Here is a 44,802-nt window from a genome sequence, read left to right as displayed (position 1 = left end):
TCTAGTTGCATGTTTGTGATCGAAATGGATCTCCAAGGTGAATCTTTACGGGAGACGAATTTCAAAGTGCCATACAAGGTGCGGTCGACTGATACGACGTGTCGGCAAGAAAAGCGCACTCACGCCACCCTTGCAGGCATACATCGAGGAGCCATTGGAGGAGCCATCTGGATAGGCGCTATCGTTGCGCGATCGGCCGCAGGCGACCCAGCTTGTGTGAAAACGCACGCTGATCGCCTAAACTGAAGTAACGCATTCAGATCGGGCGGCCACATGAAGCGATTCGTTGAAGGCGAAGACCGTACGCAGGCTGTCCTGCTGCCCGAGTATCTCGAAGACTATGTCTCCGATGACAATCCGGTGCGCGTAGTCGACGTCTTTGTCGATGAGCTTGATCTCCATGATCTCGGCTTCGACGGAACCGCGCCCGCAGCAACGGGGCGGCCCTCGTATCATCCATCTGTACTGCTTAAGATTTATATCTACGGCTATCTGAATCGCATTCAGTCCAGTCGGCGTCTGGAGCGTGAGACTCAACGCAATATTGAGCTTATGTGGCTAACGGGCCGCCTTTCGCCGGACTTCAAGACCATCGCCGACTTCCGCCGTAACAACGGCAAAGCGATTCGCAATGTCTGCAGCCAGTTTATCGTGCTATGCCGTAACCTGGACCTCTTCTCAAAGTCGATAGTGGCCATCGACGGCAGCAAGTTCAAAGCTGTCAACAATCGTGATCGCAACCTTACGAGCGCGAAGGTCAAGGCGCGCCTGCAGCAGATCGATGAGAGCATCGCCCGATATCTTTCCGCGATGGAGACTGCGGACCGGACTCAATCCGATGTTGCCGAGGCGAAGACGAGTCGGATCAGCGACAAGATCAGCAAGCTCAGGCAGCAGATGCAGGACCTCAAGGCGATGGAGCAGCGATTGCGCGAGTCGCCAGATGGACAGGTTTCCCTGACCGATCCAGACGCGCGCTCAATGGCTACCAGCGGTCGGGGAACAGGAATGGTTGGCTACAACGTTCAGACGGCCGTTGATGACACGCATCATCTGATCGTGGCGCACGAGGTCACCAATGTCGGCAACGATCGCAGCCAGCTAACGAACGTGGGCGGGCAGGCACGGGCGGCTACCGGTATCAAGGATCTGACCGTTGTTGCCGACCGGGGTTACTTCAAGAGTGAGGAAATCCTGCAATGCGATGAGGCGGGCATTACGGCCTTCGTTCCTAAACCACTGACCTCGGGCAAGAACGCAGATGGCCACTTCGGCAAGCAGGACTTCGTCTACATTGCCGAGGATGATGAGTACCGTTGCCCAGCCCAACAGCGGCTCACCTTGCGTTTTACAACTATCGAGCATGGTATGACGCTGCATTGCTACTCGACCTCGGCCTGTTCTACCTGTGCAATCAGAAAGAAAGCAATGCACATCCAGCAAAGAGGCTCGACGGATAAAGCGCTGGGAGCATGAGGTCGTGGTCGAAGCAATGCAGCAGCGGCTCGATCAGAAACCGGAGATGATGCGCATACGCCGCCAGACTGTGGAGCACCCGTTTGGTACGCTGAAGTTCTGGATGGGCGCAACGCACTTCCTGATGAAGACGCGCGAACATGTCAGCACTCGAGATGAGTCTGCATGTGCTCGCATACAATCTCAGGCGCGTCATGGCGATCTTGGGCATTAGGCCGATGATGCAAAAGTTGCGGGCCTAAGCAGAGGCTTGCGTCGAGCCGGCTGCACCGGCGGCGCACAGGAGCGCTTGGGCCGCTCTTGCTGTTCTGCACGGCTCAGATATCCCGACAACCACAAGACGGCCTAAACGAGCCGTCAACGTTCGTAATCGGTCGAGTGAAATCATCACGCCGTCCCCACAGAGTTTTTACACAACCTGGACCCATCTGAGACGCTCGTTGCACCGCACCGCGAACGGCAGGCACCCGGGGCGCAAGGGCCGTTCGCTATGACCGATTTATACTCCGGTCAATCAAAGCCGAGGATATCTATGTCAAGAGCTATCCTTGATCAGCCTTGTCGCCTGCGCGCGGTCCAATGCCGCCTTTGCGGAAACCATCAAGCTCGCATACCACTTCAATGAAGAAGTAAGTTTCCCGTCCGGGAGCAGGTCATGCCATCAAAGCCTCTAGCTCACTAATGGCGGCTTCCAAGCCAGAAACGACATCAATCTGAAACCGCGCTGCACCGAGCGGGGGCGTTTCCCCTGTTAATCCCTGTCAGCTTGCCGGATTGCGTGCCATGACGATCCACGCCGCGCCGTCGATCATCACCGACCGCTCGCCGGGGAGGCCCGCGAAGGCGGCACGAACCGCGGCGGAGGCGCGGGCCCGGATGTCGTCGGGCTGATAAGCGAGAGCGCGCGACAGCGGGCCGACCTCGAGTGTCATCTCTACCGCGTCGTCGATCGCCGCATCCCGCGTCCCCCCCGCGCCGAATGGGATGGAAGCATCGAATGGCGCGATAGCGATATCGGTGAAGCCGGCCGCCGTCAGGATGCGTGCCACGCGCCCCCGGTCGCCGAACGAGAATGGGCCGGGCGCTTCGGGATCGGGCGGCGCCGTCGGCGGGACGATGCCCTTGATCGCGCCCATCGGCAAGCGCACCCAATCGTTCTCGGCCATGCCGCGCCAGCAGACGAAAGCGACCCGCGCGCCCGGCTTGAGCGCACGCCGCATATGAGCGAACGCCGCCGTAGGATCGTCAAAGAACATCACTCCGAAGCGCGAAAACAGGATGTCGAACGCGCCCTCGGGCAACTCGGTGCTGCTGGCGTCGGCCACCTGGAACAGGACCGGCGTATCCTGCGGCGCTAGCGCGCGCGCTCTGCCGATCAGCGGTTCGGATATGTCCACGCCTAGCACATGGCCGCCCGCCCCGACGCGGGCGGCCAGATCCAGACTAGACGCCCCCGCGCCGCAGCCGATGTCCAGCACGCGTTCGCCCGTGGCGGGCGCGGCGGCTTCGATCGCGGCCTGGCCGAACACCGCCATCATGGCATCGAGCCGGGCCTGGTAAGCGACCCAGCGCTCCCCGCTTTGGCCATTCCAGTCGGCTACCTGATAAACATTTTTCTCTGCCATGCCATCTCCTTGTTCTGATCCGTTCTTAACCAGGCTATCCGTCCGCGTGGTCGTTGCCACCGTGCGCGGCGATGAACATGGCGACGGCCGACCGGCAATAGGATTCGATTTCGTTGTCGTCCTCTGCTCTCGCCTCATCGAAGCGTGCGATAAGCAGGAGATCGGATCCTTTTAAAAGCGCGGCAAACAAGCGGGCGGACCGGAGAGGATCGGGCACGTTCAGAACCGCCTTCGCGTGCAACTGACGCAACAGGGCCTCGACTTGGGCGATGACATGGGCGGGGCAGGCTTCGTAATAGAGCTTGCTTAACGACTTTTGATTCGTCTTGTCGGCCATGATCATGGCTTCGACACTGCGGACGTCCGGGCTCAACAGCGTGCGAAGCAGGGATGATCCCACCGCCATGAGCTGATCTTCGGCCGAACCGTCGACGCCTTCAAGAAGGGCCTGTGGTGCAAACTGATGACAGCGGGCCGCGATGGCCGCGCTGAACAGCGCCTCCTTGTTCTCGAAGTGCCGATAGATGCTGAGCTTGGATATCTTCGCTCGCTGGGCGACCTTGTCCAAGGTCGTCGCTTGAAAACCCAATTCCACAAAGAGTTCGCACGCGGCGTCGACTATCGTTTGGCCAAGCGCCTCGTTGGCGGGCCGGCCGCGCCGGGCCTGGCTATTTTCGGTCACGACAATTCCAGTCCTTGACAGTATCCTAATTCTTCCATTACGATACCATAAAGTATCTAAAAGGTGCAAGCCAATGCGTAGGTGTCCTCCAAATCAAGTTTCACCGGGCCGCCCGGCGATATCGAATGCGACATTGTCCGGCCGGTCAACACAGTGATGGGCGACTTTCTCGTCGATGCCGAAGCCCTGGTCGCTGCCCGTGTCGAGCGCGTATCGCTGGACGATATTTCGCGCCAGGCCCAGCCCACCCCCTCCATCCACAACACGGAGCCCATCACCATGAATGACGTCATCATTATCGGCGGCAGCTTTGCCGGCCTCGCCGCCGCCCTGCAGCTCGGCCGTGCCCGCCGCAAGGTCACCGTTCTCGATACCGGCCTGCCGCGCAATCGCTTCGCCGGCCACTCGCATGGCCTGCTCGGCCACGATCACAAGCCGCCGCTGGACATCCTGGCCGAGGCGCGGCAGCAGCTGGCGCGTTATCCCACGATCAGGCTGGTCAGTGCCCGGGCCGACAGCGTCTCCGGCGCCATCGACGATTTCTCCGTTCTCACTGGCGATGGCGAAAGCCTTGGGGCGCGCCGTCTGATCCTGAGCTATGGCGTCGCCGATCAGATGCCTGATGTTCCAGGCTTTGCCGAAGGCTGGGGCACGTCCATCGTGCCCTGCCCCTATTGCGACGGCTTCGAAGTCGCCGGCCAGCATTGGGGCCTCGTCTGGTCCGGCCCGCAGTCGCACAATTATGTCAGGCTGTACCACGATTGGACCGACACGTTGACGGTCTTCGCAGATGGTCACGAAATTCCACCGGATATCCGGGCCGATCTGGCGCACCGCAATATACCTGTCGTCGATGGCCGGATCACCGAAATCGCCCATCACGGGGGCCATAATGCCACCGTCAAGCTCGATACCGGCCCCAATGTCTCGGCCGACATCCTGTTCGCGCATCCGCGCAACAAGCCATCCGCAAGCCTGCATGAATCATTGGGCCTCGCCACGGTCGATACGCCCCTCGGCATCGCCCTCAAGGTCGACGAGCGCCGCGAAACCAGCATGCCCGGCATTTACGCCGCCGGCGACCTCGCCAACCCCCTCATGGCCTCGGTCACCACGGCATCATCGCACGGCGCGATGGCGGGCATCTTCGCCCAGCAGTCGATGCTGGTTTGAGAGCACAGATTCAGAGCAAATTTATCTTTTTCCTGGTCGACGGATAAAGGAGGGAAGCAAGCGTGTTCTGCGACGAGTCGACGGAGCTGTGTGGTGGCGTTGGGATTTGGCCCCCGCGAGCAGCATGAGCGCCGCCAGTGAGTTTTCACGGAAGTGGATCACGGTACTTGACGCGAAAGCCGGCTTTCTCGTCGCCATCAATGGCGCGTTGCTTGCCTTCGTGTGGACGGGCGCAAAGTTGCCCGACGGCATGCTGCATTGGGTGAAGGCGTTCGTCTAATGTCTCGTCGGGCCTCGCGCTGATATCGCTTTTGCTAGCAGTTTCGGTTGTATTCCCCCGGATCAAGCTTGAAACGAAGCCTTCAGTCGAGCCGGTCACGTTGACTTCTTCGGGGCGATGTTCGCAATGATCGGCGACGCGACAAATTAAACACTGTGGCGAGCGTCCGCTAAGCAAATTGGACAGGACATTTAAATGCCCGCTCGGCAGCGCGCGCGAACGGCCGGAGATGGCCGAACCCGGTCCGATTCGGACCTCGAACAATCGCTGATCGCAGCAGGGATGCGAAAGGCGAAGCGAACTTTCGCGAGACTGGACTTGATGAGACCGTCTCAACTCGGCGACATTGACAGTGCGGACCAGTGGACAATCAAAACTGTGCCGCATCGGATGGACTCGTTGAGCGCGGACCATTGGATGATTTCCGCCGCACGCGCCAAGGGATCACGGCCGCGATGCGACGTGCAGTTAGTACGCGCTGAGCCTGGAGTGGTTCGCATTCACCTTGGCTTCTCAGCTGGGTTGAGGCTGCTGGCACTCCGTTTGGAACCAGTAGTTGACCAGCCGCTGTGCCGCTTGTAGGTCATCCGGGTAATATGGGTCATACCACGGTGACGGGTCGTAACCCGCCTTCCTCAGGGCAGCCAGTTCGCTACGGTGTTGCGCCATCGTAGGGGGCGCGTTGGTCCTGAGCGCCGCCAGGTCGCGGCACTCTGTTGGGCTGAGGTGCGGCCCGGCATACGGCCTGCCGCCGACGGCACAGCCGGCGAGCAAAAGCACGAGAGCGGGAAGTATTGACCGTGTTTCAGGCGCCCTTCTCATAGTACGTGTCCTTCCTTACGATGGCGGCAGCCCGCCCGGTGGCATGCCGCCGCGCCCGGCGTCTCGTCGTTAAGTCATGTCGTCCTTCGAGTGACGACGCCGTCGTGCTGCTGGCTGATACCTAGGAGCGTGACATGGCCGAACAGCACAAACCCGGCGAGAAGGATCAGACGTCTGGGACCCTTCTGTTGATCTGACTTGCGACACGCAAGCATTGTTCCTGCCCCGCTATTAGCAGCGTAGATCAGCGAAGCGCGCCGCGAATGCTCACGCGAGGTCCGCACCCGTGCCTCTGCGTCGCTCCCCGGAAGTCTCTCTTCGACCATGAGCCGTCGCTCGAACTCGCGAGATTGCAACGACGGCTTTCAAGTTACAACCGCCACTGGCGAAGACAAATTGCGAACATGCCAACTGACATTAGGTTGTTGCGCCGAGCGCGCCCTCCCCGATTTTCGCAACATCCCATCTACCCACCACGCACCATCCTTTTTGAAATCTAAAGTTTTCAATCCCAAAAGCTCGAACGCGGTGGCATCGGGAATTCGGCGAATATCTGCCGGTCGCCTAGAGGATCAAAGAGTTACCAAGCACCCTTGCGGCTTGGTGCAATGGTTCGAAATATCGCTCAGAAGCCTCTTGTTCGGTAATCAGATTCCCGTGAATGATGATGTTCAGCCCCGCGACATAATTGCCCGCGCTGTCGCGGACCGGGACAGCGATCGAGCACAGATGAGGTTCAATTTGCTCTCTCGTGAACGCATAGCCATCCGCGCGGGCCTTCTGAAGCAGCACGCGCAATTCATCGAGGTTGGTGACCGTATGTTTGCTATACGCTTGAAACCGGGTGGTTTTCAGGTAGCTTTCCAGTTCGCATTCCGGCAGCTGAGCAAGTAGAGTCCGGCCGATCGAAGCGCAGAAGGCTGGCAGGCGTCGACCAACGTTTAGCGCCGGCGAAAGTACGCGGGAAGAGACCGAGCGCGCGAGATAGACAATCTCGTCGTTATCGAGCACGGCTAGCGCGCATCCGTGTTCCAGCGTCTCACCTAGTCGGTCGAGGATTGGCTGAGCAAGTACCGCGACCGGTGAGGTCGATAGGTAAGCATGTCCGAGCGTCAAAATCCGAGGGCGCAAATAAAAATGCTTGGAGTCGTCCATTGCGGCGAAGCCGAGCTTGGTCAAGGTGTACAAACTGCGGCGAGCTGCCGCCCGCGGAATTCCAGTGAGGTAGCTCACTTGGGCGATTGAAATCCGCTTGCGCTTCTCCGACAACGTGAGAATCACCGCTAGCCCGCGCGCCAGCGCAGTCACGAAATCCGGGTCATCACTAAATCGCTCAATCGCGCCCGCCAGGTGTGAGTGAGGATCGAGCAGCCCCGCGCCCAGCGGCGATGGAGCGGCATTCTCGTTGTCTTCGGCAAGGTCTGAATCGGTCAATGACTTCATATAGCTTGGTCCCAAACAGTACGTGCGCATTCGGCGCTCGCGTACGAGACAGATGCTCTCGTCTTACGAAACCGTCTGCCGCCCCTGCTAGATGGTGACACGAAAGTGGGCGTATGTCGCACACTTTGTCGATAAGCGCCCACTTTTGCTCGCAGGAAGCGGTTAGCATTCAATCAAACAGCGGGCGGAACTTCCAAACTAAAACAGTCGCCCCAGCAGTAAAGAAAAGCAACCATGACCGAGCGGCGTTGACGTCGCCCAGAAATCAATACGATAGGAGACGGCAGTGCAACAACTAGACCATTCCCGGCACCGAGGTATGTGTCAAAGCTCCACATGCGCTTATGCGGCCGTGCTGCAGCGTCCCTGACATTTTTCGGCATCGACACATCGTAGCGACGGACGTCCTTTAATAAGGCTTTCCTGCTTTCTTCGAGATCGCTTTTTTCAAAGGAGAAAGCACGCCCTCGTCCAGCAACTACAAGTCACTATCCGAATCTATTAATTTGTGTAATTTAGGATGACTAAAAACATTTATAGTCGCTTCGGTCAAGGACGGCCAATCGACATCGTGTGTCTCGGCCGTCTCGCTGTCGACCTCTATGCGCAGCAAGTCGGCGCGCGCCTGGAAGACGTGTCGAGCTTCGCCAAATACCTTGGCGGCTCGTCGGCAAATATCGCTTTCGGCTGCGCGAGGCTCGGGCTCGCTTCATCTATGCTCGCTCGTGTCGGCAACGATCATATGGGACGATTCCTGACCGAGACGTTGGCCAACGAAGGGTGTGACGTCAGTCACGTGCGCGTCGACGACGACCGGTTAACCGCGCTAGTTCTTCTGGGGCTGAAAGACAGGGACACGTTTCCGCTCGTTTTCTATCGGGACAACTGCGCCGACATGGCAATTGACGAGTCCGACTTCGATGAATCTTTCATTGCATCGTCGAAGGCCCTTCTCATCACCGGCACTCACTTTTCGACGGACCAGGTGAATCGGGCGAGTCGCCGCGCGCTCGACTACGCGCGCCGCAATCAGGTCCGCACGGTGCTCGATATCGACTATCGGCCGGTATTGTGGGGATTGACCGCGAAGGCAGACGGCGAGACCCGGTTCGTGGCGAACGACAGCGTGTCGACGCATATCCAGAGCATCCTTCCCTTGTTCGATCTCGTCATCGGAACCGAGGAAGAATTCCGGATCGCCGGCGGAAAGCACGATCTGACTGAAGCGCTCGCCGCCGTGCGAGCCGTGACCGAGGCGACGCTCGTCGTCAAGCGCGGACCGCTGGGCTGTCAGATCGTACACGGAGACGTACCGGCGTCGATCGATGATGCGCCGATCCATGGCGGCGTCCAGGTCGAAGTCCTCAACGTGCTCGGCGCCGGCGACGCATTCGCGTCCGGGTTCCTGTCAGGCTGGTTGCGTGACGAACCCCTCGAAGCCTGCGCGCGCAAAGCCAACGCGTGCGGCGCGCTCGTCGTGGCGCGTCACGGATGCGCGCCGGCCATGCCGACTCCCGCGGAACTCGATTACTTCCTCGAAACGGCAGAGCTTACGCCTGCCCGAATGGCGAGGCCGGACCTGGACGCGAAGCTTGCACGTCTGCACCGCGTGACGCCGGCGCGCACTGAATGGAGCGAGGTGCTCGGATTCGCCTTCGACCATCGTCCGCAGTTCCTCGAAATGGCACGGCAATCCGGAGCAGACGAGGCGAGGATCGCCGTGCTAAAGCAACTCTTCGTCGAAGCCGCGTCGCAGACCGAGAAACATCTCGCCCTGGGAGGCAGGATCGGCGTGCTGATCGATGGCCGCTATGGTCAGGATGCGTTGAATGCCGCAACCGGGCGCGGATGGTGGATCGGACGTCCCGTCGAATTGCCCGGTTCGCTTCCGCTCGAATTCGATCAGGGAAGATCCGTTGGGACGACGCTGATCGATTGGCCGCGAGAACACATTGCGAAATGTCTCGTGCAATACCATCCGGATCACCCCGCCGAGCTCAGACTCGAGCAGGAGGCACAAATCCAGGGGCTATACGAAGCGGTCAAGAATAGCGGCAACGAACTGCTGCTTGAAATCGTCGTTCCGAAGAGCGGTCCCGCAATCCAGGATGACACTGTTTATCGGGCGCTCGCCCGCCTGTACAACATCGGAATCTTTCCCGAGTGGTGGAAGCTCGAATCGATGAGCGCCGCTCAGTGGCGCGCGATCGACAGGCTCATTGCCGAACGTGATCCGCATTGCCGGGGTGTCGTGCTGTTGGGGTTGTCCGCGCCCATCGACAAGGTGTGCGACGGCTTCAAGGCCGCGGCGGCTTCGACGACTTGCCGGGGTTTCACGGTCGGCCGCACGATTTTCAATGAACCGAGCCGCGCGTGGTTCGCCGGAGAAATCGACGATGACGAATTGATCGCGAGAGTACGCACAACCTTTGAGACGTTGATTGGCGCATGGCGCGCCGCGCGTGCCGATGCGGCAAGGCAGGCTTCTCAGGAGTGCGCGGCATGAATCAGCGTGAACGCCAGCCCGAAGCCATGACGCAGGAGCCTGCACGGGGCACCATTCGTCTCACGGCAGCGCAGGCGCTCGTGCGCTATCTCGTCGCGTTGCGCACCGATGCCAACGATACGCTGTTTGGCGGCGTCTTCGCGATCTTCGGGCACGGCAACGTCGCCGGCATCGGTGAAGCGCTCTATCGGCACCGTGACGTGCTTCCGACTTACCGGGCCCACAACGAGCAGGCGATGGCGCACAGCGCGATCGCCTATGCCAAGGCACACATGCGCCGGCGCATGATGGCCGTTACCACGTCGATCGGCCCAGGCGCCACAAATCTGGTTACCGCCGCGGCTCTCGCGCACGTCAACCGGCTCCCGGTGCTGCTTCTCCCGGGCGATATCTTCGTCTCGAGAGCACCCGACCCGGTCCTGCAACAGGTCGAGGATTTCCATGACGGCGGCCTTTCGGCTAACGACACGCTCAAGCCAGTGTCGCGCTACTTCGACCGCATCGTTCATCCGGCGCAACTGTTGAGCGCGCTGCCGCGTGCGATCCGCGTCCTCACGGATGCTGCGATGTGCGGCCCCGTGACTCTGGCGCTGCCACAGGACGTTCAGGCAATGGCCTACGACTACCCGACGTCGTTCTTCGAGCCTCGTGTCGTCGAGTTTCATGCGCCCGCCGCTGTGGCTCACGAAATCGAGCGCGCGGCACAATCGCTGCGTGCCGCAAAGCGCCCCTTGATCGTGTCCGGCGGCGGCGTACTGTATAGCGGAGCCGCCGATGCACTGCGTCGTTTCGCCGAACGGCATGGCGTCCCTGTAGCCGAAACGCAGGCGGGGAAAGGCGCCCTTGCATGGGATCACCCTCTCTTGCTCGGCGGCGTCGGCGTGACGGGCGCGTTGTCGGCGAACGAAGCCGCTGCCGAAGCCGATTGCATCCTTGCCGTGGGCACCCGGCTGCAGGATTTCACGACAGGGTCGAATGCCCTGTTCTCCCGGGCACGCCTCATCAGCATCAACGCGAACGCATTCGACGCGATTAAGGGAAACGGTGTCGAAGTTCAAGCCGATGCCCGCATGGCCCTTGAAACGCTCGGCGCGGCGTTGGCTGAATGGCGCGCTCCGTTGCAGTGGACGACAGATGCGCAGCGGCGCGCTCAAGGCTGGCGCGATACCGTCGCGCGCGTGACGAATACCATGCCGGACGAGCGCTTGCCCAACGAAGCCGAAGTCATCGGCGCCGTGCAACGCTCCAGTGCGCGGTCTGTACACGACGACATCGTGGTCTGCGCCGCGGGAACGCTGCCGGCGGACCTGGAGAAATTCTGGCGTACGAGCACGCCCGGCGGCTACCACATGGAGTACGGCTATTCATGCATGGGTTACGAGATCGCTGGCGGCCTCGGCGCGAAGCTCGCCCGCCCGGGGCGTGAAGTGATCGTAATGGTCGGCGATGGCAGCTATCTGATGATGAACAGCGAACTCGCCACCTCGGTGATGCTCGGCGCGAAGCTGATTGTTGTCCTGCTCGACAACCGCGGCTTCGCGTGCATCAACCGGTTACAGCAGGCGTGCGGGGGCGCGCCCTTCAACAACTTGATCGACGACTGTTGGCAAGGGCCACACGGCGCCCCGCACATCGACTTTGCCATGCATTCGCGATCGATGGGCGCCCTCGCCGAGCGCGTTTCCAATCTGAACGAACTCGAAGCGGCGATGCAGCGCGCACGTTCCGCCGATCGAAGCTACCTCATCAGCATCGACACCGACCCCGGCCGCCCGTCGAACGAAGGCGGCTGCTGGTGGGAAGTCGCGGTCCCCGAGGTTTCCGAACGCGATGCGGTACGCAGTGCACGAGCTACCTACGAGGCCGCACTTGCATTGCGGGCGAAGGTCGAGAAAGGAGAACAACGATGAGTCTGTTGGTGAAAGCGTCCGTCGAAGGGCAAACCATTAGCCGCGTGACGCCGGAGTCGGCTAGTTGGAAGCATGTCGGATTCGCCGCCTATCGTATCGAGCGAGGCAACCTTGTGACGATCGACGAGCCGCAGCGCGAAGTGTGCATCGTGGTGCTGTCGGGAACGGTGACTATCGAGGCGGGCGACGAGCGCTGGGAATCCATTGGTACGCGCCAAAGCGTTTTCGATGATGAAGCTCCCTATGCGCTCTATCTTCCTCCAGGGATCACCGCACGCGTGCGCGCCGAGGGCGCGGCCGAAATCGGCGTTGCCAGCGCGCCTGCAGCCGGTCTTTATCCGCCGCGTCTGATCACGCCGGGGCAAATGAAACGCTCGACGCGCGGCACCGGTGCGAACACGCGCTATGTATGCGACATCCTTCCGCAAACGGAAGTCGCCGAAGGACTTCTGGTGGTCGAAGTCATCACACCGAGCGGACATTCGTCGAGCTACCCGCCGCATAAGCATGACCATGACAACGTGCCCGTAGAAAGCTCGCTCGAGGAGACTTACTACCATCGACTGAATCCACCTCAGGGCTTTGCGTTTCAGCGTGTCTATACCGACAAGCGCGATCTCGACGAAACCATGGCTGTTGAAAATCATGACGTCGTGATGGTGCCACGCGGTTATCACCCGGTGGTCGTTCCTTATGGCTACGACAGCTACTACCTCAACGTCATGGCAGGCGACAAACGCTCCTGGCACTTCAAAAACGACCCGGAACACGACTGGATCGCCGTGCGGGACAACGCTCGGATCGACGCGGTCGGATCGAACAAGGAAGCATCATGAGCAGGCTAAAGCTTGCGGTCAACGCAGAGATGACGTTTCCGGCTTTACCGTTTTACGAACGAGTCGGGCGTTTGCATCAACTCGGCTTTCGCGTAGGTCTCTGGAGTCTGGACGGCTACGACGTCGAGCGCCTCGCAAGCATAGGAGCGACCTACTCCATGATCGATGGCTTCGGCCGTGGAAATCTGGCATTTCCCGATGCCGCCGACGCGATGATCGCATCCATCACCGAGCAGATTCCGCTTGCCAAGGCAATTGGACGACCTCTTCTGAATCTGCATGGCGGCAAGCTGACCAAGGATGGTCCTGCGATGAATCCGATCTCGCATGTGACCGGCGCGATGTGGATGAACGCGCGAAGCACGCTGTGCCGGATCGCCGAGTTAGGCGAACAGCACGACGTCGATTTCACGATCGAAAACCTGAATCCGCTGGATCATCCGGGAGTGCCGTTTCACAGTGCGCTGGACATTCTTGCCCTCGTCAAGGCAGTCGACAGCCCTCGCATTCGGATCAACCTCGATCTCTTTCATGCGCAGAAGGACGGCGGAAATTTGATCAATCTACTCGAGAAGTGTCGAGGCTTCGTCGGAGAAGTCCAGATCGCCGATGTTCCCATGCGCGATGTTCCGGGCCGGGGAGAAATTCATTATGCGAATGTCGTCGAAGCGATGGTAAGGCTCGGATACGACTGCAGCGTTGGCCTCGAAGCTTTCGCACCCGGTGACTGCGAGGCCGAACTGGCGAGATTCAGATCGATCTTTTCGGCATATCACGACTGACTCGCCACACAAAACCAGAGCATGAGGAGCATCGGATGAAGATTGGCGCAATCACGAACCACGTCAGCGAAGACCTTGAATACAGCCTCAAGGTCTTGCGCGAATTGAAGCTGCCTTACGCGGAGTTCTGCGGCGCGTGGAATCTTCCGGCTGGTTGCCACGACGATGTGCAAACCGAGAACATCGTGCGGCTGATCAAGGCATCGGAGTGCCCTGTTTCGGCCGTCTCGCCGCGGTCGTTCTACATGCTCCCGGCACTCACGACCGAAGCCACCGACGACGACTATCAGCAGGACCTCGACGCGTTCCGCAAGTCGATCGCGCTGGCGAAGCGGCTTGGCACACGACTTGTTCGCGCGATGCCGTTCCAGCGGCCACCCGTCATCTTCGGTGCGCACGGCGCCGAGCGCTTTCTCGCCAATCAAAATCGGGCCTGGCCGAAGCTGCTCAAGCTGTATGAAGAGCCATTGCGCATTGCCGAAGAGAACGACATCGTCATAGCCGTGGAGACGGGCTTCGACACCATGCTCAGTTCCTGCTCGCTGGCCGCACGCATGGTCAGAGAGATGGGATCGAAACATCTGCGCATCATGCTCGACACCGGTAACAACCTCTATTCGACCGAGACACCGTATCCGGAAGCGTATGACCAGATTCGGGACTATCTCGTGCATATCCAGTTGAAAGACGCACGCGTGGATGTCAAGAACGGCTCGGTTGAATTTTGCGCACTCGGCGATGGAGACCTCGCCGAATATCTGGTGCCACTCGCCGAAGCGCTCCGCGCGGACAACTTCGACGGCGTCGTTTCTCTTGAAAACGTGTACCGGCCAGAAGGCGATTCGCTCGAAGAAAGTTTCCGTCGTTCAGTCGGTCGATTCATCGAAGTGTTCGGCTCCGCCGTCTAATTCTTCGGTTCACCGCGAAGCTCGGACGAGCGTCGCGACGGAACCGCAATCACGTAGTCGCGGGTTCAGGTCGATCCAGCACGTTCTGGTCTTCTCCGGCAGGAAATTCATTTTATTAGGAGTATTGAGTCATGAAGAACATTGGCGTGGTAGGTCTTGGAAATATGGGTATGGGCATGGCAAAGAATCTCGTCGCCGGAGACTTCTCTGTCACAGCCTACGACATGAGCAAAGAAAAGCTGGCTGATTTCGTCGCCTGTGGCGGCAAAGCCGGCACCGACGTTGCGGCAGTCGGCGCATCGTCGGATGTCGTCTTCGTGATGGTCGTGGACGCGCGCCAGACCAAGGACGTGCTGGTCGGAAACGGCAAGCTTCTCGCCGCAATGAAACCAGGTTCGGTCGTGGTCTTGACTGCCACCATCGGTAGTCCCGCGGTTCGCGAGATGGAAGAAGCCGCAAAGGAATTCAAGATTCACGTTATCGATTCACCAGTATCCGGCGGCCGAATCGGCGCGGATGCCGGCGAACTGACGCTCATGATGTCGGGCAATAAGGAAGCCTATGAGATGTGCCTCGATGCCTTCAAGGCCATCGCGAAGAACATCAACTATATCGGTGAGGAAGTCGGCAAGGGTCAGGTGATGAAGGCTTGTCTTCAGGGTCTTGTCGGTTGCATCTACTCCGGCATCTTCGAAGTGCTTGCACTCGGTGTTAAAGCTGGCCTCTCCGCTGAGTCGATCTACAACGTCATCGGCACGAGCGTCGCCAACACGCCGATTTTCCAGAACACCGTGCCCGCGATCATGGAGCGCAGGTTCACGGGCAGCGGTTCCAACATTTACAACACCTACAAGGACTTGACCATCACGATGGCGCTCGCGCAGGAGCACGGCGTACCGATGATGGCTACCGGCGTGGCGACACAGTTCTTCCAGGCGGCCAACACCCGCTATCCGACGGACGACAACCAGTGCCTGATCAAGCTACTCGAAGAAGTAATCGGCGTTGAAGTGAAGAAAGCAACTACGTGAGCTTTTAAGCGGCGGGACAACAGTTGGAGGAGATGACAAATGAGCACGTCAACAGAACGCGTTTCAAGCAACAGGTCTCAGGTCAACAAGGCAGCAGCCAGTGGCTGGATGGGATCCGCACTGGAATACTACGACTTTTTCGTCTACGGCTCTGCCGCGGCGTTGTTCTTCCCGCAGTTGTTCTTTCCCAAGGGCAATCCTACGGTCGCGATCATGACCTCGCTTGCGACCTATGCAGTCGGCTTTCTCGCGCGGCCGTTCGGCGCGTTCTTCCTCGGGCACTGGGGTGATCGCCACGGTCGCAAAAGCGTGCTTGTATTCTCGATGATCCTGATGGGGATTTCGACGGCTTGCGTCGGGTTGCTGCCGACTTACGAACAAATCGGCGTCTGGGCGCCGGCAATGCTCATCGTGCTGCGCCTGGTGCAAGGCTTCGCGCTCGGCGGAGAACAGCCCGGAGCCAATTCCATGGTCCTGGAACATGCTCCATTTGGACGCCGTGGCTTTTATGGCAGCTTCATCGCGCAAGGCACGCAGGCAGGACAGATTCTCGCAGCCGGTGTGTTCCTGCCGCTCCTCCACTTCATGCCGCAACAGATGTTCTATAGCATCGGCTGGCGGATTCCGTTCCTGTTCTCGGTAGCCATCGTGATCGTCGGTCTCTTCGTGCGAAGGAAAGTCGACGAGACGCCGGAGTTCACCAAGGAGGTCCGGTCCGGTCAGGTGTCGAAGGCGCCGATCCTCGAGACGTTCCGCTTTGCGTGGCCGGATATGCTGAGAGTCATCGGGATGGCGCTCGCCTACGTCGTCCCGGCGACGATCACGGTGTTCGGCGCCGCTTACGCCGCTCAGCCGGCCTATGGCATCGGCTTTCCGAAGGAGCTGTTCCTCTGGATTCCGGTACTGGGGAACGTGATAGCCGTCATCACCATTCCGTTCGCTGGCATTCTCTCGGACAAGATCGGCCGTCGTCCGACGTTCGTCGTCGGCATGATCTGCTCCGGCATCGCCACCGTGCTCTATCTCTACGCCATTAGCATCCACAGCATGATGCTCACATTCATCGTCTCGATGATCGCGTGGGGCGTAGTGTATCAAGGCTACAACGCCATCGTGCCGAGCTTCTGGCCGGAACTCTTCCCGACGAGATTCAGGGTTACCGGCAATGCAATCTCCCACAACATCGGTGTCGTGCTGGGTTCGTTCATTCCGATTCTGCTCGTGGCCGTCGCGCCGCCCGGATCGTCGAACATTCCGCTGAAGGTCGGCTCGATTGCCTTCGCGGTCGCCTGTCTCTCCGCGTTCGCCGCATGGAGTGCACGGGAGACTTACCGCATTCGCATGGAGGACCTCGGAAACAAGCATGCGGTACCGGTCGACGAAATCGAATATGAACGCATTCGCATCGAAGCCAGCCGGAAGATTGCCGTCTAGCCAGCCGTTTGCCGAAGGGCATGGACACTCCTGATCCATGTGTGGAGTGCAACACGAAGATCCATCGTTTAGACAGGAGACGCTAGATGGCAGCAGAAGACACTAGATCCGTTCGAATCGCGGTTGCCGGTGCTGGGCTCATTGGCCAGGAACACATCAAGAGAGTGCTTGCGGTGCCAGGCGCGCAACTGGCGGCTATCGTTGACCCTGCACCAAAAGCGAAAGAGCAGGCGGAAAGCCTCCAGGTATCGTGGTACCCGGATCTCGAGGTCATGTTGGCCAAGGAAAAGCCGGATGGCGTCGTCATCGGCTTGCCGAACCAGTTCCATTTCAAGGCTGGCATGGAGTTGATCAGACACGGCGTGCCGATGTTGATGGAGAAGCCCGTCTGTGAGTCCGTCGAAGAAGCTATTCGGTTCGCCGACGCCGCCGAGGTTGCCAACGTCCCGGTCCTCGTTGGTCACCATCGCCGTCATAGCCCACTCACACAACGCGCGAAGTCCATTATCGACTCAGGGCGTCTGGGCCGCATCACCGCGGTTCAAGGATTCTGCTGGTTCCTCAAGCCAAAGGACTACTTCGAAGGCAAGACCGCGTGGCGCGGGCAGCCCGGTGCCGGCGTACTGCTCCTCAACCTGATTCACGTCATCGACGACCTTCGTAACCTTTGCGGCGACATCGAAAGCGTGCAGGCATCGTCCTCGAATGCGGCTCGCGGCTTTCCGGTCGAGGATACGGTCGGCATCATCCTTAGATTTCGCAATGGTGCAATCGGCACGTTAGCGATTTCGGACGCCGCTGTGTCGCCTTGGAACTGGGAGATGACCGCCGGCGAGAACCGGGCCTTCCCGCGAACCGATGAAGCCTGCTACTTCGTGGCCGGCATGGAGGGATCCCTGTCGGTGCCGCGTCTCGAGCTATGGCACCACGGATCGGACTTGAGCTGGTGGTCGCCTCTGCGCTCGGAGCGGGCATCAATTCCGGAGCAAGACCCTTTCACGTTGCAGTCGACCAGCGACCCGCTCACGAATCAAATGCAGCACTTCTGCGGAGTCATCCGTGGGACAGCAAAGCCGCTGCTCGACGCACGCGGCGCGGCGAAGACGCTCGCGGCGACCCTCGCCGTGAAAGAGGCCGCGGCAACAGGCTGGATTGTGCCGCTTTCATAGGAGCCGTTGAATGAACGCCTTTTGCCCTTCCATCACTCGTCTGCCGCGAACGATAAAGAAGCAGCGTCATCGAGGCAAGCGAGAAAGTCTCGTCGACGGATTCAACCCTTGCAGAGGTTATCAATGAAGATCGGACTTGTTTCCGACAGTCTGTCCCACCTCTCGCTGAGCGCTATGCTGCAGGCGGCACAGGAGATGGAAATAGCGGGCGTGGAGATAAACACCGGCAATTGGTCATCGGCGCCTCATATCGATCTTGCGGGATTGCTCGCGAGCAGTGGCAAACGACGCGCATTTCTCGATGCCTTCGAAGATCGCGGGCTTTCCCTGATTGCCCTGAATGCCAATGGAAACCCGCTCCATCCGACGGACGGGGATCGACAATCGGCTGTGGTCCGCGACACCATCCGACTTGCCGCCGAGCTGGGCCTCGACAGGGTGTGTCTGATGTCGGGCCTGCCAGGCGGTGCACCGGGAGATCGCATGCCGAACTGGATCGTGTCTTCCTGGCCGCCAGAAACGCAGCAGATTCTCAATTGGCAATGGAACGAGGTCCTGTTGCCGCATTGGACGTCGCTCGTGAGGTTCGCGTCGGATCATGGGATAACGAGGCTGTGCCTCGAACTGCACGGCAACCAACTCGTCTACAACGTCCCCACACTTTTGAAGCTTCGAGCGGCGGTGGGCCCCGTCGTCGGCGCGAACCTCGATCCGAGTCACCTCATGTGGATGGGTGCGGACCCGATCGCCGCCGTCGATGCACTCGGCAAGGCCATCTATCACGTGCACGCGAAAGACACGGGGATCAATCCGACCCGGTGCGCCACGACGGGTCTGCTCGAAAATGGTCCGCTCGATGACATCGCGGCACGCGCATGGAGCTACATCACGCTAGGCTACGGTCGCCCGGAAGCATGGTGGAAAGACTTCTGCTATCGCTTGCGCATGAACGGCTACGACGGATGGATGTCCATCGAGCATGAAGACGTGCTGATGTCGCGCGTCGAAGGAGTTCGTCGCTCGGTTGCTCTGCTGAAGGCCGTTGCGCCGGTCGAGCGCGCCGACTTCGCACCGCAGTCAATCTGATTTCAGTGGAGCAAACCATGTCTGAACCTAAGCCCGCGATCCTGATCGGCTTGATCGGCACGAATCTGCAGTTTTCAAAAGCGCCGCAAATTCACATGCAGGAAGGAGAAAAATGTGGATTGCGGTACATCTATCGTCTGGTCGATCTGGCCGCCCTCGGCTTGAGCAATGACGCTCTACCTACTCTTCTTCAGGCGGGCGCACAACTCGGCTTCAACGGCTTTGCAGTGACGCATCCCTGCAAGGAAGCTATTCTGCCGCACCTCTCCGAATTGTCGAGTGACGCGCGGCTGCTGGGTGCGGTCAACACCGTCGTTCTCAAAGACGGCAGATCGATCGGTCACAACACGGACTGGTTCGGCTTTGCGGATTCGTTCCGACGCAACATGACAGACGTTAAAACCGACCGGGTCGTACAACTTGGCGCGGGTGGTGCGGGCAAGGCTGTCGCGCACGCACTGCTCGCCTGCGGGGTCGGCCACGTAAATCTCTGGGTTCGGAATCCGGATAAAGCGAAGCCTGTGGTCGACAGTCTCGCCGCGACTCATGGAGCCGACCGGATTAGTATCGTCGAAGACTTGACCGAAGCCCTCGCCGGCGCGGACGGCCTCGTGAATGCGACACCTATTGGCATGGATGCACATCCCGGGTGCCCACTCCCAGCGCGTTTGCTACGCCCGAATCTGTGGGTGACCGACCTGATCTACTCGCCAGAAGAGACCGAACTTCTTAAAGCTGCTCGTCTGCTGGGAGCGCGGACAAATAACGGCAAAGGCATGTTCTTTTCGCAGGCCGCCGAGCAATTTCGTCTGTTCACAGGAATAGCCGCGGACCAGCAACGAATGAGAGAACACATGCAACTGCTGACTAGAACGCGGTAATGGAGTTTCGTACATTCGTAAGCCCGCTGGCTCTTTGGAAAATCGGCAATAAAAGCATTTTGCGGCAGCGAACGGCCGAATTATTAGGAAAGCCATCATCTGAACGTCAGGTCGACGCGCCGGGCGAACGTCCTTTGCTGGCCGATGACCGCCTGATGCGATCGGCATATTTCGGCCTAGGCTGTGTGGAAACATGCGCAGAACCGCAACACGGCGCACAGCTCTCACGCCGCCGCACGCGTTTAGCTGTTTGTGCGGCCGATGCGGTAGAGCGCCCCTTTAAACGGCTCTGACGCCTTCTAACAAGCTGTTCTGGGTGAATTTCAGGACATACAGGGTGCTCAAGCACCCGCCAGCCGCATTGCCTTCATCGTCTTCCTGAATCCCAGGATTCTGAGCACACGCATGAGATTGTAGGCAAGTACGTTTAAACTCATTTCGGTACCTACATTGGGCAACCTGCGCATCAGGAAGTGCGTGTAGCCCATCCAGTGCTTGAACGTTCCAAAGACATGTTCGACGGTTCGCCTGCGCACCGTCATCGCATCGGGCGTTTTGTCCAGCCGACGTTGAGCTGCCTCCAGCACCGACTCATGCTCCCATCGACTTATCCGTCGTTGGCCGCTGGGAGTGCACTGTGACTTAATTTTGCATTGCGAACAGGCGCTGCTTCAGTAACGGTGTAGCTGCATCCCGTGTTCCTCGCTGGTGTAACGGTAAATTGCCCGTTCTCCAGCTGGACATTGGTACTCGTCATCCCGCGCAATGTAGATGAAGTCTGCCTTGTCGAATCGGCCATGGTATTTCGCACCTGATGTTGTCGGCTTCGGCAGCATGACGTCAATCCCCGCATCGGCGCACTCCTTGATCTGAGGCCCACTGTAGTAGCCACGATCGGCGACTGCCCGCAGTCGGGTCTTGCCCATCGCGTCGCGCGCAGCTTTTGCCATGGGGCTAAGCTGCGCCCGATCGCTGCCAGAGTTTGTAACCTCGTGAGCCACGATGAGGTGGTGATTGGCGTCGACGGCCACCTGCACGTTGTAGCCCACCATTCCCGAGCCTTTGCCGCTCGTCGCCATGGAGCGCGCGTCGGGATCAGTCATCGAGAGCTGGCCATCAGGCTGCGTCTTGAGTTGCTCCTTGATCTGATCGAAGTTCCGCATCTGCTCGCGTAAGCGCGCGATCTTATCTTGCAATCGGGTCGTCTTCGCTTCGAGCTCCGCGGGTTGCGTACGATCGGCAGTCTCCAGCGCGTTCAGATACCGCTGCATGCTCTCCTCGATCTGCTTCTGGCGCTTGTCGACCTTACCCTCGGTGAAGTTACGATCGCGCGTATTGACTGCCTTGAACTTGCTGCCGTCAATGGCGACCAGCGCTTGCGAGAACAGCTTCAGCTCACGGCAGAGCATCACGAAGCGGCGACACACGTTGCGAATGCCGATGCCGTTGTCACGACGAAAGTCGGCTATGGTCTTGAAGTCCGGAGCCAGTCGTCCCGTAAGCCACATCAACTCAACATTGCGCTGGCATTCGCGCTCAAGGCGCCGGCTCGATTGAACCCGGTTCAGGTAGCCGTAAATATAGATCTTCAGCAGCACTGCTGGATGATAGGACGGGCGACCTGTAGTCGACGGCATTGCTCCATCGAAGCCCAGTGATGCAAGGTCAAGCTCTTCTATAAACGCCTCGATAATCCTGACCGGGTTGTCCGCTGCGACGAAGTCATCAAGGCACTCTGGAAGCAGCGTCACCTGCTTGCGATCTTCACCTTCTATGAATCGCTTCATCCGGTCACCCATGCTGAATGAGTTAATCCAGTTTAGGCGATGAGCGCGTTTTCACACAAGCTCGACCCACAACGGTCAGATAACTTTCTCCAAACCGGTCAGTCAGCAGAATCAAGTTTTTGCAAACTCAAATGCCACTAAGCGGCCGTTGGCGACCTCAACGAATCGGCCACTACCTGCCCTTAGCTCGGCTCCAGTTTCCGGACATTCGAGGGCTAAGGGCTCTGAGACCACTCAGCAGAAAAGCGGCGCTCTCGGATTGATTGCGCCGCTTGCTGCTCGCCTTACGGCGTCGCTGGCCTTACAATTTGAATCAGCGCGTCAGCGCGCAACGACGAACTGAGGGCGCATGAAGATTGCCAAGGTCAAGATCACGAACTTCAAGTGTTACGAGGAGACCTTCATTCTCGTCTTGAACGACGGCCTGAACGTCATCGTCGGTGCCAACGAGTCTGGAAAGACCACGATCCTGGAAGCGATCCATCTGGCGCTGACGGGGCTCCTGCACGGCCGGCCCCTGAAAAGCGACCTGACAAGCTATCTCTTCAACTTGGCAGCACAGACCAAGTACGTGCAGAGCCTCGTCACCGGTTCTCCGCTGCCGCCGCCAACGATCACCATCGAATTGTTCTTCTCCGGGGATTCAAGCGAACTGGCTGAACTGGAAGGCGATGGAAACTCAGAAAAAATCAAAGCCAGCGGCGTGGTCTATCGCGTTGAATTCGACGAGGAGAACTACAAGGGGCCGTATGAGGCGCTGGTGGCGGCCGGCGAGCTGACCTCCATTCCGGTCGAGTACTACACGGCGACTATGCGCTCGTTCGCGCGCAAGGGCATCACCTCGCGCAGCATCCCGATCAAATCCGCCTTGATCGATTCATCGAGCGCCCGTTTGCAGAATGGCTCCGACGTCTATGTCTCTCGGATCATTCGCGACGTGCTTGAGGAGACCGAGCGGGCGTCGATTTCGCAGGCCCATCGAAAACTGAAGGAGGCTTTCGTCGAGGACAGAAACCTGCAGCTAATCAACGAGCGGATCACCAAGGCCGCCAAAATCAGCCAGAAGTCGGTCAGCATTTCGGTCGACCTGTCATCCCAGACCGCCTGGGAGAGCAGCCTCATGACGTACATCGACTTCATCCCGTTCCAGTATATCGGCAAGGGCGAGCAATGTGTGATCAAGACCAAGCTGGCTCTCAGCACCAAGAAGAGCGCCGAGGCCACGGCCATCCTGCTGGAAGAACCTGAGAACCACCTGTCGCACGCGCGGCTCAACGAACTGATTACCGACCTGACCGATCAGCACGGGCAGAAGCAGATCATCATTTCCACCCACAGCAGCTTTGTGGCGAACAAGCTTGGTCTCGATCATCTGATCGTGCTGCGTTACAGCAAGGTGGTGCGGATCTCGGAGCTGGAGGCCAGCGATTTCTTCAAGAAGCTGGCAGGATACGACACCTTGCGCCTAGCGCTGGCCCGAAAGGCAATCTTGGTGGAAGGCGACTCTGACGAGCTCGTCGTCCAGCGGGCCTATATGGACGCCCACCGCGGACGGTTGCCCATCCAGGACGGCATCGACGTTATCTCGGTCGGCACCGCCTTCCTGCGCTTCCTTGAGCTGGCGACGGCGCTGAAGATTCCGGTGGCTGTGGTGACCGACAACGACGGCGACACCGCCGCCGTCGAAAAGAAGTATGCCGCGTACAAAGGCGAAGCTCTCGTCAATATCTGCTTCGATCCCGTCGTAGACAGCGGATCTCTGACGGTTAAAGGCAAGGCGTTCAACTACAACACGTTGGAACCGAAAATTTTGAAGGCGAACAGTCTCGCGACCCTCAACAGTGTGCTGGGAACATCGGCGAAAACGGACGACGAGCTTCGCACCCATATGCGAGCCAACAAGACTGAGAGCGCTTTGTCAATTTTCAAATCAACGACCGCGATCGCCTACCCTGACTATATCAAGCAGGCCATCGCGCCGTGACAGGCGAGAACAAGATCGTCATCGCCGCGGCCGGCTCCGGCAAGACGACTTACCTCGTCGAGCACGCGGTCAAGATCAAGAGCGAGCGGGTCCTGATCACGACCTACACAGAGTCCAACGAGGCGGAGATTCGCCAGAGGTTCTTCGACCTCGTGGGTCGTGTGCCGGCCAATGTCGTGATCATGACGTGGTTTAGCCTCCTGATCACCCACGGCGTAAAGCCCTTCCAGGGCGGCCTGTTCGATTTTCCCCTCACGGGCATGCTGCTGGTCCAAGCGCAGTCGGGAATTCGCTTCCGCAACAACAAAGGCATAGCAGTGCCGTGGCCCGAAGAGGAGATCGGAAAGCACTTCTTCGACCCAACTGGCCGGGTCTATTCGGACAAGCTCGCGAAGCTCGTTATCCGGTGCAATGACAAAAGCGGCGGCGCCGTCATCGATCGGCTTGGCCGCGTGTTCCCCCACGTCTTCGTCGACGAGGTCCAAGACCTGGCCGGCTACGATCTCGACATTTTGGCGGCGCTCGCCCGCAGTTCCGCGCACTTGCTAATGGTCGGCGACCCGCGGCAGGTGACCTATCTGACCCATCACGAGCGCCGCCATGGGAAATACGCCGATGGCGGTATCGTCGCCTTCCTGAAGCAGGAGCTTCCCCGGAAGGTCGCTGTCGAGATCGACGAAACGAGCTTGAGCCGATCGCATCGCAACAGCGCCGCCATCTGCGCGGTCTCCTCGCGTCTGTTCCCAGCGCTTGCCGCCAGTCAAGCCTGCGAGTGTGTTGAGTGCCGCAAAGGTTCGCCGACGGGCGCAGGTGTCTTCGTCCTCAAGACCGCCGATTACGCGCATTATCTGGCGAGTGTCAGACCGATGCAGTTGCGCGATAAGATCACCAGTAGTGGCGTCGACGAGAGGTCACCCGCGATGAATTTTGGAGAATCCAAGGGGAGAGGCTTTGACCATGTGGTCATCCTTCCCACGGTGCCGATGCAAAAGTGGCTGGTCGACCCGTCGGCCGAGTTGAAGGCTCAGAGTCGAGCCAAATTTTACGTCGCGCTCACGCCCGATTCCCAACAGATGCATTCCAAGCGCCGCGCAGCCCTCATCGAGACAATCGCCCAAGGGGTGGAGCAGGTGGGTCCCGAGTTCGAACGGTTCGCCGGGATCGTGATGGGCGCGCGTGCGCATGTGCGCATGACACATGCCGGAGTGAACCTTCGCGGCTATCCCGTTGCTGGCGTCGTCGACAGCGAGAGCGACGATGGCCAGGAGGCGGTCGAATATTCGGATCGCCGCGGGTATTTCGACGGGTCCATGGCAAAGGCCGAGAGGGATCTGCTGAAAGTTCTGGAGGACCGGCCGGCGGCCAAACAGATCTACTTGGTGGCTGGCGAGCGCGCTCGCCCCCAGAAGGTCGCCGACTTCAAGGCGCGAATCCGCGATTGGCCGCAGATGGCTGGCAAGGCTCTCTCTTTATTCGGCAGTGAGGAGATCGCGACCGAAATCGTCGATCATCTGCTGCTCAACGAGCAGATAGTCGGGCGGCTGACGCCCTATTTGTCCGATCTCCACCGCATTGTCGACGAGGAAGTGGCGGCGGCGCTGGTGCCCTCCTTGCCTTCCGACACTCTGGCGCGGCCGAATGTGGACGTCGAGATCGTGGCCCGCCTGGCCGTGCAACCCGTACTGACGATCGCCGGCATGGGCGGCCTGGGCAAGTCGGTCGCGGCGATGGCTTACGCAGACGCACATCGCGGTACCTACCAGATCCGCCTCTGGCTCGACGGCGACAAGATCAAGCGGGCCGAGAGCCTGCGGGCCTTTCCGTTGGTGCGGGCCGGCGACCCCCGCAACATCGCCAGCCTGCTCGAAGCTGGTGGCTGCCTGCTAGTCATCGACGACGCGCACCAGGATATCTCCGTCGAGGCCCTGACCAAGTACTGCGGCAAGGGTTCGCACGTGATCCTGACCCGCCGTCTGGCTCGACACGGGGCCTACGAGCCGCCGTTGCTAACGCGGGACGAAGCACGGGCGATATTGGACGCGTCCGGACCGCCCTGCCCGCCGGCGGTGTTCGAGACGATCTGGGCGAGCGTCAACGGCTACCCCATATGCCTGAGCCTGCTGCGGGCCGCTGCCCGGTCGGGCGTAACCTGGGACGATCTGGCTGACGATTGCCGTGCGGTTGGTAAGCTCTTGGACGAGGACGGCATACGCCTGGTCGACAGGCTGCTCGACCGCTTGAAGAACCAGCTTCGGCAGGAGTTGTCCGTGTTTCTGTGGGCCGAACTGCCGGCCGTCGACACGGCTTTTCTCACCCACGAGGTCGCGCGGGTCGGCGTGCGGAACTTAAACGCCTATGGTCTGACGAGTGTCGATCGCGGCGGACTGGTGCGTCTGCACGACGTAGTGTTCGCCGCTCTCAAGAGCCTCGACTGGTGCGACGCGGCCCGATCAGCGAAGCTCGACCAGGCGCTTCAGGCCTTCATCGTTGAGGTCGCTAACGAACCGGGCCTGCGCCTGTGGACCCTCGTGCGCGCCATGATGCCCAAGCTCGAGGCCTTGGTAGCCGCCGGCCTCGACGAGGGTCCGTGCCTCTACGCCCTGCTAGAGGTATGGGAGCCGGACGAGGTACGCCCCGACCTCGTCGGCAACCCCGTGACCGAGGCGGCATGCTTGCGCCATGGTCCGCGTGGTCCCCTCGCGGTAATTACCACCATCGAAGCGGTGGAACAGCTCTTCCTGGTCGACAAGCGTGAGGGCGATCGCGTGGCGCGTAAGCGCTTGGAAGAGCGGATGCCGGTCTTCGCCGCCCTGGCCGCCTTGCCGGACCTAACGTCGCGCGAATTGGCCCAAATCCAGCATCACGGAGCGAAGGCGCTCAAGCGCCTGAACCGCCCGGCAGAAGCGGCCGAGCGGTTCGAGGCTGTCTTGGCAGGGCCCTTTCCCATGGACGAGGCGCGGCTGCAGCTAGTTACGATCTATAGGTCCGATCCAAAGAAGACAGCCGAGACCATCGCGCTGGTCAACGCGGTTTTCGCGCGATGGGGCGCGGGCGAGGACGTGACCTATTCGGTGATCCTGGGCCTCATCGAACGCCTGCCTGCCGGCGAAGGCCACTGGCGCAACGACATCATCGCCCGCAACGCTGAGGCGATCAAAACCACCATCGTCGAGGCCTCGAACCAAGGCGTTGGCCAAGGCCCGCGGGCTTTCGCCCCGCTGGGCCGGTTCATCTCTACCGAAATGCCCGACCTCTTCATGGACATCTTTCGCCAGATCCCGGTGCCGGTGCTCGAAGGTCTCGGCACCGACGCCGACCGCTTCGCTTGGGCAGAAATCTTCGCCGAGGCTGCGAGGATCCCGAGCGTGGACGCCGTGGCCCTGCGGGCCGAAGCGCTTCGTTTCTACGACGCTATGGTCAAGCCGACCGACTTCCACGCCCAGCGGCGCGCTGAACTTCTGATAGACATGGTCCGGGCGGCTGAGGCCGAGACGGTGCTGTTGGGCTTAGTGGAGAAGGAGTCAACGGCATGGGTCGAACGCCTGCTGGCACGCACGCGACTCGCACTTGGCGATCCTGCCGGGGCACTCGTGCGGATCGACGCGGCACTGGCACTGCTTAAGGGCGAACACTTCAGGAGCGAATTTCTGGAGCTACGCTACGATATCCGCTCGAAGCTCGGAGACGCAAATGCCCGGCAGGACCTGGAATACGCAGTCGCGGCGAGCCAGAAAAAGGCTGAAGGCCACAGGCTGTCCGCGCGACAAGGGCTTTAACTCGAAGGCTGAGATTAGACCGCGCCGCTGGGCTTCGTCGTTGGTCAGAGCAAGGAGTGGCCGGCTCCGAACCGTTCTCGACGAGATTGTTGGCATGCTACGGCAATCTGGGTTGCCGTCCAAAGGCAGACGCTGCCTAGGTCTCCGTTGGGCCGCGTCAGTCCGCTCTTCAAATCCATCGCGCGAAAGCGGCCAGTGACATTCCGCTGCCCGGAAGCGACCAGTCGCCAGTGCGTATTTCCGACCCCAAGCGGACCGCCGATCCCATGACTTGTCAACGGCGGCTGCCAAGCTATAACGGCCGGTCAGCCTGCGTTTCTCGCGGTCAATCTCGTCAATCCGCACGACGCGATGTTCGTCAACACCGATCCGCCCGGCTCGGACCTGCAAGACAGTAACAAGCCGATGCTCGGCAATGCGCGGCCGCCGGAAGACGCGCTCTATCAGCAGACGTGGGATCGTACGCCGCTCGCGGCCTCGCGCCATCAACCTTACGACGAACCTGGCAGGCCGCCTGCGCACGGCATGTTCAACGCGGCGCACGCGAATCTCGTCGGCGCCTACCCGTTCACCGACGAGCGCATCCGCACGTACCAGAACAACTACTTCAACTGTATTCGCGACTGCGATACCCATGTCGTGCGGCTGTTGCAGACCTTGCAAACATTGGGACTCGACGAACGCACGATCGTCGTGATGACCGCGGATCACGGGGACCACGTCGGTGCCCATCAACTGGTGGGCAGGGGCGCGACCGCGTATCAGCCGCAAAACCATGTGCCGCTGGTGATCCGCCACCCAGCCTATCCCGGCGGCAAACAATGCAACGCGCTGACTTCACATATCGACATCGCGCCGACATTGTCGGGACTGCGCAATCTCGCCACGGATCGCACGCGCAACGGGGAGCTGCTCCTCGCGATGAACAGCAAACTCAACGACACGATTGCGAACGAAGTGGGCGAGGACAGTCCGGATGTGATGCCGATTCGCGACGGCAAAGTGCAAGTGCAGATACGCAGGCACGGTTGAGCGGGCGGGGCGTGTGGTGCAGTCTGCAGAGACGTCGTGCCCGCCTGCGCATGTCAGTGTGTGGCTGCCATGCTCATAAGTCTCGTCCAGGCCGCCAACAAGCTTGACCGATGACTTCCTCACGCCGCTGGTTGCCCGGGCCAGCGGCCCCTGTCGAGCGTGGCGTCTGGGCGAGCACGGCCGTCGTTGGCGGTCCCAAGTCCATGACGGGGGTTCGCGCAGTTGATGAAAATACGCATCATGCAGACCAACGCTTTTCGCGGCTTGCTCTACGAACTGCCATCGTGCGATAGACGAAGAGGGAACGCCCGTGGACCTACCAGACTGGGTAGGTTGCGGGCTCATGCGTCATCCCGCCAGCTTGCCGTGGAAGGCTTCCAATCGCGAATTCTCGCCGCAGAGCGTCCGCGTATGATCGAGAGGTATTTCAACATGGAGTCGCGTGCGCCTGAATGCCTGCAGTCGACCCCAAGGAGGTAGTCGTCACAGTGTGATTCTGACGGCGGGTTCCAGGGGCGACAGCAGCCATTCGTCCAATTGCTATGGCGGGCAAGCGTATCTCACTATCTCCGCCAGATCGTTACCTTCTGGTAGACCCAACCACGGAAAACTGCCTCGGTGCATCGTTCTGCTATTTGGACAACGCGAGATGATCAAGCAGCGAATGCGCAGCCACGGACAACGAAGCCAGTTGCTTGAAACACAGTACAAAACGCCGCTGGGCCCAGTCGTCGGAAAGAGGAACAAAGCACGGGCCGCCTGGACCAATATATTGCTCGACGATTTCTCTCGGCGCTACGGCGAGTCCGAGGTTGGATCGAGCAACCCGAATTGCTGCGTCAAAGGTACTAACGACGACGCGATAATTAATTTGCTGCCCGGATGCGGAAGCTTCGTGATCGAGAGCAGCCTGGAACGCGCTCGACGGGGGCATCCTGATATGCTCATAAGGACGTGTCTCTTCGAATCGAATCTCCGACCGGTTGGCTAGGGGATGACTTTGAGCCACGGCGACGCCTAGTTGGTCGGCCGCATAAAATCTGGTTTCCAGGCCCGTGAGATCGACCACATCCCAGCAGATACCAATCGCCGCAGCACCGCTCCGTACTTCAGAGGCGACCTCGTGGCTTACGCGTTCTTGAATTTCAACCCGGACGGAACGATGGAGAGGATCGCGCAGAAAACTGGCGATGGCATCTGGCAGCGATTCCGCTATTGCTGTTGCGGCCGTAACAAGCTTGACGTTTCCGTCGATCGCCTGCGTATGGGACGCCATATCGCGCTCAATTTCCGCCGCCGTGGCGAGCATTGTTTTTGCATGTTTAAGTAGCGTTGCCCCGGCTGCCGTTGGCGCAATCCCGCTCCGTTTCCGGACAAGCAAAGTCGTTCCGACAACATCCTCCAGTTGGGCCAGACGTTTGCTGATGGCTGACCCCACGATATGCTCGCTACGCGCGGCTTTCGTAATCTGTTGCGCTTCGCAGACTGCGACGAATAGTCTGAGCGAATTTAGATCGAGATTTTTCATAAGTCTCTGTCGTATGCGTGGCCGCGACCCTGCCCGAGGGTCTGCTTCGTAAGTATGTCAAACGTGCAACGTTAGCATCGCGCCGACCGGGTCGCCACTGGCATCCCGTTCGGTGATGCCGCCCATGTGTGTTCCAAAGCGGAAAATAACGCGTTCCAAGATATCGCAGAACAGAAAAATCAAGCCACTAAACTTGATTTCGAAGGTAGTCGTGCAAGCGCGAGCTTGCCAGCAAAGCACCACCATCTGAGGTCAATTGTGAAAAACACCTACGAAATCGCGGTAATGCCCGGCGACGGAATCGGACCGGAAGTAACCGACGCAGCAATGAAAGTACTTCGCGCAGGAGCTGAGGCTTGTGGCTTCGCCCTGAACTATACGTTCTACGATTTTGGCGCCGAAGCTTATCAGCGTACGGGTAAGTTTATTACCCCCACCGATATGGATGTCATTGGCAAATCGGATGCCATTCTGTTTGGCGCCATGGGACTTCCTGACGTCCGCACTCCAGACGGTCGTGAATGGGGTGCTCAGGTCGAAATGCGCGCTTACTATGGACTGTTCGCGAGCCTGCGTCCGGCAAAGCTGTTCGAAGGTGTGCCCACCAACATCCGCTCGTCAGACGTAGACATGCTTGTTATCCGTGAGACCACGGAGGGCATGTTCGCCGGCCTGAAAGACCCGCAGGAAGAAAGCGATGAACAGATGAGTGACCGGATGACGATCACCCGCGCAACAAGCGAAAAGCTGTTTCGCGTTGCATTCGAGCAGGCCCGTGCCCGCCGACGTCTCTATGGTACGCGTGGCCATGTCACCCTTCTTGACAAGTCCAATGCACTACGCAGCAATGTCCTGCTTCGGAAAGTCTTCCTTGAGGTAGCCAAGCAATATCCAGACATTCAGACTGACTGCTTTTATGTCGACGCTGGTGCAATGTACATGGTGACCAATCCGGAACGCTATGACGTCGTCGTTACTGAAAACATCTTTGGTGACATTACCTCAGAGATTGCCGCAGGCGTGGTGGGCGGACTCGGCATCGCGCCTTCGGCAGATATCGGCGACAACCACGGAGTTTTCCAGCCATCGCACGGCAGCGCACCTGACATTGCTGGAAAGGGGCTTGCCAATCCCGTCGCGGCTATCCTATCCGCCGCAATGATGCTTGAGTGGTTAGCGGGAAAGCATGATGACCATCGCTGTGCCATGGCATGCGTTGCGATCCGCAACGCAGTCTCCAGTTCTCTCCTGACCGGTCCACGAACGGTTGATCTTGGGGGAAGTAGCGACACATCGACAGTGGCGACCGCAATTGCGCAAAGCCTGGCTTTGCATGTTCCCAAAAACGCTCACGCTGCCGCATAACATCTAGCACCGGCGAAGCGCGAACCGACACACGGTTCGTGCCCCAAGAATTCATATGTCGCATCAAGAAGAGCGCGAACGTGTCTGCGTTACGCGCCCGGATCAGCCTGCGGATCATTGGTGCCTCGGGCACTGAACAAGATTCGCCCCAAGGAGACAAGCATGTCAAATTTAGCCCGCTCCACAGGGGTACCGCTAACAAAAACATCGATAGGTCGATTTCGATGGGTGGTCATTACTCTCGTTGTTGTCGTTTACGCGGTGGCGGCGGCAGATCGTGCAAACATCGGTATCGCACTACCCTACATCAAACATGATTTCGGACTGACCAACACCGGTGCCGGTAGTCTCGCGAGTCTTTTCTTCTTCGCATACGCATTCGGACAGATTCCATCGGCATTTATCGTTAAGCGATTCGGCGTTCGAACGGTCTTGCCCGTTGCGCTTCTCATGACTTCGGTATTCACAGCGATGCATGGGCTCGTCTCTTCAGTTACGGCACTGAAGCTTGCGCGGATTGGCTTGGGGCTATCGGAAGCGCCTTTGGCAATCAGTTGCATAACAACCATCAACAACTGGTTTCCATATCGGGAACGAGGCACTGCTGCGGGACTATTCCTTTCCTCAAACAAGATCGGTCCAGTGCTGGTTCCACCAATCGCCGCACTCATCATAACGATCTGGACCTGGCATCATATTTTTACCGCGTTCGCGCTACCCGGTCTCGTCCTTCCCTTCGTCTGGTTGCTCACTGTTTCGAATAACCCGCGGGAAAGCCGCTTCGTAGGACCAGGCGAGCGAGACCTGATTGAATCGTCGGACAGTCCTGCCGAGACAGCTACGCAGCGGGAAAGCAAGGGGCATTTCCCCCGGCTGGACAGACTCATCCGTGCGCGAAGTGTTGAACGCATAACGACCATCCGACGTCTGTTGACAAACTGGAACATCATCGGCGTATCGCTCGGCTATTTCCTGCTGGCGGGGATTATCAACTTCATTCTTACCTGGCTTCCGACCTACCTCAAGAATGTACAGGGCCTAACCATCGTAGATGTTGGAATGATGTCCGCAGCGCCGTTCATTGGGGCGGTGCTCGGGAATCTGGCTGGCGGGATCATCTCAGATCGCATGCTTGGCGGTCGCCGAAAGCCGCTAATGGTTGTCAGTTGCGTGGCGACGATCATCACGATGTACGCACTGAAGTCCGCACCGCATCAACAGCAAATGCTTGCTGCATTGCTTTTCGCAACCGGTGCGTTGCTCAGTCTCGGGTACTCCTCGTTCTGCATCTACCCGTCCGGATTGACGGATAGAAATCTCTTTCCACTTGCAACCGCGTTGGTTAACACGCTTGGGCAACTTGGGGGCGCCTGCACGCCGATTATCACTGGCGTTCTGCTGGATCATTACAGCTGGTCAGCGGTCTTTACGACCATGTCAATTGCGGCTGCTGTCGGCTTCGTACTGCTGCTGACGATCATAGAACCGGTCACTACCAAAGTTGACTGAAGAAAAATAGTCCTTCTCCGACCGCAGGAAACAGCTCGCTGGGACCGGCAGGTCGGCGCGCGTCTGGACGCTGCTGGCTGGCGCGCACATTTCAATGACCCAATCCGACAAACAGAATATACGGAGACAAAAAAATGAAAACTTTTCGCTACTGCGCTGCCATTGCTTACGCCGCGCTAGGCACGACGGCATATGCTCAGAGCAGCATTACTCTATATGGTGTTGTCGATGAAGGCCTGGAATATGTCAGCAATACAAAGGTAGGGCCCAATCAAGGTAAATCCGTTGTGCAATTGGATTCGCTCAGCGGTCTCAGTGGGTCGAGATGGGGATTGAGAGGCGCGGAAGATCTCGGGGATCGTGTCCGCGCGGTCTTCGTTCTGGAAAATGGGTTCGACGCCAATACAGGCAAACTTGGGCAAGGCGGGGCCATGTTTGGGCGTCAGGCATATGTTGGCATCTCCACTGGCAAATTCGGTACGGTGACAGCGGGGCGGCAGTATGACAGCGTGGTGGACTATGTCGGACAATTCGGCATCTCTGACAAGAATGGTAGTCACCGCGCAGCTCATCCTGGTGACCTCGACAATCTGAATAACTCCGTTCGAACGAATAATGCCATCAAGTATGCAAGCGAGAATTACAAGGGATTCTCTTTTGGTGGCTTATACAGCTTCGGGGGGCAACCGGGTTCGATTTCGACAAACCAGGTCTATTCCGCCGGAGCAAGTTTGCAGTTGGCCGCTGCCTCTGTTGGTGTAGCGTATCTGAACGTGCGAAACCCGAACGTCTCTTTTTTCGGAGATAATCCGAACGGCTCGGCCACGGCGAACAACATCTCTGCCACAACGAATCCGGTATTGTCCGGATATGCTTCGGCCCGCACCTATCAGGTTATAGCCGCAGGCGGTCTCTACAAGATAGGCGCCGCAACGCTGGGCGCAACCTACTCGAATATCCGCTTCGACCATCTTGGTGATAGTGCCGTGGTGGCAACCAATCCAGAGCACTATACCGGCAACGCGACATTCAATAATGCAGAAGTCAACGCAACCTATCAGGTAACACCGGCGCTGCTGGTTGGCGCTGCGTATGATTACACCAAAGGAACCGGGGCATCGAGTACAAACGCAACGGTCCACAACGATGGCGTGAAGTACCATCAGTTCACGCTTGGCGCAGATTACTCCCTGTCAAAGCGCACGGATGTCTACCTGCTCGGCATTTACCAAAAAGCATCTGGCATCGACTCGACAGGGCAGCAAGCCGTCGCAAGCATTGCGAGTTTGACCGCCGCAGCGGGAAACCACGCTGCTCTCGTTCGGGCCGGGTTTCGCGTGAAATTTTGACAGCTCCGCGGACAAGGGAACGCGCTGCGCGATGACTAGGGCTAGCGCGAACTCTGCCCGTGGATGCTGCGGGCTGGTGGCTAGATCTTGTACCAGTCGTCAACATTGCTTTTTTTGGCCCGCAAGTTCTGGCGCGTAAGGCCAGCTTGCGTGGTCAATCGGCGATCGTCTCATATCGGAGTTGAGCCGACGCTCGAACGTCCGAGCGAAAGTGCAGGCGAACGGCCGAAGTTGGCCGATAGCACCAGCTCGGCGAACGCTCTCTAGAGCTGTCGTTGGACTCATCAACGGCAGCTCTCCAGCAGGCGGGGCGAATGCGTGCTCCCGGCCATCAAGGGTCAGCCCGGTCTGATTAGGCAATGTCCGTTCACGGTGGTGAATGGGACAAACGGTGTGGTTGGAGGCACTCCCGCTGACGCGTATCGGGCTATAGGTCAAGTCGATTCCGGAATTCCCGTTTAGAAGCCGACTTTGCTCCAAAACGTGAACCCCGGAAATGGAGCTCAGAATTTGACTCTAAGCCCCGCCCGCACCAGCGCTGCATGATTGATTGCTGCAGCCGTGACGCCGGTAATACTGGCGACCGCCTGCTGACCGGTAGAGTCGACCCCACTCGCCTTCTGATAGATACCCACAACATAGACATCGGTTCGCTTGGAGAGGTTGTAGTCAGCGCCAAGTGCGAATTGATGATATTTCACGCCGTCATTGTTAACCGTTGGCAACGCACTCGAAACACTGCCACCTTTGGTGAAGTCATACGCGACACCGACCAGGAGCGCGGGGGTGAATTGATACTTGAAATTCACTTCCGCATTGTTGAAAGTCGCCGTACCTGAGTAACGCAGCGCATTTGGACCCGAAGTCGCCATATCGCCGAGTCCCATGAACTTCGTGTTGGAGTAGGTCGCGCCTATCGTGGCCCCGCCGATCGTGTATAAGCCCCCCGCTGCAATCACCTGGTACGTGTGCGCTGAGGAATAGCCGCTGATAACCGGATTCGTTGCTGCGGACACGTTGTTGACCGTAACACCTCCGCCGTTCGGATTACCACCGAAGAAGGACGCGTTCGGATTGCGTACGTTAAGGAATGCCGTGCCGAACGTGAATGCGTCAGTTGAATACGCCGCACCCAGCGAGTACACCTGATTGCGGGAAAACTGTCCGGGTTGGCCGCCGAAACTATACAGTCCGCCAAAGGTGAGCCCGTGAAGATTCGTGCTCGCGTATTTAATTGCGTTGTTGGCTCGGAAAGAGTTGTTGAGATTATCAAGATCGCCGGGATTTGCCCCACGGTGACTTGCCCACTGATCAGACACGCCAAAGATTCCAACGTAGTCAACGCCTGGCGCCCGAACAAAGCGCCGCCTTGAGCCAGCTTGCCGCTGTTGCCATCAAAACCGTTCTCCAGCACGAAGATCGCCTTGAGGTTACCGCCCAGATCCTCCGAACCTCGAAGCCCCCAGCGCGACCCCTGAAGTCCGCTCGTCGCGTCAAGCTGGTACAGCTGCTTGCCCGTCTTCCCTGAAGTCTTCACGTTGGTGATGTATTCGAGCCCGTCGTCGAAGACGCCGTAGAGGGTCACATTACTTTGCGCGCTTGAAGCTCCACTAAACAGCAGAAGGCATGCGCAGGGGATCAGTTTCTTCGTTGACATGTTGTCTCCATGGTTAAGTCGGTATTCTTGTAGGGCTGCTATTTATCTGAGATATGGTCTATGCCATATTCCATTCGTCATGCTAATCAGGCAGCGGCGAACCCGAGTCAAGCGGTCGCCGGGACGGGTCATCTGTGTGGATAATGTCGCGACCGATGTCCAGCACATTGGTGCGGCCACAGAAGGCCATGATGTCGATCGCCTTTACGACACCTTCCTGCTCCATTGCGCCAAGACGGTACAGAAAAGGGCACCCGATTAGCGTCGCCTTCGCACGCAGAACGTCCTGTCCCGACCCGATGCCTCCGTTGAGCCATACGTGGGCGTGGTTACCAGCGGCATCGACGATCGAGGGAAGTGCGCGAATGGTGGACGGAGCGGTGTCAAGCTTCTTCAGTCGGCGACGTTACGCATTCGGCCGAAACCCGCGACCGGCTGTATGGCAAGACGACGCTGGCTATGCCGCCGGAGTCGTTGGGAAACGACGCTGGTCCTATGTTCAAAAAACGGCGGCTCGATTCTCGCCGATGGTCTCGGCTAACTTGTTCCACTCGTCGACCGAGCGGCCCAGATTGCCGAAGCGAGCGAAGGCCCAGCGCATGATCTCGCTCTCGTCGCACCACGGCGCCTGCGCGTCCAGGTGCAACCACAGCCGCCACAGGAAGCGCCGGCGCGTCGGGTCGGCGTCGTCCTCGTATGCGGTGCGCCCATGCACGACGGTGTAGTTGTTCAACAGCTGAATGTCACCCGGTTCGAACGCCATATGCAGCGGCATGTCCGCGCGGCAGGCGATGGCGTCGAAGCAGTCAAGCGCCGCCTGCTGCGCGTCGCTGAGCGGCTGTGTCTTCTGAGCGCCGCCGATGATGTACGACCGCGCATAGCGGCAGCTGACCCTGGCACCGTGCTGTGCGAAAACCGGGATACGTTCGGACACCGGTTCCTCGCCGGACCACTGCTCCGCCTTGCGGTCGTAGCGCAATCCGTTCAGCAAAACCGGCAGGTGCTGTGGATGGTCGCGCAGGATCTCGTTGAAGATAGCGGGGGTGCTGACGATCGTGCTCAGACCGCCCGACAGCGCCTTGCGCACGCACAGCAGCGCCACCACATCGGTCGGGTCGCAGTGGTAGTTCAGGTCGGCCTTGCTCTGGTAGCCGCGCACATTGCGCTGCGATGCGTCGCCGCTATAGCCGAAGTCCACGCCCATGTCAGTGACAGGACAAAGAAAGTCGGCCTTGGCGTTTTGCGTCAGGCCCTGACCGAACAGCAGGCCAACCGCCCAGTAGGCAAGCTGGATCTGGCCGTCGGTCAACGCGTCGATTGGGACGCCGCGCACTAGCGCGAATCCGCGATCGCCGAGTTCGGTGCGGACGGCGTGGGCCGTAGGCACAAGCGTTTCGAGCGCCGAGGCGGCTTCGTCGCGACCGAGCGACCTGAAGTCGCGTCCGTCCCAGCGGCGAGCCGCATCGACGAGTGCGTTCGCCTGCGCGGGCGTCAACCGATGGAGCCAGGAGTCGTCACGCGCGAAGTCGGTGCCTTTCCAGACCGAGGCGCCACGAGCGGGTTGCAAGGTTGAGGTGTGCGTTGCATCCATTGTCGTCTCCTGTCGTTTGAATCGAATTGAGGCCCTAGTGTTTCACTTGCCGAGGCTGCCTAAAAGTGAAAAGATCTATGTACAGGTTAACTAAAAGTTGATTCAGCCATGAACCTCCGACACCTCGAAGTCTTCCGCCACGTGATGCAGACCGGCACAGTGAAGGGCGCCGCTTCGGTGCTGCAGGTGTCCGACGCCGCGGCCAGCAAGCTGTTGGCCACCGCCGAACGCAGAATGGGACTGGTCCTCTTCGAGCGTACGCGGGGCCGCCTCGTCCCGACGCCGGAGGCACGTCGCCTGTACGAAGATGTCGAGCAACTTTGGCATCGCGTCGAGCGCATTGAGGCGCTGACGAAATCTCTTTCGCATCCGACTGGCGGCACACTCAATCTGGCGATCTCGCCGAGCCTAGGGGTCACGGTCGTGCCTCAGGCGGCAACCAGGCTGCTGGCCCTGATGCCCGAGTTGACGATCAACGTCGACCTGCTGATCCCCCACATGTTGTTGCAAAGCCTGATCGAGGGCGTCGCCGATGTCGCCGTCTCGCTCAACCCGCAGCAGCATCCGAATCTGGAGATTGTGGAGCGCAGCCGCTGCGGCCTGGTGTGCGTCATGCCGAGCAACCACCCGCTTGCCGCGCGCAAGTTCGTCCGTGCCTCCGACCTGCCCGGGCATGCGGTGGTCTCGTTCCCGCAGGCGCTCGACTACGGATTGTCGGACGAGTTGTTGTTCGGCAAGTACGGCGACGCCATTGTCCGGCGCCTAAACGTGCGGTCCGGACAGACCGCCTGCTGGTTCAGCCATGCCGGCGCGGGATTGGCGATTGTCGACGCCGCAGCCGTCGCGGGCCGGGCATTCGCGGATCTGGCGATCCGCCCTTACCGCTGCGAAGGGTCGCTTGAGATCGTTCTCCTGCGGCATCGCGACCGGCCGCTTTCACTCGCCGCCAAGCAGTTCTGCGACGTTTTCCCCCGCATCTGGCGAGAGCTCTCCACGGCCCAAGCGATGTAATACGGTGCTTCAGCGAGCCGCCACGACACCCGCTGCGGGACACGGCGAACCGGCGCGCTTCTCCCTGACGAACATCATGCACCCGAGAGCCAGCAGGGGGCCGGCCGCGAGTGCCAGGAAAGCGACCTGAAATGATTGCGTGGCCTGGAAGATCACGCCGATGCACACCGGTGCGACCACCCCGCTGAATTGCCAGACGGCATTCGCCAGCCCAGCGCTCGAGCCGGCCACGTTGATGCCACCTTGTTCCGCGATGAGCGCGATGAGAAGCGGACTATAGATGTACGCGCCAATGCCCAGAATCGGCGCGGCGATCTTGAAGGCGGTCAGTGTCTCGAGTTGGCCGAAAATCAGAAGCATGACCACGAACAATCCGAACGCGCCGATGGCGAGTGGCTTGCGCGCGCCGCCCAACCAGTCGGAGAGCAGACCTATCAGGGGTTTGCACACGATCGCACCGACGCCGAAAATCGCGCTGACGAAACCGGCGTCGACCAGCGAGACGTGGTGCCCCTTAACCATCAAGGCATTGGCCCAGGACGCGAACCCGACGGTACCCCATAGGCCGCCGAATCCGGCGACGGCCAGCAGAAAGAAGTTGCGATCGCGCAAGATCAGCCAGACGCCCGGCACCGCCGACCGCGACGCGCGGTCAGGTCGAACCGCGCTGGTTGCATCGCCATCCTTGATCGCCGCGGCGCAGACGAGTGCGATCGCGAGCGTCACCATCGCGAGGCTCCGGTACGTGTCGCGCCAACCGAACTGCGTCACCAGGGTTGGCAGCGTCACATTGACGATGACCACAGCGAGCGAGGTCGCCGTCATGAACATGCCAATCGCCATACCTCGTTCGCGCGTGCCGAACCAGGTCGCGACGAGTTTTATGGCCGCCGAATAGTCCGCACCGGCGGTCAATCCCATCACGGCCTGAACGCACAAGCCAAAGATCACCGACTGCGTGAAGCTGAACGCGAACGTCGCCGCCGCGAGCCCGAACAGAGAAACCGCGAGCATCAGGCGTGGGCCGAAACGATCTGTCAACACGCCGCCGACGACGCTGAACAGAACATAGCCCGTGTAGAAGGCTGTGACGAAGATGCCGAGCGACGCCAGCGACAAGCCGATCGAGCTACCTACCGAGACGGCGATCGATCCCCACGCCAGCCGGCATATCATACTGACGAGGTACGCGGCCCATGTGACCAGCAGGACGACCCACCGATATGAACTCTTTTGCGGCGTGAATGTGGCGACGCCGGCCGGCGTATGGGTGGATGGCTTCATGTTGTCTCCTGAGGGGATCGGAAGGTCTCGTCGATCGCGAGACCTCTCCAGCGCCTACGGTCAGGCCGTGGCGATGTCTTCCTGTTCGCAGGTCGGTGCGACGTCCGAGATGGTCGCGCGGCGGATGTCGAACGGGAACTGCAGGTCATCCCAGAACGCCAGCCGGTGCATCGTGCAACGGTTGTCCCAGATCACCAGATCACGCTCGCGCCAGCGGTGGCTGTACTGGAACTGTCGCTGCGTCGCGTGGGCGGTCAGTTCCGTGATCAGTGCAGCCGATTCTTCCTTTGGCATGCCGACCACCTCGCCCAGATGCGAGGCGAGAAACAGGCACCGGCGACCGCTGTCTTTCAGATGGCGGACGAGCGCCTGCGGCTGGCTCTTGAACGTTGTCTTTTCCTCGTCGGAGAAGTCCGCGAAGCCCGCCTTGGCGCGCGAGGTCATGATCGAGTGTAGGCCGACACGCTTGTGCAGCAGGTGCTTCGTGCTGGCCGGAAGCGCGTCATAGGCCGCTCGCATGTCTGCAAAGTGCAATTGGCCTCCCGTGGGCGGCACCGCGCGCGCGTACAGCGCTGAGACGGAGGCCGGCAGCGGCTTGTACGTGCTGTCCGTGTGCCACATCGCATTGCCCTTGAGCATGTAATTGCGGCGCCGCGAATCCGCCGGCCACAGCGAACCGTCGGCCTCCAGATTCGAGACGTCCGCGAGGCCCGGCGGCAGCGGACGCTTGTCTTCGGCGCGGGCGATGCTGAATGTCTCCAGGTCCCCGAAGATCTGCGCGAAGGCCAGATGCTGTTCGTTGGACAGTGTCTGGTCGCAAAAGATCAGGACCGGATAGCGCACGAAGGCCTCGCGGATGCGCTGCCGATCTGCGACCGACAGCGCATCCGCGAGGGTTACACCACCGATCTCGGCGGCGAATTCGAAGTCGTCGAATACAGGTCGCACAATGAGGGGCATGCCTTGTCTCCTTGAAGGCCGATGAGCTTCGTGGCGCTGCGCCTTAACGCCCGGAAGGCTTGCGATCTATTGCGGTGAGCCGCTACCTTGAAGTGTTCCTGCGGCAAGGATTTAGGGGAAGCGAAAATACCTGCATCGGGATTAACTTTTAGTTGATCGTCGCCCGTCCTCGTACGTCGGGATCGACTTGTCGAACCTGATGCATCCGGTGGTTGCGGATCGGCCTGCCGATGCCGAGGGACATGCGGGCTGTTGAAAAGGCATTGTCACCACGAAGAGGTGGGGCTGGGCCACATGGGTGCCGTCCTGTCAGTCGCGACAGATCACGCGCAACATGGGCCGGCGTTCTTCCATGTGCGCTCGCACGCTTCAAAGGTCTTTCGCACGTGACAGTTGAGGTCACCTCCTGGGCTGCGGCCTGACCTCACGGGCTTCGCTCGTTAAAACACTCTTCCCAAGACTGCTCCCAAGCCAGTCGGAGATGTTGGCGGCCCTCCTGAGCGCGATTCATACAGCTCGAATGCATCAACGCTCGCAGTTCACCGGCTCCGCCCGGAATTGCAGACGGCAACGACAACCCAGTACGGTAAGTGTTTTCATGCCATATGCAAAATGACGTATAGCAAGGACGCAGCCAATCCTTTGTCTTGTCAGCGTGGTAGTCACCCAAGGCGCATCGAACAGTGTTATATGCGTTGACATAGAGGTTCATCACCCAGTACCGCATCAAAACGGCATCCCACATCTCATCGAACGACTTGACGGGTTTATCTAACCCATAGAAAAAGTCTCCGAGCTCCTTGTCCGTCCGTGCAAGTTCAGGAATCTTCGGCTTTAGCTCACCAGAGATTCCTTCGAAAGGAGTTCGGGGTTGCATGACAAGCACGTCAAATTTAGAAGAGAGAAGCATCGCCATAGACCTGCGATCGCTAGGGGTTCGCCTGATGCAAGGCCGATGCGCCAGCGCACCGCCTTGCCGGTCTCGTAATCCGGCTCGTAAAACCGTTCCGTCGGAATAAGACATAGCTGAAGCTTCGTCCAGGCGCTGCGAAAGCTGCGCTTCTGCCCTATCGACTCGGCACGGGCGTTCATGGTGTCGAACACTTTTACGCCATCGGGAATGTGTCTGCGAGGCACGATTCCAAATGTGGCGGGGTCGGTAGTAAATGCGTCGTTGACGCGCCTCACGATTGGAGCGGTGTAATCCTTGTAGATCTCGCGAGGATAGTCGAAGTGCGGCTCGGGAAAGAGGCTGAATGACTCAAATCGCACAACCGGATTCGATTCGTAGCTCGTGCACATGGGTTCCCCTCAGGCTGGGTTCGGACATTCAGGACATGATACTGCGCGGGACAACCCGAAGGCCCGCTCGGACGGTCAGGCCATTACATTTACTTCTGGAAACGCGACAGACGTGGGGCAGCGGGCTTGCCCCGCCCGACCAAATATACGCAACGCAAAAAAAATCCCCGGGGGTTAGCCCGGGGATGTCGATAGATCTACTGTCCGCGTCACGCGGCTACTGCAAACAGGTCAAGCTGCGGCGCATCGCGGCGGACGCGTGCCTGATGCTCACCCTCGCTGATGCAGTTCGCGACAAGGTGCGCGTCCAGCTCATGCGGAGTGAGGTTGAGGCGCTGCGCGAGCCTGCTGAAATACTGCCCCCGTTTCGCCATGTCCTGATACCGTTGAGCCATTCCGACCGGCAGCTTTACGATCCCTTCGTTGAGCCAGAAACGCGCTGATTCGATTGCATCGCGGTTCTGCGTTTCCAGCATGAAAGCCGTGTCGAACGAACACGTCACGAACTCGCATGCGGATTGCGCGTCGACCTCAAACTGCGAAGCCTCCTCGAAGTACACGGTCTGCTCGCCGCCTGTGGTTCTGGCGTATCGGCTAGGCCGCTCGGGATGCAGATAGCGGTTCCATTGCTCCGCGTCGAAGTCGCGCAGTCCAGTTGCAGGCGCATCCCGGTTGTATTGCCCCACCGGATACCACCCATGCAACACGATGTCCGCCTTTGGCATCGGCTCAATGTGAGGCACGGCATATCCGCGACCGAGGACATTCACGTCGTGCCAGACCGCAAGCGCTGGGAACGCATGCGGTGCGTAGTGATGCATCGACAGGAAAAAGTCAATTGCCACGAGCTGCTGCGGCGTCACAAACTCGAATTGCGGATCACACAGTTCCCGGTTCTGTTCTGTGTCAGGGATGCGCCCCGACGCCAGCTCACCCGAGTGAACCTCTGCACGATCTCTCTCGTTCGCATCAATCGAAAGGAGCATTCGTAACATGGTCATTCTTTCAGAAAAAGCATAGGTGTCCGCCTGAATCCGCGTGTACCCCGCCTCGCTAAGTGTCCGCCCGACCAGTTCTCGCCGGGACATATCCCACTGCACAGCGAGAAGTAGTTGCGAAACTCGTTGAGCGGTTCGAGGTGCACATACTCCTCTTCCTGCACCATAAACTCCATCGACTTGTCGCGTTCGCCCGAGACGCAACAGAAGGCACAACCAAACCTGGAACCGCAAGCTGCGCGCGCCCCGCTCTCGCCCAGCACAACGCCACATACGCCGCCGTTACCCGCGCGGTAGATATGGGATAGCTGCGTGATAGTCGACGGTGCTACCGGACTTGGAAACGGCAGACCCGACGGCTCGGCAAGGAAACCCAGCATCGTCCATACGTCGTCGCTGGTCCAGTCCGTACGGAAAAGTTAAAGGCAAATGGACACTGAATAATCCTGTAAATTCAGTGGCTTGCAGAAAACCAACCTGTCCATCCCCGCAAAACGAAAAACGGACAAGGCCACAGAATGTGCTTGCACTGGATGAACCGCCAGCATACACGCACGCATCGACGTTCTAGGATCGCGTTCGGAGAGGCCGCGCTACCGGGTCAATCCGGCTTATCACGTCGAGACCTTGCTTTCGTACGCCGACCGGCTGTAGCCGGACCCGTTGCTGCCAGTCGACCAGTCGGAGTTGAAAAGGCAGGTATCTGAGTGGAACGGTCATTCCGTGCCGTCACTCGAGGACAAGTCATCTATTTGTTCGACGCCCGCCCAAGTCCGCGGGCTCGCAAGCGCGTGACTGCGCATGCGGGCAGGCGTTGAATAAACCTGAAGGAGGAAACCGCGGAGTGCTCCGGCACGGTTGAAGTCGCGAAAGCTAGGCGGTCTGGGTCCTGGGTGCGAACTTGCGCATGCGCATGTCGTCAACCATGCGCCGGCGCAGCGGGGCTGACGCCCGGATCGGAGGAGATCATGATGGGGCTCCTGCTGGAGAACGAGGCGGATTGCCTCATTCGCCAGGCGCTGCGGATTTGGTGTTCCGCCAGTACGCGGTGTTCCGACACGCAACAAGCGGCTGAGAAAAAGAACTATACAGTGGGCGCAAAGGGCAGATGGCCGGCGCGAAATCGCAAGTGCTTCTTGCCGTACGAGTACGACCATCGCAGTCTTGCAGAGGATCTCGACCAGATCCAAATCCCGCAGGACATCGAGGTCATGCTTGGCGAGAAGGCCAGCACGCCCGGCTCATCAAGGGCGAAGGCCGACGGCCCGATCGTTGATGCGTTCCGGTGCATTCAGGAAACAGAGGGCGACGCTGCCGCGTACGAGTACCTGCGCGCCGAAGCAGCGCACGGCGCAGCTGATGACTGCGGCGGGAAACCGATAACCGTGATAAAGCGATTTTGTCTTCTCCATCTTGCAATCTTAGGCGACCACCTCGCCAACGTGGCAGAGCCGCTGACGTATCTACCCCAATTAAGGCGATTGAGTTAGCCGGAGAAGCGGCGTGCTTTGAGGGCATATACCGTCAGCGATCAAGAATCGCTTGACCGTTTAGATCTGGAAGACTGTCGCAAGCTGACGTCCCTCAACCGCTACTGACGCGGAGATACGGCATGTCTCCCAAGT

The 44,802-nt window shown here is 59.5% G+C and carries 31 protein-coding genes and 4 pseudogenes; 21 read left to right on the top strand and 14 right to left on the bottom strand.

The features are described from left to right. The first annotated feature begins 273 nt into the window (after window positions 1-273). Window positions 274-1,718: pseudogene (locus tag P0D96_RS41445) on the top strand (IS1182 family transposase). A gap of 519 nt (window positions 1,719-2,237) precedes the next feature. Here P0D96_RS41445 and P0D96_RS41440 read toward each other — a convergent pair. Continuing rightward, window positions 2,238-3,101 carry a class I SAM-dependent methyltransferase gene (locus tag P0D96_RS41440; RefSeq protein WP_408319656.1) on the bottom strand — a complete coding sequence of 288 codons (864 nt, stop codon included), beginning with the start codon at window positions 3,099-3,101 and terminating at the stop codon, window positions 2,238-2,240. A gap of 34 nt (window positions 3,102-3,135) precedes the next feature. Further along, window positions 3,136-3,783 carry a TetR/AcrR family transcriptional regulator gene (locus P0D96_RS41435; RefSeq protein WP_097389207.1) on the bottom strand — a complete coding sequence of 216 codons (648 nt, stop codon included), beginning with the start codon at window positions 3,781-3,783 and terminating at the stop codon, window positions 3,136-3,138. Window positions 3,784-4,062: 279 nt separating this feature from the next. Here P0D96_RS41435 and P0D96_RS41430 point away from each other — a divergent pair, with 279 nt between their 5' ends. Next, window positions 4,063-4,956, top strand: coding sequence for an NAD(P)/FAD-dependent oxidoreductase (locus P0D96_RS41430; RefSeq protein WP_408319660.1), 894 nt, complete (start codon window positions 4,063-4,065; stop codon window positions 4,954-4,956). Between the two features lie 124 nt (window positions 4,957-5,080). Beyond that, on the top strand, window positions 5,081-5,236 hold the full coding sequence (locus tag P0D96_RS41425; protein WP_408319654.1) for a hypothetical protein: 156 nt from the start codon (window positions 5,081-5,083) through the stop codon (window positions 5,234-5,236). A 513-nt stretch (window positions 5,237-5,749) separates the two neighbouring features. Here P0D96_RS41425 and P0D96_RS41420 read toward each other — a convergent pair. Beyond that, window positions 5,750-6,058 carry a DUF4148 domain-containing protein gene (locus tag P0D96_RS41420; protein ID WP_408182354.1) on the bottom strand — a complete coding sequence of 103 codons (309 nt, stop codon included), beginning with the start codon at window positions 6,056-6,058 and terminating at the stop codon, window positions 5,750-5,752. A gap of 564 nt (window positions 6,059-6,622) precedes the next feature. Next, window positions 6,623-7,501 (bottom strand): IclR family transcriptional regulator domain-containing protein, encoded by an 879-nt coding sequence (locus tag P0D96_RS41415; protein ID WP_408319652.1) that lies wholly within the window; start codon window positions 7,499-7,501, stop codon window positions 6,623-6,625. A gap of 520 nt (window positions 7,502-8,021) precedes the next feature. On the opposite strand from P0D96_RS41415, the gene P0D96_RS41410 reads away from it, so the two are divergent. The 11 genes from P0D96_RS41410 to P0D96_RS41360 all read left to right on the top strand — a co-directional run bounded on the left by P0D96_RS41410 (window position 8,022) and on the right by P0D96_RS41360 (window position 20,337). Further along, window positions 8,022-10,007, top strand: a complete 1,986-nt coding sequence (locus P0D96_RS41410; RefSeq protein WP_408319649.1) for a bifunctional 5-dehydro-2-deoxygluconokinase/5-dehydro-2-deoxyphosphogluconate aldolase — start codon at window positions 8,022-8,024, stop codon at window positions 10,005-10,007. Next, window positions 10,004-11,917, top strand: coding sequence for a 3D-(3,5/4)-trihydroxycyclohexane-1,2-dione acylhydrolase (decyclizing) (gene iolD, locus P0D96_RS41405; RefSeq protein WP_408182349.1), 1,914 nt, complete (start codon window positions 10,004-10,006; stop codon window positions 11,915-11,917). The genes P0D96_RS41410 and iolD overlap by 4 nt, the downstream gene beginning before the upstream one ends. Continuing rightward, complete coding sequence (gene iolB / locus P0D96_RS41400) at window positions 11,914-12,753, top strand: 5-deoxy-glucuronate isomerase (RefSeq protein ID WP_408182347.1); 840 nt, start codon at window positions 11,914-11,916, stop codon at window positions 12,751-12,753. Before iolD ends, iolB begins: the two co-directional genes overlap by 4 nt. Beyond that, on the top strand, window positions 12,750-13,535 hold the full coding sequence (locus P0D96_RS41395) for a TIM barrel protein (protein ID WP_408182345.1): 786 nt from the start codon (window positions 12,750-12,752) through the stop codon (window positions 13,533-13,535). Before iolB ends, P0D96_RS41395 begins: the two co-directional genes overlap by 4 nt. Window positions 13,536-13,570: 35 nt before the next feature. Continuing rightward, a complete protein-coding gene (locus tag P0D96_RS41390) occupies window positions 13,571-14,443 on the top strand; it encodes a sugar phosphate isomerase/epimerase family protein (RefSeq protein WP_408182343.1) in 873 nt (290 codons plus the stop codon). Between the two features lie 131 nt (window positions 14,444-14,574). After that, window positions 14,575-15,474: an NAD(P)-dependent oxidoreductase gene (locus P0D96_RS41385; protein WP_408182342.1), complete on the top strand. Its 900-nt coding sequence runs from the start codon at window positions 14,575-14,577 to the stop codon at window positions 15,472-15,474. A gap of 39 nt (window positions 15,475-15,513) precedes the next feature. Next, window positions 15,514-16,908, top strand: coding sequence for an MFS transporter (locus P0D96_RS41380; protein ID WP_408182341.1), 1,395 nt, complete (start codon window positions 15,514-15,516; stop codon window positions 16,906-16,908). Window positions 16,909-16,994: 86 nt separating this feature from the next. Next, window positions 16,995-18,077, top strand: a complete 1,083-nt coding sequence (locus P0D96_RS41375) for a Gfo/Idh/MocA family protein (RefSeq protein ID WP_408182340.1) — start codon at window positions 16,995-16,997, stop codon at window positions 18,075-18,077. Between the two features lie 6 nt (window positions 18,078-18,083). Further along, entirely contained in the window at window positions 18,084-19,163 is a 1,080-nt protein-coding gene (locus P0D96_RS41370; RefSeq protein WP_408182338.1) for a sugar phosphate isomerase/epimerase family protein, read from the top strand. Between the two features lie 17 nt (window positions 19,164-19,180). Next, entirely contained in the window at window positions 19,181-20,044 is an 864-nt protein-coding gene (locus tag P0D96_RS41365) for a shikimate dehydrogenase (RefSeq protein ID WP_408182336.1), read from the top strand. Then, window positions 20,044-20,337, top strand: a complete 294-nt coding sequence (locus tag P0D96_RS41360) for a hypothetical protein (protein ID WP_408182334.1) — start codon at window positions 20,044-20,046, stop codon at window positions 20,335-20,337. The genes P0D96_RS41365 and P0D96_RS41360 overlap by 1 nt, the downstream gene beginning before the upstream one ends. A 48-nt stretch (window positions 20,338-20,385) precedes the next feature. On the opposite strand, the pseudogene P0D96_RS41355 reads toward P0D96_RS41360, so the two are convergent. Beyond that, window positions 20,386-21,831 (bottom strand): annotated as a pseudogene (locus P0D96_RS41355) (IS1182 family transposase). A gap of 349 nt (window positions 21,832-22,180) precedes the next feature. Here P0D96_RS41355 and P0D96_RS41350 point away from each other — a divergent pair. From P0D96_RS41350 to P0D96_RS41340, 3 genes are all read left to right on the top strand, one after another. Further along, on the top strand, window positions 22,181-23,815 hold the full coding sequence (locus tag P0D96_RS41350) for an ATP-dependent nuclease (RefSeq protein WP_408182332.1): 1,635 nt from the start codon (window positions 22,181-22,183) through the stop codon (window positions 23,813-23,815). Then, complete coding sequence (locus tag P0D96_RS41345; protein WP_408319646.1) at window positions 23,812-27,591, top strand: UvrD-helicase domain-containing protein; 3,780 nt, start codon at window positions 23,812-23,814, stop codon at window positions 27,589-27,591. Before P0D96_RS41350 ends, P0D96_RS41345 begins: the two co-directional genes overlap by 4 nt. 294 nt (window positions 27,592-27,885) lie before the next feature. Then, complete coding sequence (locus P0D96_RS41340) at window positions 27,886-28,623, top strand: sulfatase-like hydrolase/transferase (RefSeq protein WP_408319658.1); 738 nt, start codon at window positions 27,886-27,888, stop codon at window positions 28,621-28,623. A 631-nt stretch (window positions 28,624-29,254) separates the two neighbouring features. Here P0D96_RS41340 and P0D96_RS41335 read toward each other — a convergent pair. Beyond that, window positions 29,255-30,151: a LysR family transcriptional regulator gene (locus P0D96_RS41335; protein ID WP_408319644.1), complete on the bottom strand. Its 897-nt coding sequence runs from the start codon at window positions 30,149-30,151 to the stop codon at window positions 29,255-29,257. Window positions 30,152-30,409: 258 nt separating this feature from the next. Here P0D96_RS41335 and P0D96_RS41330 point away from each other — a divergent pair, with 258 nt between their 5' ends. The 3 genes from P0D96_RS41330 to P0D96_RS41320 all read left to right on the top strand — a co-directional run bounded on the left by P0D96_RS41330 (window position 30,410) and on the right by P0D96_RS41320 (window position 34,374). After that, a complete protein-coding gene (locus P0D96_RS41330) occupies window positions 30,410-31,516 on the top strand; it encodes an isocitrate/isopropylmalate dehydrogenase family protein (protein WP_408319642.1) in 1,107 nt (368 codons plus the stop codon). A gap of 162 nt (window positions 31,517-31,678) precedes the next feature. After that, the gene (locus P0D96_RS41325) at window positions 31,679-33,025 is read left to right on the top strand and encodes an MFS transporter (RefSeq protein ID WP_408182323.1); all 1,347 of its coding nucleotides are present in this window, start codon (window positions 31,679-31,681) and stop codon (window positions 33,023-33,025) included. Between the two features lie 134 nt (window positions 33,026-33,159). Further along, the gene (locus P0D96_RS41320; RefSeq protein WP_408182321.1) at window positions 33,160-34,374 is read left to right on the top strand and encodes a porin; all 1,215 of its coding nucleotides are present in this window, start codon (window positions 33,160-33,162) and stop codon (window positions 34,372-34,374) included. A 503-nt stretch (window positions 34,375-34,877) separates the two neighbouring features. Here P0D96_RS41320 and P0D96_RS41315 read toward each other — a convergent pair. The 3 genes and pseudogenes from P0D96_RS41315 to P0D96_RS41305 all read right to left on the bottom strand — a co-directional run bounded on the left by P0D96_RS41315 (window position 34,878) and on the right by P0D96_RS41305 (window position 37,526). Beyond that, window positions 34,878-36,031: pseudogene (locus P0D96_RS41315) on the bottom strand (porin). Window positions 36,032-36,113: 82 nt separating this feature from the next. After that, the gene (locus P0D96_RS41310; RefSeq protein ID WP_408182365.1) at window positions 36,114-36,428 is read right to left on the bottom strand and encodes an alpha-hydroxy-acid oxidizing protein; all 315 of its coding nucleotides are present in this window, start codon (window positions 36,426-36,428) and stop codon (window positions 36,114-36,116) included. Window positions 36,429-36,530: 102 nt separating this feature from the next. After that, window positions 36,531-37,526, bottom strand: a complete 996-nt coding sequence (locus P0D96_RS41305) for a TauD/TfdA family dioxygenase (protein ID WP_408319640.1) — start codon at window positions 37,524-37,526, stop codon at window positions 36,531-36,533. A gap of 204 nt (window positions 37,527-37,730) precedes the next feature. Between P0D96_RS41305 and P0D96_RS41300 the strand changes: the two genes are divergently transcribed. Continuing rightward, on the top strand, window positions 37,731-38,633 hold the full coding sequence (locus P0D96_RS41300; protein WP_408319638.1) for a LysR family transcriptional regulator: 903 nt from the start codon (window positions 37,731-37,733) through the stop codon (window positions 38,631-38,633). 9 nt (window positions 38,634-38,642) lie between these two features. Here the strand turns inward: P0D96_RS41300 and P0D96_RS41295 are convergent, their stop codons facing one another. The 5 genes and pseudogenes from P0D96_RS41295 to P0D96_RS48785 all read right to left on the bottom strand — a co-directional run. Then, a complete protein-coding gene (locus P0D96_RS41295) occupies window positions 38,643-39,917 on the bottom strand; it encodes an MFS transporter (RefSeq protein WP_408182313.1) in 1,275 nt (424 codons plus the stop codon). A gap of 60 nt (window positions 39,918-39,977) precedes the next feature. Further along, the gene (locus tag P0D96_RS41290) at window positions 39,978-40,877 is read right to left on the bottom strand and encodes a TauD/TfdA dioxygenase family protein (RefSeq protein WP_408319635.1); all 900 of its coding nucleotides are present in this window, start codon (window positions 40,875-40,877) and stop codon (window positions 39,978-39,980) included. Between the two features lie 834 nt (window positions 40,878-41,711). Continuing rightward, window positions 41,712-42,179, bottom strand: a complete 468-nt coding sequence (locus P0D96_RS41285; protein WP_408319633.1) for an SOS response-associated peptidase family protein — start codon at window positions 42,177-42,179, stop codon at window positions 41,712-41,714. Window positions 42,180-42,388: 209 nt separating this feature from the next. Further along, on the bottom strand, window positions 42,389-43,267 hold the full coding sequence (locus tag P0D96_RS41280) for a hypothetical protein (protein WP_408319632.1): 879 nt from the start codon (window positions 43,265-43,267) through the stop codon (window positions 42,389-42,391). A gap of 1,247 nt (window positions 43,268-44,514) precedes the next feature. Continuing rightward, a pseudogene (locus tag P0D96_RS48785) lies at window positions 44,515-44,589 on the bottom strand (IS6 family transposase); the annotation flags it as partial. Window positions 44,590-44,802 lie beyond the last annotated feature (213 nt).

Origin of the sequence: Paraburkholderia sp. RL17-347-BIC-D, from assembly GCF_046027915.1 — a bacterium.
Classification (GTDB): Bacteria; Pseudomonadota; Gammaproteobacteria; order Burkholderiales; family Burkholderiaceae; genus Paraburkholderia.
The sequence above is the reverse complement of the archived record's forward strand: the minus strand, read 5'-3'. Positions and strand labels throughout refer to the sequence as shown.

Coding starts and splice junctions, on each gene's coding strand:
- P0D96_RS41415 (WP_408319652.1), bottom strand. CDS start 7,501: ATGAAGTCATTGACCGATTCAGACCTTGCCGAAGACAACGAGAATGCC.
- P0D96_RS41420 (WP_408182354.1), bottom strand. CDS start 6,058: ATGAGAAGGGCGCCTGAAACACGGTCAATACTTCCCGCTCTCGTGCTT.
- P0D96_RS41390 (WP_408182343.1), top strand. CDS start 13,571: ATGAAGATTGGCGCAATCACGAACCACGTCAGCGAAGACCTTGAATAC.
- P0D96_RS41350 (WP_408182332.1), top strand. CDS start 22,181: ATGAAGATTGCCAAGGTCAAGATCACGAACTTCAAGTGTTACGAGGAG.
- P0D96_RS41410 (WP_408319649.1), top strand. CDS start 8,022: ATGACTAAAAACATTTATAGTCGCTTCGGTCAAGGACGGCCAATCGAC.
- P0D96_RS41395 (WP_408182345.1), top strand. CDS start 12,750: ATGAGCAGGCTAAAGCTTGCGGTCAACGCAGAGATGACGTTTCCGGCT.
- P0D96_RS41375 (WP_408182340.1), top strand. CDS start 16,995: ATGGCAGCAGAAGACACTAGATCCGTTCGAATCGCGGTTGCCGGTGCT.
- iolB (WP_408182347.1), top strand. CDS start 11,914: ATGAGTCTGTTGGTGAAAGCGTCCGTCGAAGGGCAAACCATTAGCCGC.
- P0D96_RS41440 (WP_408319656.1), bottom strand. CDS start 3,101: ATGGCAGAGAAAAATGTTTATCAGGTAGCCGACTGGAATGGCCAAAGC.
- P0D96_RS41335 (WP_408319644.1), bottom strand. CDS start 30,151: ATGAAAAATCTCGATCTAAATTCGCTCAGACTATTCGTCGCAGTCTGC.
- P0D96_RS41295 (WP_408182313.1), bottom strand. CDS start 39,917: ATGAAGCCATCCACCCATACGCCGGCCGGCGTCGCCACATTCACGCCG.
- P0D96_RS41385 (WP_408182342.1), top strand. CDS start 14,575: ATGAAGAACATTGGCGTGGTAGGTCTTGGAAATATGGGTATGGGCATG.
- P0D96_RS41290 (WP_408319635.1), bottom strand. CDS start 40,877: ATGCCCCTCATTGTGCGACCTGTATTCGACGACTTCGAATTCGCCGCC.
- P0D96_RS41360 (WP_408182334.1), top strand. CDS start 20,044: ATGGAGTTTCGTACATTCGTAAGCCCGCTGGCTCTTTGGAAAATCGGC.
- P0D96_RS41365 (WP_408182336.1), top strand. CDS start 19,181: ATGTCTGAACCTAAGCCCGCGATCCTGATCGGCTTGATCGGCACGAAT.
- iolD (WP_408182349.1), top strand. CDS start 10,004: ATGAATCAGCGTGAACGCCAGCCCGAAGCCATGACGCAGGAGCCTGCA.
- P0D96_RS41320 (WP_408182321.1), top strand. CDS start 33,160: ATGAAAACTTTTCGCTACTGCGCTGCCATTGCTTACGCCGCGCTAGGC.
- P0D96_RS41430 (WP_408319660.1), top strand. CDS start 4,063: ATGAATGACGTCATCATTATCGGCGGCAGCTTTGCCGGCCTCGCCGCC.
- P0D96_RS41300 (WP_408319638.1), top strand. CDS start 37,731: ATGAACCTCCGACACCTCGAAGTCTTCCGCCACGTGATGCAGACCGGC.
- P0D96_RS41285 (WP_408319633.1), bottom strand. CDS start 42,179: ATGTGCACGAGCTACGAATCGAATCCGGTTGTGCGATTTGAGTCATTC.
- P0D96_RS41280 (WP_408319632.1), bottom strand. CDS start 43,267: ATGTCCCGGCGAGAACTGGTCGGGCGGACACTTAGCGAGGCGGGGTAC.
- P0D96_RS41380 (WP_408182341.1), top strand. CDS start 15,514: ATGAGCACGTCAACAGAACGCGTTTCAAGCAACAGGTCTCAGGTCAAC.
- P0D96_RS41425 (WP_408319654.1), top strand. CDS start 5,081: ATGAGCGCCGCCAGTGAGTTTTCACGGAAGTGGATCACGGTACTTGAC.
- P0D96_RS41325 (WP_408182323.1), top strand. CDS start 31,679: ATGTCAAATTTAGCCCGCTCCACAGGGGTACCGCTAACAAAAACATCG.